Below are 57,309 nucleotides of genomic sequence, written 5' to 3' on the forward strand. Positions count from 1 at the left end.
GTTCGAGGTCCCGGTCAAACAGATGATCGACGAGGCCCGGGAGGCCGAGCTGGCCCGCATCGATGAGCGCATCGCCATCCAGCAGGAGAAGATCGCAGAAGCCGAGGCGGCTCTCCAGAAGCGGGTGACCAAGAAGTCCCAAGAGATCATCCGGGTCGCCAACAATCGGATTGCCGCGGAGCGGGTTAAAGCGGACAAGCTCCGGCGCACCGAGCCCGCAGAAGACGACGACCGCATCTGGCCCGGTGACTACACGCTCGTCATGGTGGTTGAGAACGGTCGCAAGGTCGTCAAGCCGATGCGCTACCAATGCCGCCTACCCGGCTGGACCGTGGCCGACGAGAAGACCAAGCCCGGCACGTACAACGCCCGCCGAGATAGCCTCAAAAGCGTCTGGAAGCGCCTTTACGGCTACAACCATGGGATCATGGTCGCGACGCACTTCTACGAGAGCGTGGCGCGCCACGACTACGAGCAGCGCGCGCTGGCCGATGGTGAGCGCCCGAAGAGCATGGAGCTGGAGTTCACCCCCCAGACGGGTGAGCCGCTCTACATCCCGGTGCTCTGGTATGCGTGGACCGATGGCGTCGAGGAACTACTGTCCTGCGCGGCGATCACGGACAACCCGAAGACGGAGGTATTGTGGGAGGATCAGCGGCAATTCGACTTTTGATAAGCCACACTGCCTAAGGATCGGTATAAATGGCAGCAGTGGTCAAGCGCCGAAGGTGCTCGATCCTAAGCTCCTGTCAGCGGATGCAAGCGCAGTAGTGCTCTTGGCGCTCAAGACATGGTTTCGATCGGCCAGCCTGTACAGCTCCACCACGGACAGGGCGCGGTCTTGCGCGCACCCTTCATTGGGGGGAAGTCGGAACAGATGGATCTATCTGACAGCCTGCGTTGTCGAAAAGTCGGCCGATCCGATCGGTCTCATCATTCAACATGTGCCCCACGCCCGACCAAGTGTTCAAGATCGTGCGGCTCGCGGCCGGCCTGCGAAATACCCTCGAGGATCCGCGCTCTGTAAAAAGAAGGGACCCATCTTCGTTGTAACTACCCAGAAAGAAGTCAGTCTCCGCGGCGAACCTCGGGCGACGGAGTATGTTCCTGTCGGCTAGGTCAAAGGGCTGCCTCTGATCGGGGTCGCGAGAAACGCTCGAGCGCGCCCCATAGATCGAAAGGGCTCCTTGGAACAGGATCATCCCGTTGAACTCTCGATAGAAATCTTCAACCTCGCTTGGGACGGCTACCGTGGTCTCCTTCCTCATCGCAGACAACGCGTTCAGTTGGCCAGGGAACACGACATGTAAATACGCCTTAGCGCCGATATGAGGCAGGTGACCGATGAGAACAGCTCCGTTCTCAAGCGTTATAACATCCGGCTGCGCGAGCTGCTTCTTGAGCTTGCCAATGAAATCGTTGAGTTTGCAAGTCATTTCTTCACCCGACGAATGATGTTACTTCCAGTCTCGATCACTCGGATCATTCGCGCCTTCGCCCCAGTTCCTCTATACACCATATCTCCCGACGTTGCGTTCCGGAAATTTCCGCCATGGGTTTCTTGGTGCTCGGTGCGAGTGAGGAACTTGATGTTATCAGCGACACCGGCCAGCTCAGGACTGTCGTTCACGCTATTGATGTGATGGCCCTCAATGCCTTTCACACTTCCCGTTTCGAGCAGCTCATTGATTTGCGCCTTAGTCCAGTCGCGAGTACCCGTACCTGTTTCCGACACCAGTCTTTTCTCTGCAGCCCAGGCCCTCGCGACTCCATTTCGCCGCTCGTTTTCAAGCGCTCTGGCGTCCTGTCTTAGTACGCCTCTGATTTCCGCAAGGCGGCCAGCACCAGGGGCCCCCAGACTTCTTAGAAACTGGCCAGTTTCGCTCGCGCTCATTCTCCCCTGTTTGTATGCGCCGTAAGCCATCTCTGCGTGCAAGACGGGCTCTAGACCGTTTAGAAAGAAGCTTGACGCTTGTCGGCCATCCGGGTCCGTGAATGTGTACGGGTTATTGTTACCGTACCAGTAGCGATTGAAGTTGGCACCCGTGCCCCCATTTGCCGTTACGGGATCTACGGAGAGGAACCTCCCAAGCTGCGGATCGTAATACCGCTGCTGCATGTAGCTAAGCCCCGTGGCAGCGTCACTGACGTGCCCGGTATAGCCCGCCCCATCTTTGATCCCGGTCAGATCCTCGCCATACGGCTCGTACTGATTGCGTTCAATTACCGACCCTGCGCTGTCGGTGACGGCGACCACTGACCCAAGCGCATCGGTGTGCATGTACTCGACTGTCTGCGCCACACCTGGGCCGGCAACGATCGCAAGAGCGATTGCTGCGGCCCATCGAATCTGCTTTATCACGGGAATACTTCTCACGGGATCACCCCACCATCTGCATACTCGGTCGTGACCGTCTGCGCCACCGGCGCGGACTCGCTGCAGCCAGACGCGTTACAAGCTCTGACGACGTGAGCTGAAGCGCAGTATGTCGCGACATTCTGGTTGATGCTGGTTCCAACCGACGTCGCTGTTCCGTCGTACTGCTTCTGATAGTAGTTGCCGTTTCCGTAAGACCAGAGTTCGTATCGATCGGCAAACGAGGATGCTGTCCAACGCACGGAACAGGCGATCTTCGTGCGACCGCTGACAATCAGTTGGTACTTATTGTCGTACGTGATGGTAGGAGCTGGCGGCGGCAATACGACCTGCACGCTTGCTACTGCCGAGTCCGGACCGCAGCCCGCCGCGTTACAGCCGCGAACGCGATAGGAGTACGTCGCCGTCCCCTTGCCACCGACAGCCACACTAGTTCCTCCCGCGTTGTAGATCAGACTCCAGCCGCCGCCATTGACGCTCTCCTCTGCCTGGTAGCTGGTTGCGAGACCCACACCACCCCAGCTGACTGTGTACGAGCCGTTCGTGTTCAACGTCGGCACGGAGACCCAGGTGGCGTCGGAAGGCGGGCGGATGACCGAGATCGACACCGAGCCGGAATACCCACCGCAGCCGGCTAGGTTGCAGGCGCGTGCGCGATACGCGTACGCGCCGTACGCCTTACCCGAGAAGGCCGTGCTCGTCGCGGCGGGCTCCTGCACCTGCACCCAACCACCGCCGTTGACGCTTTCCTCCAGTCGATATGTCGTCGCCGTGGAGACCGCGCCCCAGCTGACGGTATAGCCACCCGTCAGGCTCTGCGCAGGCACGGACAACACCGGAGCCGACGCGGGCGGATACACAACCTGCGTGGTCGCCGTCGCGGAAACGGGACCACAGCCCGCGGGGTTACATCCATTCACGCGATAAGCGTAAGTGCCCGCGGGCTTGGAGGTGTATGCGACCGAGACCGCCGCGCTGTCCTGCGCAGTGGCCCAGGCGCCGCCATTGACGCTGTGCTCCAACACGTAGCGGTCCGCACCCGCTACCGACGTCCAGCTGACCGTGAAGTTGCCATTCGGGGCATTAGCGGGCGACGAAACCGTAGCTGCAGCGGTCGGCGCGAACTGCACCGAGGTCGACTGGCTCGCGCTCCAGCCGCTGCATGCCGCCGCTTGGCAGGCGCGGACGCGATACGCATAGCTGCCTGCGGTCTTTCCACTCACGGCCTTCGAAAGTCCCGCGCCCCCGTAAGAAGGGGTCCAGGCGCCGCCATTGGCGGACTCCTGCAGGTCGTATGAGGTGGCATATGCCACGGACGTCCAAGTCAAGGTATAGCTGCCTGTGGTGCTGTAGGAGGGCACGGTCAGGGCAGGGGTAACGGGCGCGACAACGGTTGTCAGTTTCGCCAGCAGGCTACCGTTGAGCTGGATGTACTCGTAGTTCTTGCCTTCACGCTCGTTGTTTTGGCGACGAAGTGCGCCGTCCTGGCCATACATTGACAGGATGTTGCCTTGAGTCGGGCTCCATGCGCGCGCACGACGGCCGTATGCGTCGTACCAGTATGCCTCCTTGCCGGCAACGCTACGCAGACGATTGCCAAAGTCGAACTGGAACGCGTCGCCGCTCTTGTTTTGGACGTTGCCCTGCACGTCGTAGCCGATGGCGCCGATGGTGGCGCCTGCGTTGTCCTGGATATTGGTCAGACGATTGCTGGCGTCGTACCAGTAATTGTGCTGCCGCTTGCCAGTGAGCTTGGCGCTGCGGAGGTTGTCCAGCGCATCGTACGTGTAGCGGTAGATGCCATCGCCACCGAACGCCGCCGACGCCGCTTGCGTCAGGCGGTCGAGATTGTCATAGACCATCGACCGCGAATACCCCGGGGTAACGGCGTCGGTGATTTGCGAGACGTTGCCGTTCCGGTCGTATGCGTAGGTGTCGTCCAGGACGGCACCGTCAGTCACGCGCGAAGGCAACTGGCGCGCATTCTGCATCATCGAGTGTACGATGCCATTCCCGTAGGTGAACTGCTTCATGCCGCCGTTGGGGTAATAAGACACACCTAGCGCGTAGACACCGGCACGCGTCGGCTGACCCAGTGCGTTTGGCGCGTAATCCACGACCAAGCCGCTCGGATACGTGATGCTGGCTAGGGCACCGTTGGCGTCATAGCCGTACCCCAACGCCCATGTGAACCAGCCCGCCTGTCCCGTTGTCTCTGATGTCAGCAGCCCACGTTTGTTGTAGTTGTAGATATTGGTGGTCTGGTTGACGCCGCCTTCGCTTTGCGTGATCACCTGCGAGGGCTTGCCGTCGTTGGTGTAAGTCCACGTTTGATTGCCACTGCCATCCGGGAAGGTCAACGTCTTCACGCGATTCCGCGCGTCATACGTCCGGTCCGCACGACGACCGGAGCCGTAGGCGGTCGCGGTGTCGCACGAGGTGGTGCCTGGCAGCGCCAGGCCGCTGGCGGTCCAGGCGATGTTGCCCGCCGCGTCGTAATCGGTGACGGATGCGCCCGTTTCAGGCTCGATCGCCTTGCACAACTGTTCGTAGACGTCGTAGACGTAGCTGCGCGTTACGGATTGTGTGCCGTCGATATTGCGTCGCGTGATCGCCTTCGGCTTGCCGAACACGTCGCGCGCGATGTCCGTCCGCGCATTTTCCGGATGTTCGATGTATACGGCCTGCTCGAACGCCGGCTGGTCGAGTGCGAAGAAGGTAGTCGTCGTCGTTTGGCTGCGCGGGTTGGTCACGGCGCTGCGATTGCCGCCCGGGTACGTGGTCAGCGTCGTCAGCAGGCCCAGCTCGCTGTCGGTCGACACCGATTCAACCCGTCCGATTGGGTCATACGAGATCCATGTCCCCGTCGAGCCCCCGGAGTTGAGATCAGACGGATACGAGCTGAAAACGTTTCGCCCTTCGTGATCGTACGCGTAGCGGATGGAACGCAGCGTGGGCTGCGTATTGCTCTCGTCGTATTCATACGTGAGCACCGGCTGCCAGCGTGCATCATAGACGGTCACCTTACGGTAACTTCCATACCAAACGACCGAATGCCACTGCCCGACCACCGCGCCCGGCGGCATCCAGTCTGCCGAGGTGAATGGACGAAACAGCCGATTCCAGTCGTTCCAGACCACGCTATCGTTGGTCGGATACCGGATCTTGGACAGACGCCCCATCGCGTCGTAACCGTACCCGGTCACGCTCCCGTTCTCGTCGGTGATGGAGTTGATCCAGCCGCGATCATCGACCACGGCCGACTGCGACGTCTGGTCCGCATAGAGGATCGTCTGCGGAATGCCGCGCTTCCAGGAGGACAGCGACGTGGTGTTGTCGCGCCCGTCCTTCACCGTTGCTGCGGTGCCGTCAGCGTTGTAGGTGATCGTCTGCTGGAGCTTTCCGAACGACCACACCTGGTACGGCTGCGACATCGCGTTGTAGCTGGTCTGCGAAGCGACCTTCCCGGTATTGCTGTTCGTGACTTTCGAGACCTGATCCAGAATCCAGCGCCCTTGGTCATCGAAATACTCGGTGACGTCGGTGCTGCTGTAGGCAGGGCCTGCCTTCGTGACGCTCACGGGCCTCGCAAGTGCGTCAAGCGAATTGACCGTCGAGCTGTAGGTCGTGCCGTCCTGGACGACCGTCGTCCCGAGTACCGGCCGGATCTGCGCCGTGCTCGGATCGTCGCCGTTGTAGATGAGGCCGTGGATCGCGCCATACGTCGGCGTGGTGAACGGTTGCCCGGCGGTTTCGGCGGTCGTCATGTAGCGCGTTGCTTCGCTGCGCACCACGTTACCGTTTCGGTCCAGGACCGAGCTCCCCAGCAAGCGGCCCTCATTGAGCGCGTACAGGAACCCATACCGGTACTGCGTCTTCGTGCCATCGGGATTGGTGACGATGACGGGCTTCTCGGTCGGGCATGTGGCGCAGGGGTAAGCACCAGCCGACCCCGACGATCCCCACAAGCCCTGATGTCCACCGCCGTAGGAGTAGCTCCACGTAAGCGGCTGGGAAAGGCCCGGCCCGCTTATGGTCTTGCTGTAGAGCGACATCACGTCGAAAAAGTTGGGCAGCGTGAGCTCGTAGTACACGGTGCTGCCCCATTCCGATGGGGTCAGTCTTCGCACGCACTGGCTCATGTGAATGCCGCTGCGGTAATGGCGGGCGTTCGAAAACTGGAAGGATCCGATCGCGCCGCTAGGATGTTCCACCGTGAACGTGAAGTTCGCTGGCACTTCCGGCGGTTGCTCCCCGCAATCCGCGGTCGAATTCCCGTCCCACGGAATGAAGTTGGGGCTGAGCGCGTTCGAGTAGGAGTACCTCCATGATGGCTTGGGTTCGGCAGCAAGATCAGTGGGGAGGACGACGCGGGAAAGCCGCGTCTGTCCTTCCACACTGACATACTCGTAGGTCCAGGTGCGGTTACTCGTTGAGGCCCACCTCAGGTGTCCACCGTCATAGCCAGCGAGTATTTCGCGCCCGTCCGACGACCAGATTCGCGTGGGGTGACCGTCGCCGTCGTACTGGTATTCGACCGTATTGCCGAAGCGATCCTCGATCTTGGACGCTAGCAGGAAGACGCGCGTACGGCCGGCGGTCCGCTCAGGCATGTCCGGGCTGACCTTCTTAGTCAACTGCCCGGCGTATCGCTGGGTGGCCACGTCGAAGTAGTAGCGGACTCCTTGCGTAGTCGTGACACGGAAGCCCTCACCGCCACCCAACCCGACCTTCATCGGGATGCAGTCGATGGCGTCACGCTGGGCAGTCGTCCACTTGCGTGCTACCCCGTCGGTGGGTGCAGGCGTTTCAGGAAGCTTGCCGAGCATCGTGCGATCACCGCCGCCCGGTATGTGGATGGTGTTGCCTTGCCAGATCTCGTTTACGCTGAAGCTGCCGTTGACGTTCGGCACCATGGAACCGCTGCAACGGTTCGCGGCCCAACCTTCCACTGGCGCGAAGATGCCCGAGATGTGTGGGACATCGACGTCCCAGCCGCCAGCACCCTCGATGTTCGAGTTGAAGTTCGCTGCCGTGCCACTCAGATGAAGTTCGACGTTGAACCGCCGCTGCAGACGGACAGGAAGGGCGTTGTTGCCCGGCAGGTCGATGTCGGTGACATTGAAATCGGTCTTGCCGTTGTAGAGGCTGACGCTCTCGCCGAAGAGATCATTCTTCAGGGCCGTCAGGTTTTGTGCCGACTCAATGCGCTTGCGGTATTCCTGGTAAACCTCAATCGCTAGCGCTTGGCCACACAGGGCCGAAAGCAGTAGTCCCGCGCAGACGCTACGCGCCAGTCTCATATTCGTGTGCACCAGAGTTCCCCTTCATCCTTGTAGGCGGCCCCCGCCGCCTTTACGCCGAAATTCACACCCTTCCTTAGGTGACCGGGAGAGCTGCAATTCCGCGTGCTGCTCAGATGCTAAAGGCAATTCGCGCCCCCAAACACCAGATTTGGCAAAGTCACGACGCGGTAGCGATCGAATGATTGCGGATGTGACGCTGGTCGCACTCGGCACTGTTTCAGTCTGCATCTGCCTGGCAACTAACCGCATGAGCTGGTATCCACCATGTGGCCGAGCGCGTCCCCCCGCCTTGGCTGCCGCTCAATCGAGGAGTTCGAAGGTATGCGGCAGCCGACTGCGACAGCGCATCGATTTCTGCCAAGTAGAGTGCCGCGGCGATTGCCAGCCGATCCCGTATTGCTTGCTCGTATGACCGCGTAAGCTCGCGGAAGGTCTGCGTCTTGAGGGACAGTTCCCGAGCCCGGGCCTCGATACCGGTGGCGCGCGCCCCGAACATGATCCTGGTCATGGCATCTCGAAGGGCTACGCGCCAATGAGGCGAGACAGCCCGCGCTGAGAAGTAGGCCTCCACCTTCAGCCACTCAGCTGCCGATTCGATCGAGTAGGCCACCAGCAACGAGTCGAGAGGCTTCTCAACCTGTGTCAGCGCCGCCAAGCCGATGCGGTCCGTATTGGTGGCTGCGATCGCGACCCATCGGCCGCCACCCACCGCAGACCAGCCGCGGAATGCACGCTGGGTGACCTTCCCCTCGTCCGACCTGACGGCCAGTTCTTCGGCCCTCCCTCGCCTCGCTATCCGCATGGCATCCACGAGTGCGGCGCCCTCGCCTTCAGCCTCCATCCGCTCGACGTCGGCCTGATAGAGGGTCGGCGCCCAGGCAGAGCCGTAGCCGTAGGCGCGTAGCACCCGGCGCGCGGCCTTCTCCAGGCGCAGGGAATCATCCGGCGCGAAGCGCTCACGGCGATCATGGGAACGCCGCGGCTCGGCGCGCGAACGGCGCGGCCGTGCTCGGGACTTGGCGGCAGTATCCAGCAGCGCCGTCATGCACACGTCCGATGCGTAACGGTTCGCGTAACGCTGATGTAACGGTTGAAGCGTGACACGATGCGATCGCATGCCAAACGCATGCCGATCGCATGCCGGTGGCATGGGGTGTTTCCATTCGCATCAAGCACATAGGTCTGGCATTGCTGTACGCATCTGCGCGCAGTTGCTAGCAAAGTGCTAGCACCGTGGCAGCACAGGACGCGTCCGCACGCGTCGAGCACGCGTCGATTTGCTCGAAGCCCCTTCGAAGCCCCTTCTGAGGGCCTTCCACCAGCAGAAGCGCTCTTGGAAGCCCGTGCAGAAGCGCGCGGCTTCGCCACACTGCTTGGTATATCTATAAAGGTGTACGAATAGCGACTAATGGAGAGCGCCAAAAAGGGCTGACTAGTACGAATAGCGACTAATGAGGGCATCAGGCAGCCTCCTGATGGTCGTCATTAGTACGAATAGCGACTACGTTAGTACGCATAGCGACTACAGAATCTGTTTTGCGCCAAGCGTGCGAGGCGACCTTCTCGGCCCGTACTTCCAAGCTCTTCCCCTCGCAGGCGTCCACCGGCCACCAGGTGACCGCGTAAAGCGAGCAGCGGTTCTTACCGCCGTGACGGGTGCAGACGAGCCAGCCTGCGCCGATCAGCTCCTTGAGCGCTGCATTCAACGTGCCAGGGCTCTTCCACCCACGATCGCGCAGCTGCTTGAACACCGCAGAGATGTCCCCGTTGTTGGCACCATTGAACTTCGCGGCCAGCTCGATGAGCAGCTTCACTGCAGCAGGGGACAGGCGACCGAACTCCGGAGACCGGAGGATGTAATGGGGAATCCCAAGGTAGGAGTGCGTCTTACCGCGCCCCTTGGCCTTCTGCCTGCGCTTGGCTTCGTTTGCCATTCCGCCCCCCGGCGCTTAACAGGTCTCCGGCGGACTGCTTCGCAGCAGCCCTGCACGGAGCCTTTCGATGCGCGCGGAAACGTCGCGAAGCGCGGCCAGCATCTGGTCGCAGCGATCTGCGCCAATATCGCGAGAGAGGTCCATTAGCTGCCCGTGGGTGCGGTCAGCCAGTTCGATCAAGCAAGCCTTCCCATGTGCGAAATCACGCGGCATCGGGCACCTCCGCTAGGTAGGTAGCTCCCTCACCCTCCGCGCCCTGTTTATGCGACTCAGGGAGAGTTAGAAATGGCCTCGTGATCCATGCGCCAGCCCCGTTCCGGGACCAGCCGCTAGCGAGTAGCTCGGGCTCGGTCAGGCATCGACGCGAACTCGTTCCACCCAGGCCGGCAAACTCGCCGATCCGGTGACGATCGAAGGCAGACTCGCTGTTGAAGAGGTCACCGCAGGCGGTGCATTCGCAGCGGCGGCCGATCAGCTTTGGGTGAGCCATTAGCCCACCTCCTTCGGCGTACGGCGACGCGGACGACGACCGCTGCGACGCGCCGGACGGACCGAGGCTGAGCCATCACGGTGACAGCAGATATGACGCCAGCTGCGGCCTGCGCGCGCGTCGCGAACGGTGCGTGGGTCGAGGCCAAGCACCCTAGCCCACTCACGCGTGCTGATGCGCTTCGCTGTACGGCGGATTTCGCAAACCTGTTCCGCGGTGAGCTTCGCGTCGGAGCGCATGTCCCCTGTCGGCACTTTCCCTTTGTCCAGGGCGCGCAGCAGATTCTCGGTCGGCGTCACCGCCTCCAGGTTGACAACGCGGTTGTCCGCGCGCCTCCCGTTGAGGTGGTCGATGTAATGGCCTTCGGGGATCGGACCATTGACCGTTTCCCAAATCAGGCGATGGGCGTACTGGTGGCCCGCGTTGGCGGCGCCCCACCCCAAGCGGATGTAGCCGTCGCCGTAGTCACGACCCATGACCTTGCAGAGCCGGCCATAGATGAGTCCGCGCGCCGGGTCGATGAGGTAGCGGGACTGCCAGTGAAGGATCAGCCCGACGACCTGGGTAACCGGATTAGCCCCGAAGCCAAGCGCCAATGTGTTGCACGAAGTGCAGCAGGACGTCATTCGACACCGCCCCCTTCAGCGCCGACTTCATCACCTCGACCATGCGATTGACAGACTCTTCGCTAGCCATGGCTCACCTCAGAGAAGAAACGCTCGATGGCGAGCTCGGCGGCGGACAAGAGCACTTCTTGAGCGGCGTACTTGGCCCCAAGCCGATTGTCGTCAATCGGCTCATAGGCCGGACCGCCGATGGCCATATTGGCGCGGCGTTCGTAATCCTCACGCAAGGTATCCACTAGGTCGCGGAGGCCGGCAATGACCTCGTCTAGCGTTACTAATTGTTCCTGCTGATTTGGCGTCAGGGCGGTTTCCGCCCAGAGCTGGTCGCGCATCGGGACATAGCGGGGCTTTGCCGCCGCGGTATTATTCGCAGTTGCCATGATCGTTCTCCTGATAGAACGGTTGTGGAAGGCGGGCCGGGTGTTAGCGCACCCGGTTCCGCCGCTTTTAGGGCATCTAACCCTACGTGCTGGAACTCCTTCTCAATGGGACGACCTTGCCATGCCTGGCCGGGTACAAAAGTTGCTGCTCCAAACGCTCCATGGGCGCCCGAAGCCGAGTAACGTCATCCGCGATGTAGCCCGCGGTCACGTCAGCGGATTGGCTGTGGGCCGCGATTGTCTTAAGCGCGTAGGCCGACACGTCCATTGCTTCTAGCAACGATAGCGCGGTGCGCCGGAGATCATGAGGTGACCAAACAATGGCTGCGCCTTCCGCGTCTTTGATCTTGTCCAGGAAGCGTTTTGAGAGGCGCCCAAAACCCTCATAGACCAGCTTGCCACCCACTTCTCGCGCCAACCCTGGAAACACAAAACGGTCCGACCTCGCCTCCTTCTGGCGCTGCTTGAGCATCGCCATCATCTGAGGGCCAAGCGGCAAGGAATGGTCCTGCTTCCCCTTCATGCGCCACGCGGGGATGGTGACGGTCTTTGCCTTGTAGTCCACTTCGGACCATTCCAACCCGGCAGCGGCTGACCACCGAAGAGCAGTGCACAGTAGGAACAGCGTCAGATCCCGCTGGGTGCCGGTCAGGTCGGGGGGTAGATCGTCCGGAAGCGCGCGCACAGAGGCCACAAACTCCGGAAGCGTGTCGCCTGCCAAGACCCTTTTCCGACGCGCGACATTGCCCCAGCCCTTGGTGGCTGTAATGCGTCGAGCGACGTCCGGCAGATCCAGGCCTCGCTCAGCCCTCAGGTAGTTCACGACGGCTCGCAGCGCGCGCACAGCGCCGTCTGCGCGGGCAGGGCTAGCCTTGATCCGTTTGCGGGACAGCGCCGTCTCAACTCGTGCCTGCGCCCTGATGTCCCGAGTCTTGCGGTCTTTATGGCGGTCGCGGACCCGCTCTGGCGTCAGCTCGGCCAGGGGCTTGTCCCAGTAGTCCCCGAAGGTCGTCCGCAGGTCGCGCTCGTAGGTCAGCTTCGTGGCGGGCCGCAACTTGTCGCGCTCAGCCAAATAGATCGACAGCCCCTCCGACAGGGTCATGCCGTTGCGCTGGCTCTCGGCCTTCCGCTCACGCTTGACCGCGTTGGGGTCGATCCCCTGGTGCATCTCCCCGATTCGGATCTTCGCCTGCTTTCGGGCCTCAGTCGCAGAGACATCGTCCGCCTTACCCAGTGACACCCGAGTCATCGGTCCGCCCGGGATGCGCTTCAAGACGCTCCAACTGGCGGCGGTGGCGGTGACGCGGAGGCGGAGTGCCGGGACCTCCTCGTCCTGAAACTCAACCCGGCCAGACCGGACCCTCTGGCGAAGGGCGGCCACTCTCGCTTCCGTAAATTTGACGATCTCTGCCATCTCACCCGCCTGATCTGGGTAGCACCCGGGTAGCAGGATCAGTCGCTTTCCCCGGTTGCCGCCAGTAGAAGATGCGCCCTAACGTGCTGTTGCGCAAGGGGTAGCAGTAGATCCCCGTATTCAGCGGATGAATGGTATCAAGGATTGAAAATCCCCGTGTCGGGGGTTCGATTCCCTCCCCGGCCACCATTCGAATTCATGACCCTGCGAAGGCAACTTCGCGGGGTTTTTGTTTTGATGCCCATCGATTTCGACTCATGCGCAACAACTTTCGTATGGGCGCAATCGACGGGAGACGTCTCAGTGCATCCTCGTATGCGGAGCGATGCGCGGGGAGGATCTGGCGATCGCGGCTTGTCTTTGCCGAGATAGGCGTCCGCCGTCAGAAATGCATCCTCAGCGCAACTTTGGGCATGGCCGAATGCCGACCGCCCCATCACCCAACCATCTCTTCCAAAAGGGAAAAGGCGCTCGCCGCCGACTTGGCGCGAGGGGCGAAGGGTAGGAAAAATCTTACCCCTAAAAGCGCGATTACCCGATGGCATCACGGCTGGTTCAGGCGCGATTCTGTCATCCGCCCCGGCAGCCCGGTCAATGCGCAAGCAAGGATGCTGCTCAGCAATGGAATCAGGCCGTCACCGTGAGCGGGTGAGCTTGCTGGGCCGGGGCGCTTCTTCTTTCCCGTACGACATCGGACGCGCACGCAAGGGGATCCTGGTGAGAACGACTTACGCCGGCGATTCCTTTTCGGGTTCCCGCGCTGACGAGGCGTTCAACCCCAACGCGTCCGACTCCCACCGGGAATACCGCCGCAAACGCGCCCGCCGCGCGGCGCTGCGGTACGTGGTCGTCTGGGGCACCGTGGCCGCGCTGGCATTGATCGCCCAGGTCATCGCGCCGGCCGCCGCAACCTGACGGCACGTTCCGATTCGTCCGCGTTCGGCCGCCGAACGCCTTTTCACGCTCGACAACGCTAGCCGGCATTTCACCGTTGCCAGACGCTGGCAGCCCCTACCGTGCGCCGTAGTATGCTCGCCGTCCCATCATTCGGAGCGGCGGCATGAAGGCGATGCACTGGACACGTTGGACCGCACTGGCCTTGCTTGCGCTGTTGCTGGCCGGTTGTTCCAGTGGACCTGTCCGCCGCGTCTCCGAGCCCTCCGCACGCATCCAGCAACTCACCGTCCGTGCCGACGGCAGTTGGTCGACGGAGCTGCGCATCGAGAACTTCAGCAGCATCCCGATGCGATTCGAGAACGTCGACCTGACCGTCAAGGTTGCCGATGCCGAAACCGGCCGCTTGCGCGCACAGCCGAACCTGACGATCGGACCGGAGTCGGCCGACGTCATCACCGTCACCGTGATGCCCGACGCCGCAGGCAAGTTCGCCGCGGCGGACGCGCTCGCCTCGGGCGGCAGCCTGGCGTATTCGCTCAGCGGGCGCATCGACGCCACGCCGGACGAAGGCAAGCAGCGCAGCTTCGACCTCGACCGCAACGGCGTGCTCAGCCCCGCCCCGGGGTTGCCCGGCGTCCTGCGCTGATCGCCCCGCCCTTCTTTCTTATCGACCGCCGCAGCGCGCGTCACGCACGGAATCCTTCATGAGCAGTTACAAAGCCCCCCTCGCCGACATGCGCTTCGCGCTGTTCGATGTCCTCGATGCCGAAGCGCAGTTCCAGCGCCTGGGTTTCACCGACGCCACGCGCGACGTGCTCGACGCCGTGCTCGACGAAGCCGGTCGCTTCACCGAGACGGTCCTCGCACCGCTCAATCCGGTGGGCGATCGCGAAGGCTGCAAGCTCGATGTATCCACCGGTGCAGTGACCACGCCCGCCGGTTTCCGTCAGGCGTACGCGCAGTTCGTCGATGGCGGCTGGGCGGGCCTGACCTCTCCGGTGGAGTTCGGCGGACAAGGCCTGCCGCAGCTGGTCGGCGTGCCGCTGAAGGAAATGATCGACGCGGCGAATCTCGCGTGGGGCAACTTCCCGCTGCTCTCGCACGGCGCCATCGAAGCGCTGCTGCATCACGGCGAGAGCTGGCAGCAGGAAGCGTTCCTCAAGCCGCTGGTCGAAGGCCGCTGGACCGGCACGATGTGCCTGACCGAACCGCATTGCGGCAGCGACCTCGGCCTGCTGAAGACGCGCGCGGAGCCCAACGGCGACGGCAGCTATTCGATCACCGGCACGAAGATCTTCATCACCGCCGGCGAGCACGATTTCACCGACAACATCGTGCACCTGGTGCTGGCGCGCCTTCCCGATGCGCCGGCTGGCAGCAAGGGCATTTCGCTGTTCGTCGTACCGCGTGAACGCGTGGCGCAGGACGGTTCGACCGGCGAACGCAATGCCGTGCGCTGCGGCAGCCTCGAACACAAGATGGGCATCCACGGTTCGGCCACGTGCGTGATGAACTTCGATGGCGCGCAGGGCTATCTGGTGGGCGCGCCGCACAAGGGGCTCATGGGGATGTTCACCATGATGAACTCCGCACGCCTGGGCGTCGGCCTGCAGGGACTGGGATTGTCGGAACGCGCGCTGCAGAACGCGCTGCGTTATTCGCGCGAACGCCTGCAGATGCGCGCGCTGTCCGGCGCGAAATTCCCCGACAAGCCGGCCGATCCGATCATCGTGCACCCCGACGTGCGTCGCATGCTGCTGACCTGCAAGGCGCTGATCGAAGGCGGCCGCCTGATGGGTTACGACGCGGCGATGCAGGGCGACATCGCGGCCAATTCGAATGACGCCGCCGAACGGGAACTGGCCGACGCGCAGGCGGGTTTCCTCACGCCGATCGTCAAGGCCTGCCTCACCGAGTGGGGCGTGGAATGCACGTACAACGCGCTGCAGTGCTTCGGCGGCCACGGCTACATCGCCGAGCACGGCATGGAGCAGCTCGCGCGCGATGCCCGCATCACCACGCTGTACGAGGGTACGACCGGCATCCAGGCGCTCGACCTGCTGGGCCGCAAGATTCTCGCGATGAAGGGCGCGGGTTTGAAGGCGTTCCTCGCCCGCGTGCACGCGTTCTGCGAAGAGAATGCGGGCAACGAATCGCTGGCCGAATTCGTGGGCCCGCTGCGCGAAACCGCCACGCGCTGGCAGCAGCTGACGATGCAGATCGGCCAGCGCGCGGCCGGCAACGCCGACGAAATCGGCGCGGCGTCGTTCGATTACCTGATGTACTCCGGCTATGCAGTGCTCGCCTACTGGTGGGCGCGCAGCGTGGCGGCGGCCGATGCGTCGACGCACCCGCAGGCGTTCAAGGACGACAAGCGCGCGACCGCACGCTTCTATTTCGCGCGGATCCTGCCGCGCACGCTAACGCATTCGGCGGCGATCGAAAGCGGCGTGGCCGGGCTGCCGGAGCTGGCCGTCGAGGCGGTTTGAGAGCCGAATGCGACCTGCGCGATAACAAACCGCGCAGGTCGCATGTACACAAAACGTAAACAATGGCGTATAAGCTGGTTTCCCAATGGAGACCGATAGAGCGAATCTGCGCCTGGTCCGAACTGGAACCGATCTGGATCCGGTGTCCGCTCCCTTCGCGCCTCGCGGCGCGATAGACCGACTGAATTCGGTCCGCCTGCTTTCGCTGGATGCGCACGGCCGCGTCCTCGACTGGATGAGCTGGCAGGACGCGACCTGTCTTTATGTACGCGGTGCGGTCGCCTGGACGCTGGGCGATCCCTGCCTGCAGGTGCACGGCGGCATCAGCCGCTTCACCGGCGAGCAGAGCGTGATCGAACTGCATCCGATCGTCGCGGCGCGCAGCCACGCGCGCGCCCACGCACTCGATCCCACGCCCGCGCTGACCAACGCCGCGCTGTTCGCCCGCGACGGCTACCTGTGCATGTATTGCGGCCACGACTTCAGTCGCCCGCACCTCACGCGCGATCACGTCATCCCCGTTTCCAAGGGCGGGCGCGATCTCTGGGAAAACGTGGTCGCCGCCTGCTTCCACTGCAATTCGCGAAAGGGCAACCGCACGCCGCAGCAGGCGGGCATGCCGCTGCTGGCCGTGCCGTACCGGCCGAGCTGGGTCGAGCACCTGATCCTGTCCAACCGCAACATCCTCGCCGACCAGATGGCCTTCCTCCGGAGCCATCTGCCTAAGAACGCGCGCATGCAGGCGTGAATCCGCGAAGACGGGACGCAGCGCGTGATGGCGTTGGCGTTTTGACGGGGTCGCGCTTCCGGCAACGGGCCGGCTGACATAAAACGTTCAGATGCGACGCTCTGCGCGCGTTGACGACCGTCAGGGCGTCCACGACACTCGCCATCCATTGCAAATTCACGACGGATTCACGATGCGCCTGACCCTCGGCCTGACCGGCATGGACCCGAACACGGAGTCCGCCCTGCAGGCGGCCATACAGGCGGCCAACAGCCGCATGGGCAATGCGTGGAGCCTCGTGCCCGACGCCGACGCCGAATACGTCATCGTCGACATGGACAGCATGTACGGCCCGATGAGCTGGCTGCGCCTGCACGCCGCCGGCAAGAGCGTGGTCGCGCTGACCGCCGCGCAGCGCACGCAGGCCGATTTCCGCCTGGGCCAGCCGTTCGACGCAAACACGGTCGCCAACCTGCTCCGCGAGATCGCCACGCAGGCCGGCGTGACGATCGAAGCACCCGCCGCGCCGGAACCGAAGCCGGCTCCGGCCCCGGCTGCGCCTGTCGCTCCCGCGCCGGTGGCCGTCACGCCCGCACCGGAACCCGCACCCGCACCCGCACCCGCACCCGCTCCCGCTCCCGCTCCGACGCCCGCCCCCGTCGCACCCGCGCCGGTTGCTGAAAAGCCCGTCGTCGAAGCGCCCGTCGAGACGCCCGCCGCCGCCGAGCCGGTCGTCGCGCGTCCGGCGTCGTCGATCGTCGAAGGCACGCTGCTGGACTGGATCGTCAACGACCGCCTGAAGGGCCGAGTGCGCCTTCGCAGCGCGACCGACGGCCTGCTGATCGATGTGGAGCAGCGCGTCTACCACGGCCCGGCGGCGCTCAAGCCACTCGCCCCGCATTTCGAAGGAAAGCTGGATTCGAGCGAATTCGTGCCTGTCGACGCCGCGACCTGGGCCAGCGAAAGCGCGCGACTAGGCGCTGCGATGCCGCTGTCGCGACTGGTGTGGTTCGGCAACCTGCTCGCCGGAAAGGGTTCGCTGGCGTCGGAACACGATCCGGCACGCCGCTACCTGATGGTGAAGTGGCCGCAGACCGAGCGCGAATACCCCAAGCACTTCCGCATCGCCACGGTGATGATGAAGGGCCCGTCGCTGGTGTCGGAAATCGCCGAAGCCAGCGGCGTCACGCAGGCTGAAGTGGCCGATTTCATCAACGCCAACCTCGCCACCGGTTTCGCCGAGGTCGAGCGCGAACCCGAGCCGGTCGATCCGGGCAAGGCCGGCAGCGGTCTGTTCGGACGCCTGCGCGGCCGCTGATCCAGCGCGCTTCGCCGGCGTCGTTCGCGCCGGCGACTGAACAGGGCGTCGCGAAGCGATCGGGGTCGATCCTTGCCCGCCCCGGACGACGGCGGGACAATGGAGAACTTGTCGCCTGACCCCGTCGTGATGATCGACCCGCAACGTTATCCGCGCCTGTCCCGAATCCAGGTCCCCGCCGACCTGCGCCAGTTCCCAGAAGAGGAACTGTCCGCGATCGCCGACGAACTGCGCGCTTACCTGATCGAACAGGTCGCCCTCGTCGGCGGCCACTTCGGCGCGGGTCTGGGCGTGATCGAACTGACCGTCGCACTGCACTGGCTGTACGAGACGCCAGTGGACCGCCTGGTGTGGGACGTCGGGCACCAGACGTATCCGCACAAGATCCTGACCGGTCGCCGCGACATCATCCACACGGTCAAGCAGGCCGACGGCGTCGCGCCGTTCCCCAAGCGCGAGGAAAGCGAATACGACACCTTCGGCGTGGGCCATTCGTCCACGTCGATCTCCGCCGCGCTCGGCATGGCGATCGCGCTGCAGCAGCTGGGCGACGACCGCAAGGTTGTGGCGGTGATCGGCGACGGCGCGATGACCGCCGGAATGGCGTTCGAGGCGTTGAACCACGGCGGCGGCATGGATCCGGAGCCGAACCTGCTGGTGATCCTCAACGACAACCAGATGTCGATTTCCGAGAACGTCGGCGGCCTCACGCAGATGCTCGGGCGCCTCACCGGCAGCCGCACGCTCAACGCGATCCGCGAAGGCGGCAAGCGTCTGCTGGGCGACAAGAACAAGCCGGCGGCGAAGTTCGTCAAGCGCTGGGAAGAGCACTGGAAGGGCATGTTCGTGCCGTCCACGCTGTTCGAGGAAATGGGCTTCCACTACACCGGCCCGATCGATGGCCACGACCTGCCCGCCCTGCTCTCCGCGCTGAAGACGCTCAAGGGCCTGAAGGGCCCGCAGCTGCTCCACATCATCACGACCAAGGGCAAGGGCTACGAGCTCGCCGAAGGCGACCAGATCGGCTACCACGCCGTCGGTCCGTTCGATCCCGAGAAGGGCCTGATCAGCAAGCCGGGCGCGAAGAAGCCGACGTACACCGACGTCTTCGGCGACTGGCTGTGCGACATGGCCGCGGCCGAACCGCGCCTGCAGGGCATCACGCCGGCGATGCGCGAAGGGTCCGGCCTGGTGCGTTTCAGCCGCGAATACCCGCAGCGCTATTTCGACGTCGCCATCGCCGAGCAGCACGCGGTGACGCTCGCCGCCGGCATGGCGTGCGAAGGCGCGAAACCGGTGGTCGCCATCTATTCCACGTTCCTGCAGCGGGGCTACGACCAGCTCGTGCACGACGTGGCGATCCAGAACCTCGACGTGCTGTTCGCGATCGACCGCGGCGGCGTGGTCGGTCCGGACGGCGCCACGCACGGCGGTAACCTCGACCTGAGCTACCTGCGCTGCGTGCCGAACATGGTGGTGATGGCGCCGGCCGACGAGAACGAATGCCGGCAGATGCTGAGTACCGGCTACCACTACGAAGGTCCGGCCGCCGTGCGCTATCCGCGCGGCACCGGCCCCGGCGTCGCCGTGCTGCCCACGCTGGGCACGCTGCCGATCGGTCGCGCCGAAGTGCGTCGCGACGGCTCCAAGCTGGCGCTGCTGGCGTTCGGTGCGGTCACGGCAGCCGCCGAAGCCGTCGGCGCCGAACTCGGCCTCACCGTGGTCAACATGCGCTTCGTGAAGCCCCTGGACCGCGCACTCGTGCTCGAACTCGCGCGTTCGCACGCGGGCTTCGTGACGATCGAGGACAACGTCGTCGCGGGCGGTGCGGGTTCCGGCGTGGCCGAACTGCTGGCCGCCGAAGGCATCACGCTGCCGATCCTGCACCTGGGCCTGCCCGACGCGTTCCAGCACCACGCCAGCCGCGAACAGCTGCTGGCCGAAGCGGGCCTCGACGTCGCAGGCATTCGGGCGTCGGTGCTGAAGCGCTGGCCGGAGCTGGGTCGACCGAATGTCGCGGTGAGCGCGGCGGGCTAGCCCCCTGATCCGCCTCCCGGCACCTTCTCCCGCAAGCGGGAGAAGGGTCGCTTGCGGCAACGCGCGCCGGCAACTGCCGCACTTCAGGGCGTCTGCGTCGCTGCCGCCGGAACGTCCTGCGCCCCGGGCGGCTGCGGTTCCTCCACCGCATACCCCTTCGCCTTCAATCGCGCCACGAAGCCGTCCGGCCGCAGCAGCTCGCGCATCGGCAGTACGGCGAAGGTGTTCGTGTTCTTCGTCAGGGCCGCTTCGGCCGCGCCCAGCCAGCGCGTGGCGACCTGCGCCTCGATGTCGCTGGTGCGCTTGCGCAGCACGTCAGATTGCGCGGCGGCATGCAGGCAGGCCTCGTTCTGGTCGGTATAGGGCAGCGCCTTGAGCGACGCCAGGTCGCCGACGGCCCACGCGTTGGCGCGCTCGCGCATCGTGCCCAGATCAGATTCCAGCCGCTGCAGCGTCTTGGCGAAGCAGTCGAGGTCTTCCAACCGCGCGCTGCGCAGTTCCTTCAGCGCGACCTTGGGGTCTTCGATCATCACCTTCACCGTCGTTTCGGTGCGCGGCACCTTGTGGCGCTTCGCGATCTTCTCGACGACCGGCCACACCACCCCGCCCTGCTTCAGCCCGACGTCCTCAATGGCCTCCTCGTACAACTCCATCGCGGCGAGGATCGGCCGGTAGGTTTCCACGCCGCGGTCGCTTCCCATGTACTTGCCCTTGAGCACCAGCCATCGCGCGTACATGTCCGGCGGCACGACGTCCTGCAGCGTCTGCCCATCGGGATTCTTGCGTGCTCCGAACGCCTTCGGCGCGAGCGCGAGCTTCCCGAAGAACCCAAGGTCGGCGTCGATGTGCACGCCGGGCGGTTCGATCAGTTCCTGCGAGTTCGACAGCACCAGCTCGACCTCGCGCGATTCCCACTCCATGCTTCGCGGCAGCGGCGACACGGTGCCGAGCACCCACAGGGTGTGGTCACCCTTGCGCACCTTCCACAAGCCGGGACCCGGCTGGATGCCGCTGACCACGAGCGGAGCGAGATCGCGGATCGGCGGCAACGTGTCGTCGGATGACGAAGGCGCCGATTGCGCGGACGCGATGCCCACGGCGGCCACCGACACAAGCATTCCCAAAAGCCAGCTGACGTTTCTACGACGCATCTGAATTCCTTGTCCGAATGGCGCGACGGGACGCGCCTGGCTGAACGACGTGGTGCGCTTGCCTGGCTTGGGACCTTCAGGCGCGTGCGCGAGTTCCGTTCAGTCCGGTGACCACGCGCCGGCACTGCGCAGTGCGTCGGCGATCACGCTGGCTGGATCGAGCATGGCGAAGCCCTCCCACACGAACCCCGGGGCCACCGTGCATGCGACCAGCGTATACGCCGCCAACGGCCGCGCCGCCTGCCAGCGCCCCGCGCGCACGACGTGCATCGCCGGGCCGCCACGCGCGGCGCTGTCCAGCCGCACGGTCGCCAGCTCGCCGGTCGCGGCGTCGAACTCCTGCAGCTCCAGCGGACCGCCGTCCTGCCAGTGCCAGGTTTCGTCGGCGTCGACCCGATGCCATCGGCTCGCTTCGCCCTGCGCGAGCAGGAACTGGATCGCCGTCAGCGCCGGGCGCAGGTGGCCGCCGTGCTCAACGGAGATCGACGAGGCATACACGCGCCGGTAGTGGCCGCCCTCGGGATGCGGCGAGAGTTGCAGTTCGTCGATCAGGCGCGAGGCGGTCGGATTCATCGGCGCATCCTAGCCCTGCCGCGTTTCCTGCACACCGGTAGTGGATACTTGGCGCCAGCCCAGGGAGCACCTCGTGTCCATCCAGTTCGATCGCCTCTTCCAGCACTCGCCGAACGCGTACATGGTGCTGGACCGGCAGATGCGCTTCGTCGAGGCGAACCACGCCTACGAACTGCTGACGGGGCTGTCGCGCGCGCAGCTGCTCGGGCGCGCCCTGTTCGACGTGTTTCCCGGTGCCACCAACGACGACGGCAGCCCGCAGGCCGACGTGCTGCGCGCCTCGCTGGAACGCGCGTTCGCCACCGGCGAGCGCGACGTGCTCGCGCTGATTCCGTATGCGATCGAATCCGACACGCCCGACGGCCGCATCGTCGATGTCCGCTACTGGAGCGCGACGCACACGCCATTGCGCGGCGACGACGGCAATGTCGTGGCGGTGATGCAGCACACCACCGACGTCACCGAAGTGCATCGCCTGCGCGAGGAGGTACGCCGCGCGCGCGAAGCCACCGGGCTCACCGCCGAGCAGATGTCCGAAGGCGTGCTCTCGCGCGCGGCGGCGGTGCAGCGCGACAACGCGCGGCTGTCGGCGCGGCAGGCCTTCCTCACCGACTTGTTCGAACAGGCGCCGGGCTTCATGGCGGTGCTGCGCGGACCGGACAACGTGTTCGACCTGGCCAACGAAGCGTACGAACGATTGATCGGCCGCCGCGATTTCATCGGCGTTCCGCTGCGCGAAGTGTTGCCGGAGCTCAGGGACCAGGGCTTCTTCGAACTGCTCGATCAGGTGCGCGAAACCGGAAATCCCTTCGTCGGCCGCGGCATGCCGGTGATCCTGCAGGATGCCGGCGGGGAGGAGCGGACGCTCTTCGTCGACTTCATCTACCAGCCAGTGCGCGATTCGCACGGCCGCATCGAAGGCATCTTCGTGCAGGGCGCCGACGTCACCGGTCGCGAGGCCGCGTTGTCGGCCCTGCGCGAGAGCGAGGGGCGTTTCCGCACCATCGCCAACCTCGTCCCGCAGATGGTCTGGTCGGCGCGCGGCAATGGCGAGATCGATTACTGCAACCAGCGCTGGTACGACTTCACCGGCTTGCCGGAAGGCGCCACGCGCGGTCACGAATGGGACGAGCCGCTGCATCCGGACGATCGCGATCGCGCCTGGGCGTTGTGGCGTCGCAGCCTCGCCACCGGTGAGCCGTACGACATCGAATACCGCATGCGCTTCCACACCGGCGAATACCGCTGGGTGCTCGGCCGCGCGTTGCCGATGCGCGATGCGTCGGGTTTGATCGTGCGGTGGATGGGCACCTGCACCGACATCCAGGACCAGAAGCGCGTGCAAGAAATGCTAGAGCGCAGCCAGGATGCGCTGCGTTCGGCGGATCGCCAGAAGGACCACTTCCTGGCGATGCTCGCGCACGAGCTGCGCAACCCGCTCGCGCCCATCGCCACGGCTGCGCAGTTGCTGAAGATGGCGCCCGACAGCGTCCAGAACGTGCTGCAGGCCAGCGAGATCATCGACCGCCAGGCCATCCACATGGGCAACCTGGTGGAGGACCTGATGGACGTCTCGCGGGTGACGCGCGGGCTCACCTCGCTCAAGCGCCGTCGGGTGCGGCTGTCGGAGATCGTCGATGCGGCGATCGAACAGACGATGCCGCTGATGACGCGTCGCGGCCACCGCTTCAGCCTCGCCGACCGCACCCACGGCGTGGAGCTGTGGGCCGACCGTTCGCGCCTCACGCAGATCCTCTCGAACCTGCTGAACAACGCCGCCAAGTACACGCCGCCCAACGGCACGGTCGCGCTGGAGATCGAACGCCAGGCCAGCGACGTGCTGCTGCGCGTGCGCGACAACGGCGTCGGCATCGAACCCGAGCTGCTGTCGCGGGTGTTCGAGCTGTTCGCGCAAGCCGAGTCCACGCCGGAGCGGCACGAAGGCGGCCTGGGCATCGGGCTGGCGCTGGCACGCAGCCTCACGCGCCTGCACGGCGGCACCCTCACCGCCCACAGCGCAGGCGCGGGCGAAGGCTCGACGTTCGAACTCCGCCTGCCCGGCGAGGTACCGCCAGGGCTGGATGACGAGGCGCTGGAGTAAGGCGTCTCCGATCCTGCACGCGCGCACATGCCGTCGCGTGTCGTCGAACGATCCCAACCTGTCTGAGCCTCCGGGGTGATCGGGATGCATGGGGCGCCGACTTCACCGCCTCCTCACCGTGCATCGCGGAGATTGCGCCCCTTGACCGCTTGAGGGGCAGGAGATGGAGAAGTCGGCAGAACGAAATGCGTTGTGGCAGGAACGCCTCGCCGTCGGTTTCGACGTCGTGAACCGCGAAGGCATCCTGCAGGGCTACGCCTGCAACGCCCCGTTCGTCATTGGAGCTTTCGCCGACGAGCCGGCTCGGGAAAGCGCCTTCGTTGGGAGAGAGGCGCTGGCGCTTTCCTGAGCGGCGTGTTTCGGCCACGCGCCCTGATGGCGTAGCCCGATCGATCCGGCAGCCGCCTTTCACGGGCGGCCCATTTCCAGCCAGTGCTATCCTCCGCCGCGACCCCGCAGGGGCGACGCGAAACCCCCGTCGTCCCGATGATCGACAGGACGCGCCGTGATGCCCGGTACGACGACGACTCCAAGGAAGGCGGCAGGCGCGGCGAAGCAGCCCGCCTCCAAGAAGGTCGCCCGCACGGCGACCACGAAGAAGCCCGCGCCGTCGAAGACGGCCAAAGCCGTCGCGAAGAAGACAGCGCCGACGCTGCTTTCAGGCGGCAATCCCCAGATCCCCAAAGGCTACGGCGACGCGCCGGTGCAGGCGTACATCGACGCGATGCCTGGCTGGAAGCGCGACGCGTGGCGTCGCCTCGACACACTCATCGAAAAGACCATTCCCGGCGTGCGCAAGGCCGTGAAGTGGAACTCGCCGCTGTATGGTGCGCCCGGCGATGAAGGCTGGTTCCTCGGCGTGCACTGCTACACGCGCTACATCAAGGTGTCGTTCTTCCGCGGCGCATCGCTCAAGCCGATGCCGCCGGGCGAGTCGAAGATGGCGCACGTGCGTTACCTCGACATCCACGAAGACGAGCCCGTCGACGAAGCGCGCTTCGCGACGTGGCTGAAGCAGGCCAGCAAGCTCCCCGGCGAGAAGATGTAACGCCGCCCTCACGCAATACCAGGCGATCGACCATGAAGAAGTCCAACGGAAACGGCAGCACGGATGCGGGCACGGAAGACGCCTCGAGTCTCATCGATGAACGCATCGCGCAACTGGGCGACTGGCGCGGCAAGACGCTGTCGCGCGTGCGAAAGCTGATCCACCAGGCCGACCCGGACGTCGTCGAGGAAGTGAAATGGCGCGGCGTGCCGGTGTGGTCGCACGACGGCATCATCTGCACCGGCGAGAGCTACAAGCAGCACGTGAAGCTGACCTTCGCGAAAGGCGCGTCGCTCGATGACCCGGCGGGGCTGTTCAATTCGAGCCTGGACGGCAACACGCGCCGCGCGATCGATCTGCACGAAGGCGACGAGATCGACGAAGCCGCATTGAAGGCGCTCATCCGCGCGGCCGTCGCGCTGAACACGACGAAGAAGGCGCGCAAGAAGACGGCGTCGTCCCCGTCGGAATAAGTCGCCAAAAAAAATCCGCCGCTGTCTGCACAGCGGCGGATCAAGTTCGAGCGTTGTGACTCGACGAGGATCGCTTACATCGCGTACTGGTTCGTTGTGACGCGGATGTTGGTCGATGCGGTGGCCTTCTGCACGTGCGGATCGTTGCCCTTCGGCATCGCGCCGGCGAGGATGCCCGTCATCGTGACCAGCGGCTTGTCGACGGTGCTGACGCCGAAGATCTTCGTGTAGTTGTTGCGGAACACGTTGCTGCTGGCCTGGTAGTTGTCGGTGGTCGAACTGAACATCAGGCCGCACAGCGTGTTGCGCAGGAAGCGGTTCTGCGCGATGTAGCCGGCCGCCGCGCCCACCGTGAGCAGGCCGTAGCCGCCGTTGTATTCCATCGTGCACGACTTCACGGTGACGTTGGTGACGCGCTTGTACACCAGGATGCCGTTGCCCTTGTTGTTGCGGATCAGGCAGTTCTGGATGTGCACGGTATCGGTCGTGCGCAGGTCGTTGATGTCCGGCTCGATGTCGATGCCGCACTGCGGCTCGATGCCGTTGGAGTTGCTGAACTCGCTGTCGTACACCTTCACGTTGCGCGAGCAGCCGATGGTCAGGCCCTGGCGACGGTTGTTGGTCGAGACGATGTTGTGGATCGCCACGTCGTTGCACGGAATGACCGCACCGGACGCCTGCGCGGCGCCACCGATCGAGATGCCGTCGCCCCAGCCGTTGGAGATGTGGATATCGCGCACCGTCACGCGGTTGGAACCGCGCAGCATGATGCCGTGACCCCACTCGCCCGTCGTGCCCAGGTGCGCATCGCGGTCGCCGATGATGCGGCCGCCCGAGATCTCGACGTCGTTGACCTGCATCGCCATCAGCACGTAGGCGCGTTCGGCGGCGTTCGGCTTGGCCTTGAGGATCGCGTTCGGATCCAGCTGCAGGTGCATGCTGCTGCGCAGGCGCACGTTGACGGTCGGATCGATCAGGTAGGTGCCGGCCGGCACCTGCACCGTGCCACCGGTCGAGGGCAGCGCGTTGATGGCGGCCTGGAACGACGCGGTGTCGTCACGCACGCCGTCGCCGACAGCGCCGTAGTTCTTCACGCTCAGCACGGCGGTGCCGCGGGCGCGGGTCGGCGGGGTCCACGTCAGGGCGGTCGTCGAACCTGCGGCGAGCACCTTGCCGATGCCGGTGAAACCGAGGATCGGCGGCACCGAAAGGAGAAGGGTCTTCTGGATGAATTGGCGGCGCGGCATGGCGGCCGCATTGAAAGCACGGTGATCGTTCACGTTCGTTTCCGGGAGTGATTACTGAACAGCACGGAGACGAAGCGAAGAACCGAATGCATTCACACTGCCTTCGCTTGGTCATCACGTCACGATCATGTTCGTGACTGGAATGCACCTTAGCGTCACGCGATCGTGACAGTGCTGAACAAGCGAAGCGACTTTGCGTATTTGTGGTTCAGCTCAAGAAAATGCGGCCGAATGGTTCAGCACGGTGAATTCTTCAGGTTTCTGACTGGGATTTTCGCTGTGTGATCTCATCGAGCGATGCCTGCGACGTGCACTCGTTGCGCGGAATTTCGAGATTCGGCGCGCGTGAAAGCAGGCGTTTCGGCCCGCCGCAAAGCGAGCTCAGCCGGAGGGTGTGAAGAGACGACGCTGACGGTGCGGCAGGCTGAGACGCGCCGCGCGACGAGTGCGGCGGCATCGTGCGGTGCGGAGGCGATGCGCGCGTGCTGCACTCGCCGTTCCTTCGGAAACGTCATCGCCGTGCGCGCGATCGCGCCAACGCCCTGCGTAGCGAACGCCGCGAAGTGAACACGCTATCGGGAGACGTCCGTCTCTGAGCAGCGTTCGGCCGACAGACGTGCGATCAAGAGCAGCGACGCGCAGGAGCGCCGAGCGCCGCAACGTGGCGGCAACTTTCGCTTCGATCGTGATTCCGCTCTTCCCTTCATGCCGGTGCGGCATGCGGCGCGGACTCGCGCGTGGAAGAACACCAGATTCGCAAGATGGTCGGGACGGCCGGATTCGAACCGACGACCCTCTGCCCCCCAGGCAGATGCGCTACCAGGCTGCGCTACGCCCCGACGTATTGCGTGTGCCGCCCTTGCAAGCGGGCGGCAAGTATAACGGTGGAACCTCGCCGCGGCCACCGCGGCGGCGGCGGAACTCAGCGCCGCAGCAACTGCAGGACTTCTTCCAGCTCCATCCGCACCTGGCGGATGATCTGCGAACTCAGCGCGGACTCGTCCTTCGCCGTTTCGCCTTCCAGGCGCAGGCGCGCGCCACCGATGGTGTAGCCCTGCTCGTACAGCAGGCCGCGGATCTGGCGCACCATCAGCACTTCGTGTCGCTGGTAGTAGCGACGGTTGCCGCGGCGCTTGACCGGGTTAAGCATCGGGAACTCGGTTTCCCAATAGCGCAGCACGTGCGGCTTGACGTCGCACAGCTCGCTCACCTCACCGATGGTGAAGTAGCGCTTGGCCGGGATCGGCGGGAGTTCGCGATTGCTGCCGGGGTCAAGCATGCTCAGCTCCGGAATAGGCTTCCACGCGTTCCTTCAGTTTCTGGCCGGGGCGGAAGGTCACCACGGTACGGGCGGAGATCGGGATCTCCTCGCCGGTCTTCGGGTTGCGCCCCGGGCGCTGGTTCTTGCGCCGCAGGTCGAAGTTGCCGAAACCGGAAAGCTTCACCTGGCGACCGTGCTCCAGCGCCTCGCGCAGCGCGTCGAAGAACGCGTCCACGAATTCCTTCGCCTCTCGCTTGTTCAGCCCGACCTCGTCGAACAGGCGTTCGGCCATCTCGGCCTTGGTCAATGCCATCGTTGCTTCCTCAACCTCAGCCGCGGATCGTTGCCCCGTACTCCCGCTGCAGCGCGCCGGTCACCGAAGCCACTGCGGTATCGACGTCACGGTCAGTCAGGGTGCGCGATTCATCCTGCAGAATCAAGCCCATAGCAAGACTTTTGAAACCCGGTTCAACGCCCTTGCCCTGGTAACGATCGAACAGCACGAGATCGCGCAGGAACGGGCCCGCGGCTGCCTTCACGGCCCGCTCGATCGCCGCCCATTCCACGGATTCCGGGACGACGAACGCGAGGTCCCGGCGGACGGACGGATACTTCGACAGCGCAGCGGCGCGCGGCACCGCGCGGCTGAACAGGGGCGCGAGGTCGAGCTCGAACGCGACCACGTCGACATCAAGCTCCAGCGCGCGCTGCAGGCGCGGATGCAGCTGGCCGATCCAGCCCAGGCGCACGCCGTCGCGGTACACGTCGGCCGAACGGCCCGGGTGCGCCCACGCGGGCTGCGAGGCGCGGTACTCGAGCGTCGCGCCCGCCAGTGCGGCGAGGCTGTCCAGATCTCCCTTGAGGTCGTGGAAACCGATGGGGCGCGCGGTGACGGCCCACTGTTCGGCGTGCACGTCGCCACATGCGGCGGCGGCGATGCGGCCGGTCTCGATCGGCGCCTCGCCCGGGTTGTCGCGGAACACGTTACCCAGTTCGCACAGACGCACGCGCGGCTGCTGGCGCGCGGCGTTGCGCGCGAGCGCGGCGACCAGGCCCGGCAGCAGCGCGGTGCGCATGACGCCCAACTCGCCGCTGAGCGGATTGGCCAGCGGCACGCTGCCGTCGGTGAGGCTCCACTTCGACAGCAGGTCGGCGTCGACGAACGCGTAGTTCACCGCTTCCAGGAAGTCGCGCGAGGCCAGGTGACGACGCGCGGTCGATTCGTCGACGCGCGTTTCGCTCGGCGCGACCAGGCGCGCGGCACCGGCCGGCAGCGTGGTCGGGATCGCGTCGTAACCGTGGATGCGCGCGATTTCCTCGATCAGGTCTTCCTCGATCTCCAGATCGAAGCGGCGACTCGGCGGCACGACGCGCCAGCCATCGGCCAGCGATTCGACCTGCAGGCCCAGCGCACGCAGGATGCGCTCGACTTCCGCGTCGGCAACGGTCAGGCCCAGCACGCGAGCGAGTCGCGCACGGCGCAGCATGATCGGCTGCGGCGCGCGCAGGTGCTCGGCCAGCGTGACGTCGACCGTCGGGCCCGGCACGCCGCCGGCGATGTCGAGAATCAGCTTCGTCGCGTATTCCACGGCGATGCGCGGCAGTTCCGGATCGACGCCGCGTTCGAAACGATGGCCGGCGTCGGTGTGCAGGCCGAGCTTGCGGCTGCGGCCGATGATCGCCGAGGGAATCCAGTGCGCCGCTTCGAGGAAAACGTTGCGCGTGGCGTCGGTCACGCGCGTATCGAAGCCGCCCATGATGCCGCCCAGCGCCACCGCACGCGCGGCCTTGCCGCCACGGCTGTCGGACACCACGAGGAAATCGTCGTCGAGTTCGACGGTGCGGCCGTCGAGCAGCTTGAGCGTTTCGCCAGCGCGTGCCGGGCGCACGACGACGTCGCCTTCCAGCGTGTCCTTGTCGAAGGCGTGCATCGGCTGGCCGAGCTCGAGCATCACGTACTGCGTGACGTCCACGAGGAAGCTGATCGGGCGCACGCCGCTGCGACGCAGGCGTTCGGCCATCCACGCCGGCGTGGAGACGGTGGCGTCGACGCCGTCGATCACGCGACCGGCGAAGCGCGGCACGCGCAGGCCGGCGTCGAGTTCGACACGCATCGCCGCATCGCTGCCCGCCGCAACGGGCGCGGCGTCGAGCGGCTTCACCTCGCCACCGAGCGCGGCGGCGACATCGAACGCGATGCCGCGCACGCTGAAGCAGTCGGCGCGGTTGGGCGTCAGCTTGATCTCGATGCTGGCATCCGGCAGTCCGAGGTACTGCGCGAGCGGCGTGCCGACCGGCGCGTCGTCGGGCAGTTCGAGCAGGCCCGACGCATCGGGATCCACGCCCAGTTCCTTCGCCGAACACAGCATGCCGAAGGATTCCACGCCGCGCAGTTTCGCGGCCTTGATCGCGATGCCGCCGGGCAATGTCGCGCCGACCGTCGCCAGCGGCGCGACGAGGCCCGCGCGCGCGTTCGGCGCGCCGCAGACGATCTGCACGGTGCCGTTGCCGGTGTCGACTTCGCACACCTGCAGGCGGTCGGCTTCGGGATGACGCGTCGCGCTGAGGATGCGCGCCACGACCACGCCGTCGAGCGAGTCGCCCAGCGGCGTGACCTCCTCGACTTCCAGGCCGATCGCGGTCAGCGTCGCGGCGAGTTCATCGCGCGTGGCAGTGGTCGGAACGTGGTGGCGGAGCCAGTTTTCGGAGAATTTCATTCGTGTCTATCCGGGACGCGACAGGTCAGGCGAACTGCTTCAGGAAACGCACGTCGTTGTCGAAGAAGCTTCGCAGGTCGTCGACGCCGTAACGCAGCATCGCGAAGCGCTCCACGCCCAGGCCGAAGGCGTAGCCGGTGTACTTCTCCGGATCGATGCCGACGTTGCGCAGCACGTTCGGATGCACCATGCCGCAGCCGAGCACTTCCAGCCAGCGCGTGGAGCCGTCGGGCTGCTGCCAGGCGATGTCCACTTCGGCCGACGGTTCGGTGAAGGGGAAATAGCTCGGGCGGAAGCGCATTTCGAAGTCGCGCTCGAAGAACGCGCGCACGAATTCGGCCAGCGTGCCCTTGAGGTCGGCGAAGCTCGCGTGCTCGTCGACGAGCAGGCCTTCGCACTGGTGGAACATCGGCGTGTGCGTCTGGTCGCTGTCGCTGCGGTACACCTTGCCCAGCGCGATCATGCGCAGCGGCGGCTGGTGTTCCTGCATGTAGCGCACCTGCACGCCGGAGGTGTGCGTGCGCAGCAGGCGACCGTCGCCGAAGTAGAACGTGTCGTGCATCGCACGCGCCGGATGATGCGGCGGGAAGTTCAGCGCTTCGAAGTTGTGCCAGTCGTCCTCGATCTCCGGACCGTTGCTGAGCTCGAAGCCCAGCCGGCCGAAGATGTCGGCGATGCGCTCCATCGTGCGGCTGACCGGATGCAGGCCGCCGCGCGCGGCATCGATGCCGGGCAGCGTGACGTCGATGCTTTCGGACGACAGACGCGCGTCGAGCGCGGCATCGTCGAGCACGGTGCGGCGTTCGCCAAGTGCAGCGGTGAGTTCGTCACGCGCCTTGTTGATCGCCTCGCCGGCGGTCTTGCGCTGGTCGGGGGGCAACGCGCCGAGCTGCTTGAGCTGCGCGGTGACGCTGCCGTTCTTGCCCAGCAGGGAGACGCGCAGGGCTTCGATCGCGTCCGGCGTTTCCGCCGCGGCGATATCGGCCAGCGCCTGCTGCGTCAGTGATTCGATTCCGGTCATGTGCTGCCGAACCTTTTGTCGATCGTGGTGGTGCGAAACGCCCGTCGTTCGCCGCCAGCCGCGCCCGGCTTCGACGAGACCGGCGCATGTTGCGTGAAACGGGCGCCCCAAAACGAAACATGGGGAAGGACTTGCGCCCTTCCCCATGCGTGTATTGCGTTGTGCATCCGCCCGGCGCCGACCCTGGGTCGACGTGGTGGTGCGAGCAACTTACGCCGCGAGCGCGCTCTTCGCCTTCTCTGCCAGCGCCGCAAAACCCTGCGCGTCGTGCACGGCGATGTCCGCCAGCACCTTGCGGTCGAGGGTGATGCCGGCCTTCATCAGGCCGTTGATGAAGCGGCTGTAGCTCAGGCCGTTGATGCGGGCCGCCGCATTGATGCGGGTGATCCACAGCGAGCGGAAATTGCGCTTCTTCTGCTTGCGACCGATGTAGGCGTACTGCAGGGCCTTCGTGACCGCCTGCTTGGCGACGCGGAAAACCTTGCGACGGGCGTGGTAGTAGCCCTTGGCCTGCTTCAGGATCTTCTTGTGACGGCGGCGCGCCTGCACGCCACGCTTAACTCGTGCCATTGTTCAGCCCTCCTCAGAGATACGGCAGCATGCGATCGAGACGGCCAGCGTCCTCGGCACGAACGTGGTTCGTCTGCCGCAGGTTGCGCTTCCGCTTGGTCGCCTTCTTGGTGAGGATGTGGCTCTTGTTGGCGTGGCCGCACTTGTACTTGCCGGAAGCGGTCTTCCGGAAGCGCTTGGCCGCCGCCCGATTGGTCTTGATCTTGGGCATTGCGATGTCCTTTCGGATTTCGATGACTGGCCTGGGCGGTGGCCTGCGCGCCTGAAGTAGACGCAACCACTCTTTCCGTCCTGCCCGTGCCGGCTTGTAAGTCGTTGATCCAAAAAGGATCACGACAGGTTCCTGATACAACGAACTGCAAATCCCGGCGAGCCGGGCCGGCCATTATGCAGACAACCGGAAACCTTTGCAATTCAGGGCGTTAGTGGCCGCCCAGAGCTGCCGGAGGCGGGGGCCGGGAAACGAAAACGGGCCGCATGGGCGGCCCGTTTGGTGAGCTTGGCGAACCTCAGCTCTTCTTCTTCGGCGCGATCATCATGACCATCTGGCGGCCTTCCAGGCGCGGGCGCGACTCGATGACGATGTCGTCGCCGAGGTCGGCCTCGATGCGTGCGGCCATCTCGCGGCCCAGCTCCTGGTGGCTCATCTCGCGGCCACGGAAGCGGATGTTCACCTTGACCTTGTCGCCCTCTTCCAGGAAGCGGCGCATGTTGCGCAGCTTGATCTGGTAGTCGCCCTCGTCGGTCACGGGGCGGAACTTGAGTTCCTTGATCTCGACCTGCTTGGTCTTCTTCTTGGCCTCGTTGGCCTTCTTCTGCATTTCGAAGCGGAACTTGCCGAAGTCCATGATCTTGCAGACCGGCGGATCGGCATTGGGCTGGATCTCCACCAGATCCAGGCCCTCGTCTTCGGCCATGCGCAGGGCTTCGTCGCGCGAAAGCACGCCGATCATTTCGCCATCGCTGCCGATCACGCGTACGCGCGGTACGCGGATTTCCTGGTTCTTGCGATTCGGCTTCTCGGGGGTACTGATGTTGCAATCTCCGGTTTGGAACGTGCCGGCCACCGGGGGCGGCCGGAGTCATGTCAGGCTGCAGGCGTTACTGTACGCCCTCACTGCGCAAACGCGAGGCGAAATCGGCGACGGACATCGTCCCCAGATCCTCCCCTCCCCGCGTCCGGACGGCGATCTGGCCGTTTTCCTTCTCGCGGTCGCCGATCACCAGCAGGTAAGGCACCCGCTGCAGCGTGTGCTCGCGGATCTTATAGCCGATCTTCTCGTTGCGCAAATCGGAATGGACCCGGAAGCCTTGATTTGCAAGGGATTTCCGGATCTCTTCGACGTAATCGGCCTGGGCGTCGGTGATGTTCATGACCACGGCCTGGACCGGGGCCAGCCATGCCGGGAACTGCCCGGCGTGGTGCTCGATCAGGATGCCGATGAAGCGCTCCATCGAGCCGACGATGGCCCGGTGCAGCATCACCGGGTGGCGGCGCTGGCTGTGCTCGTCGACGTACTCGGCGCCGAGGCGGCCGGGCATCATGAAATCCACCTGCATCGTGCCCAGCTGCCAGGTGCGGCCGATGGCGTCCTGCAGGTGGTATTCGATCTTCGGGCCGTAGAAGGCGCCCTCGCCCGGCAGCTCCTGCCACTCCACGCCGGCAGCACTGAGCGCGGAACGCAGCGCGTTCTCAGCCTTGTCCCACGTGGCGTCGTCGCCCAGGCGGGAATCCGGCCGCAGCGCGATCTTGATCTGGATGTCGGTGAAGCCGAAATCGCCGTAGACCTTCAGCGCCTGCTCGTGGAAGGCGCGCACTTCGGACTCGATCTGGTCCTCGGTGCAGAAGATGTGGCCGTCGTCCTGCGTGAAGCCGCGCACGCGCAGGATGCCGTGCAGCGCGCCCGAGGGTTCGTTGCGATGGCACGCGCCGAATTCGCCGTAGCGGATCGGCAGGTCGCGGTAGCTGTGCAGGCCCTGGTTGAACACCTGCACGTGGCCGGGGCAATTCATGGGCTTCAGCGCGTAGGTCCGCTTCTCGGACTCGGTGAAGAACATGTTGTCCTTGTAGTTGTCCCAGTGGCCGGACTTCTGCCACAGCGACACGTCGAGGATCTGCGGGCAACGCACTTCGCCGTAACCCGTCTCGCGATACACGCGGCGCATGTACTGCTCGACGACCTGCCAGATCGACCAGCCCTTCGGATGCCAGAAGATCAGACCGGGGCCTTCTTCCTGCAGATGGAACAGGTCCTGCGCCTTGGCGATCTTGCGGTGGTCGCGCTTCTCGGCCTCTTCCAGCTGCGTCAGATACGCCTTGAGATCCTTGTCGTTGAGCCACGACGTGCCGTAGATGCGACTCAGCATCTGGTTGTTGGAATCGCCGCGCCAGTACGCGCCGGCGACCTTCATCAGCTTGAAGGCGCGCAGCTTGTCCGTGGAGGGCACGTGCGGGCCGCGGCACAGGTCGGTGAATTCGCCCTGGCTGTAGAGCGAGAGGTCTTCGTTGGCCGGGATCGATTCGATGATCTCGGCCTTGTACGCCTCGCCCAGCCCCCGGAAGAACGCCACCGCGTCGTCGCGCGACTTCACGCTGCGCGCGACGGGCAGCGATTCCTTGACGATCTTCTGCATCTCGGCCTCGATGGCCGGCAGGTCTTCGGGCGTGAACGGGCGCTCGTACGCGAAGTCGTAGTAGAAGCCGTTGTCGATCACCGGACCGATGGTGACCTGTGCGCCCGGATACAGGCGCTGCACGGCCTGCGCCAGCAGGTGCGCGGTGGAATGACGAAGGACGTCGAGCGCGTCGGGATGCTTGTCAGTGACGATCTCGAGCGAGGCGTCGTTGCCGATGCGGTAGCTCGTGTCGACAAGCTTGCCGTCGACCTTGCCGGCGAGCGCGGCCTTCGCAAGGCCGGCGCCGATGGATGCGGCCACTTCGGCCACGGAAACGGGGTTTTCGAACTCGCGGCGGCTGCCGTCGGGGAGCGTAATGGCGATCATGGGATGCGGGCGCGCGGTGCGCGGCTGGCTGTGTTGATGTCGGCGCCGCCGGAAGGGCTGCGCGGGGGAAGAGCAGTGGCTGAAACGAAAAACGGCGCCGCGGCGCCGTCTTGAAGGGCGTCGAGGGCGTTCAGCAGTGGGCGGTGGTAGTGCTCATGTCGCACGCTCGGCCGGCGGTTTGCCGCGGGCCACCTTCGTTCGTGTTCCGGGCGATGCACCCGGCCTGACGAAAGTGTTGGGGCTGCAGCCGGCCAAGTCAACGCCGGCGATCGCGACGCGGACGCCGCAAAGAAAAACGGCGCAATCCGTGAGGATCACGCCGTTCGAAACCACTGTGTAGTGGTGGGCGGTACAGGGTTCGAACCTGTGACCCCTACCATGTCAAGGTAGTGCTCTACCGCTGAGCTAACCGCCCGGAAATCTTCCCGGAATGCTCCGGATTCCTCTCGCCGCGAACCGCTCGTCGAGGGGCGCGCAGTGTAAACCGTCGGCCCGGCCGCGGCAACAGGTCCGTACGCGTCGGACCGTCGCCGCGCCGGTTCAGGCGGCGAATCCGGCGTCCTTGAGCTGCCGCAGCTGGTCGCGCACCGCCGCGGCTTCCTCGAATTCCAGGTTCTTCGCGTGTTCGTACATCTGCTGTTCGAGCGCCTTGATGCGCGCGGCGAACTGCGCCGGCGTGAGCTTGGCGTAGTCCGCCAGGCTCTCGCCCACCTTCTTGCCCTTGCCGCGGCCCTTGCCGACCTCGCCCGGTTCGGGACGCGCGCCTTCCATGATGTCCACGATCGGCTTGGCGACCGAGCGCGGCGTGATGCCGTGCTCAAGGTTGTGCGCGACCTGGCGCTGGCGGCGGCGGTCGGTTTCGTCCAGCGCCGCCTGCATCGACCGGGTCACGCGGTCGGCGTAGAGGATCGCCTTGCCGCGCACGTTTCGCGCGGCGCGACCGATGGTCTGGATGAGCGAGCCGGCCGAACGCAGGAAGCCTTCCTTGTCCGCGTCCAGGATCGCCACCAGCGATACCTCCGGCATGTCCAGGCCCTCGCGCAGCAGGTTGATGCCGACCAGCACGTCGAACTTGCCCAGGCGCAGGTCGCGGATGATCTCCACGCGCTCGACGGTGTCCACGTCGGAGTGCAGATAACGCACGCGCACGCCGTGTTCGCCGAGGTATTCGGTGAGGTTTTCCGCCATGCGCTTGGTGAGCGTGGTGATCAGCACGCGATCGCCCATCTTCACGCGTTCGTTGATCTCGCCCAGCACGTCGTCGACCTGCGTGGCGACCGGTCGGATCTCCACTTCCGGATCGATCAGGCCCGTAGGGCGCACGACGAGTTCGACGATCTGATCTTCGGACTTTTCCAGTTCGTACGGACCCGGCGTCGCCGACACGTAGATCGCGCGCGGCGAACGGCCTTCCCATTCCTCGAACCGGAGCGGGCGGTTGTCCAGCGCGGACGGCAGGCGAAAACCGAATTCCACCAGCGTTTCCTTGCGCGAACGGTCGCCCTTGTACATCGCGCCGATCTGCGGAACGGTCACGTGCGATTCGTCCACCACCAGCAGCGCATCCGGCGGCAGGTAGTCGAACAGGCACGGCGGCGGCTCGCCCGGCATGTGGCCGGTGAGGTGGCGGCTGTAGTTTTCCACGCCGTTGCAGAAGCCCACTTCGGCGAGCATTTCCAGGTCGAACTGCGTGCGCTGCGCGAGCCGCTGCGCTTCGACAAGCTTGTTCTGCGCGTACAGCTGCTCCAGGCGCTCGCGCAGTTCTTCCTTGATGGTCTCCACCGCATCGAGCACGGTGCGGCGCGTGGTCACGTAGTGCGAGCCGGGATAGATCGTGTACCGCGGCACCTGGCGCAGCGATTCGCCGGTGAGGGGGTCGAACAGCGTCAGGCGTTCGATCTCGCCGTCGAACAGCTCGATGCGCAGCGCCTCGGCGTCGCTTTCGGCCGGATGCACGTCGACCACTTCGCCGCGCACGCGGTAGGTCGCGCGGCGCAGCTCGGTGTCGTTGCGCGTGTACTGCATTTCGGTCAGGCGACGAATGAGTTCGCGCTGGTCGATGCGCTCGCCGCGCACCATGTGCAGCACCATGCGGAAGTATTCGTTCGGGTCGCCCAGGCCGTAGATCGCCGAGACCGTGCAGACGATCAGGGCATCGCGGCGCTCGAGCAGCGCCTTGGTCGCCGACAGACGCATCTGCTCGATGTGCTCGTTCACCGAGCTGTCCTTCTCGATGAAGGTGTCGGACGAAGGAACGTAGGCTTCCGGCTGGTAGTAGTCGTAATAGCTGACGAAGTATTCGACCGCGTTGTGCGGGAAGAACGACTTGAATTCGCCGTACAGCTGCGCGGCGAGCGTCTTGTTCGGCGCCATGACGATCGTCGGCTTCTGCACCTGCGCGACGACGTTGGCGACGGTGAACGTCTTGCCCGAGCCGGTGACGCCCAGCACCGTCTGCGCCGCCAGGCCGTTCTCGAAGCCAGCCACCAGGCGCTCGATCGCCTGCGGCTGGTCGCCCGCGGGCTGGTACGACGAGACGAGCTGGAAACCGGCGGGATGGAGGCTGTCGTTCATCGGCATGGCTCCGGAAAATTCCTCAGTGTAGACCGCCTCATGGATGGGGGCGGCAACGGCATTTCCCTACCCTCCCCTACGGCGCGCGGCGATGCCGCCGGGCCGCGTTGGCGGCGACGCTGGAGCCCTCTCCCACGCTGCTTTCGACGCCATGGACCGGGCCCGGGGACTCACCCTTCCTGAACTGACCATCACCCTTGCCGTGCTGGCGATCTGCACTGCGCTTGCCTGGCCGCAATTCAGCTCGCTGATGTTGAGCACGAAAGGGACGGGCGCGCTCCACCTGCTCGGCACATCCCTCGCCGGCGCGCGGATCGCCGCGGTGACGCGGCGATACCCCGTCACGGTGTGTCCGAGCGCGGACGGGCGACAATGTCGCAAGGATTCGATCTGGGAGGACGGCTGGATCCTCTATCGCGACCGTCGGAGCCGCGACCAGCCCGACAAACCGGCGGACATCCTCCAGCGCTTCACTATCGACCGGCACGCATTCACGCTGCGGAGCACCAGTGGTCGCCAACGCGTTCGGTATGCGCCCAGCGGCTATACCGCCACGAGCAATCTCACGATCCTGCTCTGTGAACGTCGCGCTTCGAGGGAGGTGGGACGCGTCGTCGTGAGTCGGCCGGGCCGCATCCGCACCGAGCGACCTCGTCGCCGCGCGACCGGATGCGCCTTCTGATCGACCATGTCTTGACCTTGCCGCCCGAGGCTATACAATGCCGGTCCCCGCCCGAATAGCTCAGCCGGTTAGAGCACTTGACTGTTAATCAGGGGGTCGTTGGTTCGAGTCCAACTTCGGGCGCCAGATAAAAGAAAAAGGGCTGCGAAAATCGCAGCCCTTTTTCTTTGTGGCGTTTCGCCTGCTGGATCGCTCAGGCGGGCTATCCATCGCTCATACCGGGCCGCTTTTACGCGTTTGGCCGTTCGCTTCGCTCGTGTTTCGCAGCCCAACTTGCGCGAAGGCCATGATCATCCCGTCGCGCTGCGGATCATCGAAGATCCCGCAGCGCGCAGAACGATCGCAGGCTCGATCAACCCAGGACGGAATTCACCAGCAAGCGTCCGGGTCGGAACCCGATGCTTCCTTGACGCCCGCCTGAGTGATCGAAAGCTCCATGCACTTTTCGTCGTGCTCCTGGCCCGAACCGGTGACAGGCGTCGCGGTCAGGGTGAAGGTGGACGCGGTGCGGTTGCTGACTTCGATCTCGTAGCGAGCCGGCCCTTCTTCGGGCGAGGTCTGCTTCGCTTCGGGAACCTCGAAACCTTCATACGTACCGTTGACCGTCCGGAAGCGCTCGGCGAGCTGCGTGATCTGCAGCAGGTCCGCTTTCGCCTGGCCGCGGCGGCTCTTGCGGACCGCATCGGTATACGCGGGGTATGCGATGGCGCCCAGAATGGCGACCACCGCAACCACGATCATCAGTTCGATCAGGGTGAAACCGCGCACCGAGCCGCGACGGGACTGCATCTTGCTCATCGGATCTGTCTCCAGGATTGGCGGCCGCACGGTCTGGCCCGATACATCAGCGGTGCGCCCGAAACCGAGAGGATCGTGGTGCAGATCTGGTCCGGCAAGCCCGCATCGGCCGCCAAGTCGGCGTCGGAGGGATTGCCTTCCAGACCGGCCTGTTTGCCCGTCGTGTTAATGCCGACTTCAGTGACCGGTGCGGATCCATCGCCCGCCAACGGACCGAGGCGTCCGGTGTTCTCCGCCGGGCTGTCGCCATCCAACGAACCAATCATCACCACGCCCAGGGCGCCTTGGCCGCTGTTGACCTTCAAGCCGTAGAAGTAGTTGCTACCGCCACCCGAGCATGCATCGCCAGAGGTCGGCGCATAGGTCGTGAAGTAGATCGTGCCCGCGTCGTCGATGCGCGGGTAACCGACCATGCGCTCACCACCCTTCACGAACCCGCTGGAGCCCGTGACACCCAGGTCGAGGTACCAGCCACGCTTGGTGAAGTAGTCGACCGAGTTGCTCGAGATGACGCCGCTGTTACTCATCGTCTGCGCAACGAGGTTGCTGCGCGTCAGCGGCAGTGTTACAGACTCGCCCGGCATGTCGAGTACGCCGTACATCGTCTGCGTGTCGTTGTTCGACTTGTCGCCATCGCGCGAGAAGCTGCCGGTGCCGAACAGCACCATCACGCCATTGCGCGCGCCGACCGCGGCTTCCAAGCCGCCGGTGATCGGCTGGCGCTTGGCCGTGTCACCCGTGCCGTCCTTCGCGGTGAACAGGGGCTTGCCGCCCAGCGCCACGCGGTTGCTGCCGGTGGCGAGCAGGTCGAACTTCCACACGTTGCCCTGCAGGTCGCCACCGTAGACGGTGTCGACCATGCCGTCGCTGCCCAGCGCGTAGCGATGCGCGGTGCTGTCGTATTGATAGCGGTCGATCGCGACGATGTTGCCCAGACCGTTCGGCGCGACCGGGCCGTTGTCTTCCTTGGCGTCGATGTAGTCGACTGCGCCGGTCGCCATGTCGACGACGAAGAGCGTAACGGTGCCCTGCGTAGCAGCGACGGAGTTGAGCTTGTTGCCGGCGCCCGCGCCGAAGATCGCCTTCCACACCGGACGACCCGTGCTGCTGCGCACCGGCACGATGACCGGCTTGGCCAGCACGTAGCCGACGCGATCACCGACCGCGCCGGGGATCTTGTCGTTGACTTCCCACAGCACGTCTTCAGCGGTGAACCCGCCGCTGCCGGCGGAGCTCACGTCCAGGCCGAACACGCTACGGCCGCCCGCACCCGAGGTACCGACCAGCACGCTCTTCCACGTGGTTCCGAACAGCGCGTCGGACGCGACCACAGGACCGTCGACGTAATAGCGGTGCTGGAAGCTCGGGCTGGCGGGGAACAGCAGGTTGCCCATGTAGCCGACCGCGGTGGCCGGGATGTACCCGAACGACTCGACGCCGGTGTCGCCGCGGAACGCGTGCAGCATGCCGTCGTTCGCGCCGACGTAGACCATGCGCTTGCGGTTCTTCTTGGCGTCCATGTAGCCGTTGTAGTCGTACGGATCGTACGCGAACGTTCCGTCGGCCTTGCGGAGGAGCGCATAGCCGTAGTCGTCGGTCGGCGCGGTCACCACCGGCGTGGAGTTGATGATGTCGCCCAGCGGATGCGTGCGCGTGCGCAGCTTGGTGCCTTCCAGCGTGCGGTTGCCCGCGAGATAGGCCGTCGCCTCCGCCGCGGTTACGCCCAGCGCGTTGACGTCCGCTCCAGCCATGGGGCTGCAGGTCCCGGACGCGTAGTTGGCGCAGAGCGCGGCCAGCGTGCTCGGGCCAGCGGCGACGAAGTCCGCCACCGCCGGCGTGCTGTCATCGGTCGTCGTCGCGTAGAAGAGCTTGCGATCGGCTGCCGCCGGCAGCTTCGCGCTGGCCGTCCACGACGTGGTGTAGGTGATGGTCGTCTTATTGTCGGCACCGCGGCGCTGGACCGGCTTGGCCGCCACGATGTCGCCATACCAGTCGACGCCGTTGCGATTGAAGCGCGGGGTGACCGACAGCGAGTTGTCGCCCAGGCGCGTGCCCGTGATCGCGAGGCTGCCCGACACGCCGCCGCCCACGCCGACCGAGGCCAGCACGCTGCGCATCGCGTTGGTGATATCCGCCGGCGTCTGCGCGTTGATGTAGCCGCCGCGGGCGTTCATCGTCGCGTGCCAGATCTCGTCAACGGTGTTCGGGTTGTCGTTGGTGCGCGTTTCCCACGTCGGCGAGGTCGCGGAGGCCATCGCCTGCTGCGTGGCCAGCGCGCCGTCGGTGCGGCCGTCGGTACGCACGCCCCAGTTCACGCCGAACTGCTTGCCGCGTGCGCCGAGGGTGATGCCGTAGAAGTTCATGTGCAGGTTGGTGTTGCAGTCCAACGCCTTCTTCTGCGCGGCGGTCCCGCTTTCGCAGATCTGCGGGTTCGCCGTGGGCACCTTGCCCGTCGTGAATGCGTTACCGCGCAACGTGGTGTTGTAGTAGTACGCCGCGATGTCGGCCAGCGTGTCGTCATAGCTGTCGGCGAACGGAACGCCCAGCGAGCCGTCCGCGTTGCCGTAGCCGGTCGGCCCGCCCTGGTTGCTGTAGCCGTCGGTGAACAGCATGCCCGCGTTCTTCTGGCAGGCATTCTGGATGATGCTGGTGTTGGTGTTGAACTGCTTGCCGATGTGCTCCACGGCGAAACGGTTCGGCGTACTGCCGTTGGCGCTCAACTGCAGCACGGACGTCAGCAACGCGCTCTTGTCGGCCGTCACGTCCATGTCGCGCATGGTGAGGGCCGGATAATTGTTGTAGGCGCCGTCCTTCAGGCCGCTGTTGATGGTGAAGTAACCGACGCGCAGCTTTTCGGTGTCCTTCAGCGAGCGCGTCAAGCCTGCGACCATCGCGCGATTGCGATTGCCGTAGTACGAGAACCAGTTGGCGAAGTTCTGCTTCGCCTCATCGCTCGTCGGCGTGTACTTGTACAGCGAGCAGTTGGTGCCGCACGCGTTGGTGACCTCTACCGCCGTCGAATAGCCGTTAATGGTGCGGTTCTGCTTGAGGTAGAACACCGCCGGCGTGTGCTCGATCGCGATGTCTTCCGCATTCGCGCTCCACGTCAGGTCCGAACCTGCGGTGTACTCGACGTACTGGTTCTGGGTCTTGGTGCATTCGCCCTTCTTGTTCCATTCCACGCACACCGCCTGGACGCGGGCGTACTTGGTACCGGACGGAATGACCATGCCCGTCTGGATCCGGAAATCGTCGTTCGTGTTCTTGCCGAAGTAACTGGCGAACAGGTTCACCGTGGCCGTCTGGCGCGGGTCGAGCCTGGTGTCGGTGAGCGACGCGTTGCCGTACGAGGTCAGGTCCGATTTGACCCACGGTTCGTAGGTGGTGTCGGGGCTGTAGTAGGTCGGGTTGTAGTCGGGCGACCGGGCGAAACCGTACTTGTCGAACGGCGGGATGCCGTAATAGTTGTTGATGCGCGCGCCCGGCAATACGTACAGGTAGTCGCACGAACCGCTCGTGCGCAGCGCTGTGCCGCTGAAGAAGCTCTTGTCCGTGGTGCTCCAGCAGCCTTCGCCGTCGGCACCCGGGAACATCGTCTGGAACGTCATCGAGCCCGAGTCGTCGATGGCCATGATGAAGTTCGGGGACACGGTCGCCCCCAGGTGCATCGGCTCCTGGGCAAGCGTGCCGTCACCTTGGCGCGTGGCGTTGGCGCCCACGTCGGTGGTAAGGGCGACCAGGCCGGCGACGCCGGCGGCGGCGATGGAAACGATCAGCAATCGTTCGAGATTCATGCGAGCGAACCCTTAAGGCCGAAAGACGGTTTCGACCGCGGCGTCCGAAGTCGGACTTTCCGCGCGGTCGGTGGCGAATGAGGAGACCTGCCAGATCGTGTCGCTCATCTCGTTCTGCGGGCGAACGCCTTCACCAAGGCCTCCGCCTTCGGTGCACTTGTTCATGCGCGCGGCGACGATGGCGGTGTCCGGGTCGGTGTCGGCCGCACGGGCGCTCGCCCATGCCGAACCGCGCACCGGCGCGCCATCGTCGCAGGGCCGCTCTTCGTCCCGCTCGCCCGGACGCGGCACGAACCGGTTGGTCTGGTCGACTTCCACTTCGACCTGGCGGACGATGCCTTCCGCGCGCTGGAAGGCCTCGTTGGTAGAGCGGTAGTTCGACGCCATGCGCTCCTGCAGCGAAGCGACCTGCATGCCGGTAATGCCCAGCAGGGCCAACAGGATGAGGAAGATCAACGCGACGTAGAGTACGGCGCCGCGCTGGCGTTGCGGAAACTGAAATTGTGAACGATGCATGGGTGGTGTCCGCCTCAGTTGCCGAACATGCGGTTGCGCAGCACCACCGTCGTCTCGTAGACCGAACGGTAGAAGCCATCGGAGCTTGCGGGGTTCATCTGCACGCCCAGCACGAGCGGCGCACGCTGGGCCTGCTCGGCGGTCGCGCGGTCGGCGCTACGCATCAGCAGGCCGACCTGCACCGTGGCGACGCGACGCCATTCGTCGGACTGTGCATTGTTGGGATTTGCGGTCGGCGTGGCGTTCACGGCCGATGCGATGCGAACGCGCTCGACGTTGCCGCGCGGGTAATCATCGGGCAGGTTCTCGTCCATGCCGTACAGCAGCTGCATGGATTCGACGCCCTCGACGAGTTCTTCCGGCTGAAGCATCACGTCAGACCCGTCGAGCACCATGCGCGCGCGCCAGAGCGACGGCGGCGAGGTCCCGTCCACGTTTCTGCCGCTGCCGGCCGCGACGTAGTAAACGTAACCCTCGGCGCGGTGCAGCATCGGTCGGCCGACGGCGCGCTCCTGGGTTCCGTCGTCGATCATCCCGCTCGCATTGAGCCCCGGGCTGCCGATATTGACCGTGACCTGGCCGGTGCCGGCATCGACCGCGTCGGACGCAAACACGCTCGCCTCGCCGCAATCGGCCAAGCCGAACAGACCCGTGCCCTCGGTCGTCGTGACGGTCTTGCCGTAAGCATCCGGCAAGATGGTGTACTGGGTCGCGTTGACCGCCGTCAGCGTGGCGGGGACGCCGTCGCGCGACAGGAAACGCACGACGAGGATGTCGCTTCCCGCGACGGGATTGAGGTTCGCCAGCTTCGTCGGCAGCGCCGGCGACCACTGGTTCGCATTGGCCGCCACGGGCGTGCCGGCCGCAAGCGTCCGGCTGGCTCCCGGCGCGGTATTCACCGCCTCGAAGCCCTGGATGCCCAGGTCGAATCGCAGCGGGAAGTTGTCACCGCTCAGTGCGTTGTACGTCCTGGCAGCGCGCTGGGCAGCAGTGAGGAACCACAGGTTCAGGCCTTCACGCGTCGCGTCGCTGGTCGCGGGACTGGACGTCTGCATGCGTGCCTGGTCGTTGATGCAGCCCATGTGGCCGGCCATGCGCAGGTCGCGCTGAAGGAAATCGACGGCGAAGCGCGCGTTTTCCTGCGTGCGCGCGACGCCGGTCGACAGCTGGTAGGCGTTGCGCGAAGCGCTCATCACCTGCACCAGGCCGAGCAGCAGGACCAGGCCGATGACCATGGCGATCATCAGCTCGATCAGCGACAGGCCCGTCGCGTGACGTGCATTGGAGGTATGTCGACGGTTCATAGCAGGGAAGTCACCTGGAACGAGGTTCGCTGGCCGGTGCCCGCCGCGTTCTGGGCGTCGTCGTCATCCGCGCCGACATCGTCGGTCCACGAGACGGTCACGGTCACGGTGTAGCCGGTCGCCTGCGTGCCATCGATCTCGACCTCTCCCGTGCCGCCGGGCAATTGCGAGACGACATCGCAGCGCCAGCGATCGATGTTCTCCAGCGCTGACGCCGCGTCTTCGGCGACCGTGCTGCAGCCGCCCGCCGGTTCGGTCACGCCTGCGAAGGAGTCTTCGGTAAGGCGCTGGTACACGACCACGTGGCGCGGATTGGACCGCATCATGTCGAGCACTTCGCCGGCGAGGTTGGTGGCCATCGTCCGGTGCTCGGCGCTGCCGGTGTAGCGGACGTTGAGCACCTGCATGAAGGCCAGGCCAAGCAGGCCCAGGGCGAGCACGAGCAGCGCGATGAGCACCTCGATCAGCGAGAAGCCGCCCTGCTGGCGGGCGGTTCGGGGGTTACGGCGAAGCCTCAGTCGCATTGCGGTTTCTCCATGCGCGTCTGACCGGTGGGACCCACGAACAGCAAGTTCCGGTACGGCTGCCCTTCCTCGCAGTCATTGACCCGGACATCCACCTGCGCCGCTTCGACGATGCGGCCGGTGCGCTGGAACGTGATCTGTTCGATACCGCCGCCGCCTTCACTCGCCGTCCCCGTCAGCACCATCGTGGGATTGCCCTCGAAGTAGCGCAGCACACGGTCGCCTGCGCTGAATGTGCTGCTGGAATCGACGTCCTCATACGCCATGAAGCCGACGCTCCAGTCGGTGCCCTCGCAGGTCGCGCCGTCCGACGACGGACACACGCCGCCCTGATGGTTGCTGCGGATCGCTTCGCTTCGCGCCAGGTTGAAGGCCGCGATGAGGCCGTTGGTCGTTGTGGCGACGCGATTGGAACGCATCGCTCCCGAGAACGCCGGGTACGCCAGCGCGCTGCCGATGGCGAGCACGGCGATCGTGATCATGAGCTCGATGAGGGTGAACCCCCGGCTCGCGGAACTGGTCATGAGTTGGAAATCCCCTTACACCCCGAGGGCATGTTTCCCTGACCGCCGCTCCCGGACAAGCGCACCGGGGATGAGCGGTCGGATCGGCCGATGGGCGTGGCGGGCGCTGTGACGCGCATCTCGCCCGGCTGCCCCTGGCCTGCCGGCTATGGCCCCCGCCACGGGCCGGCAGGCAATATGGTGGCCCGGCGGCCGCTCCAGTGCAGTGCTCCAATGCCCAGTTCGCAACCCGCACACAGTCCGCTGGACGCCCTGTGGCAACCCACGGCGATCATCTGGACGATGCTGTCGGGCGAGGCTCTGGCCCTGCTGCTCGCGCTCGCGCCCGGACTGGACGAGCAACGCCTGCGCTACTTCGGGCTGATGTCGGTGGCGATCCAGTGGGTGCTGCTGTGGAGCATCGCCTCGCTGTACCTCGTCCGCCGCCCCCTGCGCTCGCTGCCGCCGCATCGCATCGCCTACGTGGTGCTCGCGATCCTGCTGGTCAGCACCTGGGTGATCACCGCCGCGATCGGCTTCTTCTTCCGCGAGGGCTGGGGCATGGACCTGGGCGACTGGCACTGGACGCAGTGGCGCCTGATCGGAATGGTCATGACGATCGGCGCGCTCGGCATCGCCGTGTTCCAGAGCCAGTGGCGCGCGCGGCAGCTCGCCCTGCGTGCCAAGCAGCTCGAATTGGAAGCGCTGCAGGCCCGCATCCGCCCGCACTTCCTGTTCAACACGCTCAACACCGGCGCGGCGCTGGTGCACCGGAAGCCGGAGGAAGTCGAGCGCCTGTTGCTCGACCTGGCGGACCTGTTCCGCGCGGCGCTCGCCGGGCCGCGCGACATCACGCTGGAAGACGAACTGGCGCTCGCCCGCCGCTACCTTGAAATCGAATCGCTCCGCTTCGGCGAGCGCCTGCGCATCGAGTGGAAGCTGCCGCGCGAGATCCCGCGCGTGATGGTGCCCTCGCTGTCGATCCAGCCGCTTGTGGAAAACGCGATCCGGCACGGCATCGAGCGGCGCCCCGAGGGCGGCGAGGTCGAGATCGCGGTGTCGACGATGCCCGACACGGTGATCGTGCGGATCATCAATCCGCTGGCGAGCGGCGGCGAGAACCGGCCCGGCCACCACGTCGGATTGAATGCATCGCAGGTGCGGATCGAGGCGCTGACCGGCGGTCGCGGCAGCGTGCTGACGCAGCAGGAAGGGCGCCGTTTCATCGCGACCGTGCGCCTGCCTACGAACACCTGACCCGATCGAACCGGTAAGGCCGGCGCGATCCGCACCGGCCTTTCCGATCGGCTTACGCCACCACGCGATAGCAGGGCTTGTATTCGCCGGCGATCTTCATGCGGCGCTGCTCGACGAACGCGCGCAGCAGCGCGTCGAGCGACTGCATCATGTCCGCGTCGCCGTGGATCTCGAACGGCCCGAACTCCTCGATGCGGCGCATGCCGTCTTCCTTCACGTTGCCGGCGACGATGCCGGAGAACGCGCGGCGAAGATCCGCCGCGAGCTCGTGCGGCTTGCGGCCGTGGTGCAGGTCGAGCGCGGCCATCGCCTCGTGCGTCGGCACGAACGGACGCTGGAACGTCAGCGGGATGTCGATCGACCAGTTGAAGAAGAACGAGTCCTTCTGCGCGATGCGATGCTCGCGCACCTTGCGGATGCCCGCGGACATGCGCTTGGCGACCTGGTCGGGGTCGCCGACGATGATCTCGTAACGCTTCGTCGCTTCGTCGCCGAGCGTGAGGCGGATGAACTTGTCGATCTGTTCGAAATACGGCGCGGCAGACGCCGGGCCGGTGAAGATCAGCGGGAACGGCAGGTTCGCGTTTTCCTCGCGCAGCAGGATGCCCAGCAGGTAGAGGATTTCCTCCGCCGTGCCCACGCCGCCCGGGAAGACGATGATGCCGTGGCCCATGCGGACGAAGGCCTCGAGGCGCTTCTCGATGTCCGGCATGATCACCAGGTGGTTGACGATCGGGTTCGGCGATTCGGCCGCGATGATGCCCGGCTCGGTGATGCCGATGTAGCGCGTCTTGAAACGGCGCTGCTTGGCGTGCGCGATCGTCGCGCCCTTCATCGGGCCCTTCATCGCGCCCGGGCCGCAGCCGGTGCAGATGTCCAGGCCGCGCAGGCCCAGTTCGTACCCGACCTGCTTGGTGTAGACGTACTCGTCGCGCGAGATCGAATGACCGCCCCAGCACACGACCAGGTTCGGATCGGTCGGATGCAGGATGCGCGCGTTGCGCAGCAGTCCGAACACGGCGTCGGTGATGCCGTCGCTGGTCTCGAGGTCGCGCGGCGAATCCGGGCCCAGGTCCATCGCGGTGTAGGCAAGATCGCGCACCACGGCGAACAGCAGTTCGGCGACGCCGCGGATGATTTCGCCGTCGACGAACGCCATCGCCGGCGCGTTGTGCAGGTCGATGCGCATGCCGCGATCCTGCTGGTGCACTTCGATGTCGAATTCCGGATACAGCTCGCGCGCGGCACGCGGATCGTCGGACGCGCTGCCGCTGGTCAGCACGGCCAGCGCGCAGCGGCGCAGCAGGTCGTGCATGCCGGTGGACACGTCGCGCAGGCGTGCGACTTCGTTGTGCGAGAGGACGTCCAGCCCGCCCTTCGGGTAGATGCGGGCGTTGACGGTGGGAAGCGTGGTTTCGATGGGGGTGGCGGTGCTCATGAACCTGTCTGTCTCTTCTTTCGTTTTTTAGCCCTGCGACTCTAGCCCCCTCCCCCACAAAAAGAAAACGGCCGGGTTTCCCCGGCCGTTTTCGGTACATCAGGCTGCGACTATCAGAAGCTGTAGCGCACGCTGACCTGGGCAGCCCAGCGCGAGATGCCCTTGTCGTCGTACACCGTCAGGCTGTCCGGCGTGTTGAAGCGGTACACGTACTTGCCGGTGGCCTGGTCGATGCCGCCGTACTCCACCACGCCGCGCATGCCCGGGAACGCCACTTCTTCGACGCGACCCCAATCCTTGTTGATCAGGTTGCCCACGTTGAGGATGTCGAGGACGATCTCGGCCTTGTGGCCTTCCATGAAGCCCGGGAATTCCTGCGAGACGTGCAGGTCAAACTGGTTCACCCACTCGCCACGGGCCGCGTTGCGCTCGGCAATCTGGCCACGGTGCGAGTTGAGGTACGGGTCGGAGTTCACGAACGCCCAGAACGCGGCTTCTTCCGCCGCCTGGGTCGCGCCGCGACCCACGATCACGTCGCCGGGACCGGTCGGGATGTACAGCAGGTCGTTGACGCGGCCGTCGCCGTTCGCGTCGTTGTCGAAGGTGTAGCTGTACGGACGACCCGAGCGACCTTCGTACACCAGCGAGACGACGGTGTTGTTGTCGCCGAAGAACGCGTGCTTCCAGCTGGCCGTGGCCAGGAAGCGGTTCTTGATCTCGTAGCTGGACGTCGCGCTGACTTCCTCGTTGGACTGGAAGACCGAGACGTTGCCCAGGTTCGAGCTCGAGGTCGAGCTGGTCAGCGGGCTGACTTCGTTGGCGTTGGTGTAGGTGTACGACGCGGCCCACGACCAGTCGCTCTCGTTGAACGGCTTGTTCAAAGACAGGGTCAGCTGCTGGCTTTCGCCCTTGCCGGTGTGCTTGGCGATGATCGCGTCGTTGAAGCGGGTCGCATTGCCGCTGCGGTTGCCGCGCGCCGTCGCGCCGCCGCTGGACACGCCATCGCGGTTCCAGTTGGCCGGGTTCACGCCGGCGTTGTTCCAGTACAGCAGGCGACCGTCCTGGCCGGTGCCGTAACCGAACACGCCGTTAGCCGGACCGAGGTTCAGCTGCTCGTAGTAGATGCCGTCCTTGACCGAGGTCAGCACCAGTTCGGTCGAAGCCACGATGCCGTACCACGGCAGCTCGGTGTCGAACGCGAGGTTCGACTTCCACACCGACGGCTGCACGACGTCGTTGTCGATGAAGTCCACCGACTGCGTGGCACCTGCACCCGGGGTGAACTGCGCCAGCTGGTCGGCCGGATCCGGATCGAAGCGCGTGATGCCGTTGGCGAAGAAGTAATCGGTGTACGACAGGCCGTTGTTCGCGTACGGGTTGGCCAGCCACACCTGGGCGGCAGCACCCTTGAACAGGCCGAAACCACCACGCAACTGCGTCGGACGCTCGGCGTCGAACGTGTAGTTGAAGCCAAAGCGCGGCGAGATCATGTCCTTGCCGTCGACGGTGTTGTCATTGCGCACGCCAAACGTGTTCGACGCCAGCGCGTTGTACAGCGGCTCGTCGTCGACGATCGACAGGTCGTAACGCAGGCCGTAGGTCAGCGTCAGGTTGCTGTTGACCGCCCAGCTGTCCTGCAGGAACACGCCGACGTTCTTCTGCGTGAACGTCGCGGCCATGTTGTCCAGGTCGCCGTCCAGCGGGTAGAACAGCTGGTAGCGGCTGGAACGGTTGTTGGCGTAGTCGGCGATGCTGTTGAAGGTGTAGACACCGTTCACTCGACGGCCGAACAGGTTGTACACCTCGTTCGACTCGTAGTCGGCGCCGAACTTGAGCGTGTGGTCGCCCAGGAACAGGTTGCCGGCGAAGAAGGCATTCCAGGTCTTGGTGTCGAGGACGTTGGCGTGCGTGTTCTCTTCGGTACCGAAGTTCAGCGTGTTGCTGCCGATGCGCACGGCGATCGCCGGCAGGTCGGCGAGCGGGTTACGCACGGCCGAATAGTCGCGGTACGACACCTTGGCTTCGGTGGAGAAGTTGTCGGTCCAGTCGCTGAACAGCTGCGCGCTGTAAGTGGTCAGTTCGAAGTCCTGCACGTAGTGGTACGTGTTCAGGGCGAGCTGGCTGGCGCTGAAGCCCTGCAGGAACGGCGTGTTCTGCTCGGTCTTGCCGTAGCGGAAGCTGGCGCGGTGCGCATCGCTGATGTTCCAGTCGATCTTCAGGCCGTACTCTTCGCTCTCGGTGTCCAGGCTGGGCTTGGTCAGCGAGCCCGGGTCGAAGCCCTTGGCCTGCGACAGCGCGATCACCTGGTTGATCTGGTCCTGCGTGATGCCGACGATGTTGCTCTCGCCCGAGCCGATCGGACCGAAGCCGGAGTTGCCGGTGAACAGGTCCTTGCCGGTGTAGTTCTCGTAGTTGGCGAAGAAGAACAGCTTGTCCTTGACCAGCGGGCCGCCGAAGGTCATGCCGTAGGTCTGCTCGTTGTCGAACAGGACCGGACGGATGTCGTTCTGGTTCTTGCCCGACCAGTCGTTGTCGCGGTAGATGCCGTAGACCGAACCGTGGAACTCGTTGGTACCCGACTTGGTCACGGCGTTGATGACGCCGCCGGTGCCGCCCGAAATGGTGACGTCGTAGTTGGCGACGTCGACGGCAATTTCGTCGATGGTGTCCATCGAGAACGGCTGGCGCGGGGTCGGAAGGCCGTTGCCCTGCAGGCCGAAGGAGTCTGCGCTGCTGATGCCGTCGACGCGGATCACGTTGTAGCGCGGGTTCTGGCCGCCGACGGTGATTTCGTTGCGCGCCTTGTCGCTCTGCACGATGCGCGGATCGAGGCGGGCGAAATCCTGCAGATTGCGGTTGATGCTCGGCATCGACTCGATCTGCTCGCGGGTCACCGTCGAACCGGCGCCCATCTTGTTCGCGCTGAACACTTCCGAACCACCAAAGGAGATGGCCTGCACCGACTCAAGCGTGGTGACGTCGGGGTTCAGCGCCATGTCCACCTGGTTGACCTTGTCGAGGTTCAGGTAGACGCCGTCCTGGCTGCTCGTGCCCGTGCCGGCCTTGTTGATGGTGACGGTGTACGGACCGCCCACGCGCAGACCGCGCGCGTTGTAGCGACCGTCCTCACCGGTCACCGCACGGCTGACCGTGCCCGACTCGACGTGCGTGATGGTGACTTCGGCGCCGGCGACGGGCGCGCCGTCGGCACCAATGACGCGGCCGCCGACGCCGGCGGAGGTGGCCTGTGCGAACACGGGCGCGGTGGCAAGGGCGGCGAGCAGACCAAGCGTGAGCTTGGACAGACGGACGCGATTCGGATGGGTCATTACGATGGCCTCGAAGCGTGGTTCACAAGAGGGAAGCCAGGCGCGACCCCGGTCGCACCCGTGCAAGAAAAGGTTTTGATTCCGCCCCCTGGGGCGCCGGGCCGGAGCCCGCCGGTTAACGTCAGTTTAACAGGCTAGAAGCCCTGTGTGACAGGGCCGTGACGGCCATCACTAACGGACACAAACCGCCAACCGCACATCGGACGGGTCCGGACGCGGGACGTCGGCCCATGAACGAAAACGCCCGACCCGGCAAAACCGGATCGGGCGTCGTCGGGACGGCGGGCACCCGCCTACGGGGGCGAGATCTTCAAATACGTCCCGAGACCGTCCAGGAACATCTGGACCGAGATGGCCACCAGCAGCATGCCCATCAGGCGCTCGATGGCCGTCAGCGCGCGGCGGCCGAGCAGCTTGTAGAGCAGCGTGGCCGAGAACAGGATCGCCGCTGTCGCACCCCAGGCGATGAGGAGCGCGAGGCTCCAGTCGTCGAGGCGGGCGGGCTCGTTGCTGCCCATCAGCATCACCGCCGCCATGCCCGACGGGCCGGCGACCAGCGGGATCGCCATGGGCACGATGAAGGGCTCGCCGTCGGGGATCTCGCCCATCAGGCCTTCCGGCGGCGGGAAGATCATGCGGATGCCGATGAGGAACAGCACGATGCCGCCGGCGATCGACACCGACTCCTGGCGCAGGTGCATCAGTTCCAGCGCGTACTTGCCGCCCCACAGGAACATCATCAGCACCGCCAGCGCGATCAGCAGCTCGCGCGCGAGCACGATGCGTTGGCGCTGCGGCGGCAGGCCGCGCAACAGGCTCAGGAAGACCGGCACGTTGCCGAGCGGGTCGAGGATGAGGAACAGCAGCAGCGCTGCGGACGCGATGGTCATGGGCGTTGGGTCACTGCAGCTGCGCGAGGCCGACGGCCGCGGGCGTCGGCGTCCAGACCTGTCCGCGATGGACGGCACCGGCGGCCGAAAGCAGGGTCACGCACGAGGCGGCATAGGCCGACGGATCGAGCGCGGCGCGATCGTTCTCTTCCACGTAGGCCTTGGTGCGAAGCGCCGTGCGCATCGGGCCAGGTCGCAGCCCGGCCACGCGGATGGAGGAGTTCGGCATCTCGGCATGCAGCATGTGCACCAGGCCTTCCAGCCCCTGCTGCGCCAGGCCGTAGCCACCCCAGAACGCCTGGCCGGCACGCGCGGCATCGTCGACGACGAACACCACCGAAGCGTCGTCGGACTTCGCCAGCAGCGGCAGGCAGGCCTGCGTCAGCCACCACGGCGCGGTGAGGTTCACGTGCAGCGCGCGCGCGAACACCGCCGGATCGGTCTGCGCCAGTGGCGTGAGGCCGGCGAAGTCGGCCGCGCAATGCAGCACGCCGTCGAGGCGTCCGAGTTCGGCTTCGATGCGCTGCGCGAGTTCGGCGTAGTCGTCGGCGCTGGCGCCTTCCAGGTCGAGCGGATAGAGCAACGGTTCCGGCCCGACCTGCGCCAGCGCGTCGTACACGCGATTCAACTTCGGCACCTTGCGGCCGAGCAGCACGACCGTCGCACCGGCGCGCGCGCACGCCTGCGCCGCGGCGGCACCAAGGCCGCCGTGGGCGCCGGTCACCAGGACGACGCGTCCTTCTAGCGGACTCACTGGTTGTGCGTCTCGCTGATCATGCGCGCCAGTTCGCCCGACTCGAACAGCTCAAGCGTGATGTCGCAGCCGCCGATCAGTTCACCGTGGATGAAAAGCTGCGGGAAGGTCGGCCAGTTCGAATAGCGCGGCAGGTTCGCGCGGATCTCCGGATCCTCGAGCACGTTGACCGTGTGCAGCTGCGTCGCACCCGCGGCCTTGAGCGCCTGCACCGCGCGGCTGGAAAAGCCGCACATCGGGAACTGCGCGGTGCCCTTCATGAAAAGGACGATCGGATGGCTTTCGACTTCGGCCTGGATCCGCTCCATCACGGACATGGCGACAACTCCTGCAATGGTGCGTTGCCGGCGGTTGACGGCACGGCAACGGAACGTGGGGATAGAATGTCCAATTGTAAGCCTTCCCGAGCCGCGGACGCGCGCAGTTCACCGATCGCCGCCCGGCATTCCCTTAGCCAGCCCCCTCAGGAGCCCGCAATGGCCATCGAACTGCCCCCCCTGCCCTACGACCGCACCGCGCTGGAGCCGCACATCTCGGCCGAGACGCTGGACTACCACCACGGCAAGCACCACAAGACGTACGTGGACAACCTCAACAAGATGATCGAGGGCACCGAGTTCGAGCAGCTGTCGCTGGTGGAGATCATCCGCAAGTCGCAGGGCGGCATGTTCAACAACGCCGCGCAGGTGTGGAACCACACGTTCTACTGGAACTGCCTGTCGCCCAAGGGCGGCGGCGAGCCGACCGGCAAGGTCGCCGAGCTGATCAACAAGGCCTTTGGCGATTTCGCCAAGTTCAAGGACGAGTTCTCCAAGCTGTCGATCGGCACGTTCGGTTCGGGCTGGGGCTGGCTGGTGCAGCGTCCGGACGGCTCGCTCGCCCTGGTGAGCACCTCCAACGCCAACACCCCGATCACCGGCGAAGACACCCCGCTGCTGACCTGCGACGTGTGGGAACACGCGTACTACATCGACTACCGCAATGCGCGCCCGAAGTACGTCGAGGCGTTCTGGAACCTGGTCAACTGGGACTTCGTGGCGTCGAACCTGAAGTAAGTTCGCGTCCGCATGCAGCACGAAAAACGGCCGGGGAAACCCGGCCGTTTTTGTTGTGGCGTCGTATTCGGCTGCGTTGCTTCAGCGCAGCGCTTCGACCACCGGCGCCACCTGCGCCTCGCGTCCGAGCGCGAGGCCGACGCGTTCCAGCGACATCGCCAGCGCGTTCGCATCGTCGGCTCGCAGCGTCGCATGGCCGACCTTGCGGCCCGCACGCGGCAGCTTGCCGTAGTCGTGCCAGTGGCCGCCCGGCTCGCGCAGCATCGGCAGCGCATCGGGCATTTCGCCGATCCAGTTGAGCATGCACGCAAGGCCAACCATGCGCGTGTCGCCCAGCGGCAGGCCGAGCACCGCGCGCAGGTGGTTCTGGAACTGGCTGGTCTCGCTGCCTTCGATCGTCCAGTGGCCGGAGTTGTGCACGCGCGGGGCGAGTTCGTTCGCGAGCAGTTCGCCATCGCGGCAGAACAGTTCCAGCGCGAACACGCCGACGTAATCCATCGCCTCGGCCAGGCGACGCGCGTAGTCGTAGGCGATCTCGCCCAGCGCGGTGTCCACGCGCGCGGGCGCGAGGCTCGCCGACAGCACGCCGTCGACGTGCCAGTTTTCGGTGAGCGGCCAGGCGCGGAATTCGCCATCGCGGCCGCGCACGGCGACCACCGACAGCTCGCGCTGGAAGTGCACGAAGCCTTCCAGGATCAGCCCGACCTTCGGCGCCTGCGCGCCGAGCGCCTCCCACGCGGCATCGGCATCGGCCGGCGACTTGATGCGGAACTGGCCCTTGCCGTCGTACCCGAGGCGGCGCGTCTTGAGGATGCAGGGCGTGCCGATGTCGGCCAGCGCGGCATCGAGCTGCTCGCGCGTGTCGATGGGCGCGAACGGGGGCACGGGAATGCCGAGTTCGCGGAACAACGTCTTCTCGGCCAGACGATCCTGTGCGGTCGCCAGCGCGCCGGGATTCGGGAAGACCGGCACGCGTTCGCTCAGCCACTGCGCCGACTCGGCCGGCACGTTCTCGAAATCGAACGTCGCTACGTCCACCCGCGACGCGAACTCGGACAGCGTGGCCTCATCGCGGTAATCGCCCACGACCATCGGCGCGAACTGGCCGGCGCAGGCGTCGGCGACGTTGTCCATCACCAGGAAGCGCAAGCCGAGCGGCGCGCCCGAGAGCGCGAGCATGCGGGCGAGCTGGCCGCCGCCGAGGATGCCCACGGTGGTCATCTGCGCCGTCACTTCCGGGGATCGTCGTTGGCCAGCACATCGTCGGTCTGGCGGGTGCGGAAGGCGTCGAGCGCATCGCCGATCGCCGGCTGGTCGTTGGCGAGCAGCGCCGCGGCGAACAGCGCCGCATTGGCCGCGCCGGCGTTGCCGATGGCGAAGGTCGCCACCGGAATGCCCGCCGGCATCTGCACGATCGACAGCAGCGAATCCATGCCGTTGAGCGCCTTGCTCTGCACCGGAACGCCGAGCACCGGCACCGCGGTCTTCGAGGCCAGCATGCCGGGCAGGTGCGCCGCGCCGCCGGCGCCGGCGATGATCGCGCGCAGGCCGCGGGCTTTCGCCGTGGCCGCGTAGTCGAAAAGGACGTCGGGCGTGCGATGCGCCGACACCACGCGGACTTCGTGCGGGACGCCCAGCGCCTCCAGCTTCGCCGCGGCATGCTGCATCGTCTCCCAGTCGGAGCGCGAGCCCATCACGATGCCGACCAGCGGCGTGGGTTCTCCTGGCATGGTCCTAAGGCCCTGTGCAAAGACGTATTCTAACCCCCTGTTCGATTCCCCCGGCACCGACTCCATGGACCGCAAGCTGCTCGACCTGCTCGTCTGCCCCACCTCGCGCCAGCCGCTGCAACTGCTGGACAGCCGGGGACTCACGGCGCTGAACGCCGCGATCGAGGGGGGCGGGTTGCAGCGCGCCGACGGCAGCGCGCAGATCGAGACGCTGCACGAGGCCCTGGTCACGCGCGATCGCAAGACCGTCTACCGCGTCGACGACGGCATTCCGGTGCTTCTGGCCGAAGAAGCGATCGCGACCTCGCAGATCCCGGCCTTCCCGGGGGCATGAGCACGTTCGCCCCGCCGCCGGCCGAGGTCGTCGCGCACGACGTCGCGCTGGCGCTGGCCGAAGACCTGGGCAGCGGCGACGTCACCTCCGCCCTGTTGCCCGACGTCGCCGACGATGCGTACCTGCTGTGCAAGGAAGACGCCGTGATCTGTGGGCGGCCGTGGTTCGATGCCTGCCATCGCGCGCTCGATCCGCACGTGCGCATCGACTGGCGCGTGTCCGAAGGCGACCGCGTGAAGGCCGGCACGGTACTGGCGACGCTCCACGGCCGCGCGCGTGCGCTGGTAAGCGCCGAACGCGCGTCGCTCAACTTCATGCAGACGCTGTCCGCCACCGCGACCACGACGGCGGTCTACGTCGAGGCCGTGCGCGGCACGGCCGCCAGGATCCTCGATACGCGCAAGACGATTCCCGGCCTGCGCCAGGCGCAGAAGTACGCCGTACGCGTCGGCGGTGGCGTGAACCATCGCATCGGCCTGTTCGACGCGGTGATGCTGAAGGAGAACCACGTGCGTGCAGCCGGTTCGATCACGGCCGCCATTCGTGCCGCGCGCGCGATGCATCCGTCGCTGCCGCTGATCGTGGAAGTCGAATCGATCGAGCAACTGCGCGAAGCGCTGCACGAAGGTTGCGACCGTATCCTCATCGACGATTTCGATGCATCGAT

General features: G+C 65.5%; 49 protein-coding genes and 3 tRNA genes (2 of these 52 running past the window's edge). 17 read left to right on the forward strand and 35 right to left on the reverse strand.

Going from position 1 to position 57,309, the window contains the following annotated elements:
• Positions 1-673 carry the 3' portion of an SOS response-associated peptidase family protein gene (locus tag DX912_RS10180; protein WP_115842413.1) on the forward strand. It extends 167 nt beyond the left edge of the window, so only the last 673 of its 840 coding nucleotides appear in the window; the start codon falls outside the window, past its left edge; the stop codon is at positions 671-673.
• 181 nt (positions 674-854) lie between these two features.
• Here the strand turns inward: DX912_RS10180 and DX912_RS10185 are convergent, their stop codons facing one another.
• The 8 genes from DX912_RS10185 to DX912_RS10220 all read right to left on the reverse strand — a co-directional run bounded on the left by DX912_RS10185 (position 855) and on the right by DX912_RS10220 (position 12,527).
• A complete protein-coding gene (locus tag DX912_RS10185; protein ID WP_115842414.1) occupies positions 855-1,436 on the reverse strand; it encodes a hypothetical protein in 582 nt (193 codons plus the stop codon).
• Complete coding sequence (locus DX912_RS10190) at positions 1,433-2,362, reverse strand: RHS repeat-associated core domain-containing protein (RefSeq protein WP_147298624.1); 930 nt, start codon at positions 2,360-2,362, stop codon at positions 1,433-1,435. The genes DX912_RS10185 and DX912_RS10190 overlap by 4 nt, the downstream gene beginning before the upstream one ends.
• Before the next feature lie 11 nt (positions 2,363-2,373).
• A complete protein-coding gene (locus DX912_RS18405; RefSeq protein WP_181902791.1) occupies positions 2,374-7,692 on the reverse strand; it encodes an RHS repeat protein in 5,319 nt (1,772 codons plus the stop codon).
• Between the two features lie 208 nt (positions 7,693-7,900).
• Positions 7,901-8,728, reverse strand: coding sequence for a hypothetical protein (locus DX912_RS10200; RefSeq protein ID WP_115842416.1), 828 nt, complete (start codon positions 8,726-8,728; stop codon positions 7,901-7,903).
• Between the two features lie 415 nt (positions 8,729-9,143).
• Positions 9,144-9,617: a hypothetical protein gene (locus tag DX912_RS10205; RefSeq protein ID WP_115842417.1), complete on the reverse strand. Its 474-nt coding sequence runs from the start codon at positions 9,615-9,617 to the stop codon at positions 9,144-9,146.
• A 489-nt stretch (positions 9,618-10,106) separates the two neighbouring features.
• Complete coding sequence (locus DX912_RS10210; protein ID WP_220340794.1) at positions 10,107-10,733, reverse strand: HNH endonuclease signature motif containing protein; 627 nt, start codon at positions 10,731-10,733, stop codon at positions 10,107-10,109.
• 62 nt (positions 10,734-10,795) lie between these two features.
• On the reverse strand, positions 10,796-11,113 hold the full coding sequence (locus tag DX912_RS10215; RefSeq protein ID WP_115842418.1) for a hypothetical protein: 318 nt from the start codon (positions 11,111-11,113) through the stop codon (positions 10,796-10,798).
• Positions 11,114-11,195: 82 nt separating this feature from the next.
• The gene (locus tag DX912_RS10220; protein WP_115842419.1) at positions 11,196-12,527 is read right to left on the reverse strand and encodes a tyrosine-type recombinase/integrase; all 1,332 of its coding nucleotides are present in this window, start codon (positions 12,525-12,527) and stop codon (positions 11,196-11,198) included.
• 621 nt (positions 12,528-13,148) lie between these two features.
• On the opposite strand from DX912_RS10220, the gene DX912_RS10225 reads away from it, so the two are divergent.
• The 6 genes from DX912_RS10225 to dxs all read left to right on the forward strand — a co-directional run bounded on the left by DX912_RS10225 (position 13,149) and on the right by dxs (position 19,995).
• Positions 13,149-13,442 carry a hypothetical protein gene (locus tag DX912_RS10225; RefSeq protein WP_147298625.1) on the forward strand — a complete coding sequence of 98 codons (294 nt, stop codon included), beginning with the start codon at positions 13,149-13,151 and terminating at the stop codon, positions 13,440-13,442.
• A gap of 154 nt (positions 13,443-13,596) precedes the next feature.
• Positions 13,597-14,070 carry an LEA/WHy family protein gene (locus DX912_RS10230; RefSeq protein ID WP_115842595.1) on the forward strand — a complete coding sequence of 158 codons (474 nt, stop codon included), beginning with the start codon at positions 13,597-13,599 and terminating at the stop codon, positions 14,068-14,070.
• A 58-nt stretch (positions 14,071-14,128) separates the two neighbouring features.
• The gene (locus DX912_RS10235) at positions 14,129-15,913 is read left to right on the forward strand and encodes an acyl-CoA dehydrogenase C-terminal domain-containing protein (RefSeq protein WP_115842421.1); all 1,785 of its coding nucleotides are present in this window, start codon (positions 14,129-14,131) and stop codon (positions 15,911-15,913) included.
• Between the two features lie 85 nt (positions 15,914-15,998).
• A complete protein-coding gene (locus tag DX912_RS10240; RefSeq protein WP_115842422.1) occupies positions 15,999-16,661 on the forward strand; it encodes an HNH endonuclease in 663 nt (220 codons plus the stop codon).
• A gap of 172 nt (positions 16,662-16,833) precedes the next feature.
• Entirely contained in the window at positions 16,834-17,958 is a 1,125-nt protein-coding gene (locus tag DX912_RS18410; RefSeq protein ID WP_181902792.1) for a helix-turn-helix domain-containing protein, read from the forward strand.
• A gap of 129 nt (positions 17,959-18,087) precedes the next feature.
• Positions 18,088-19,995: a 1-deoxy-D-xylulose-5-phosphate synthase gene (gene dxs, locus DX912_RS10250; protein WP_115842596.1), complete on the forward strand. Its 1,908-nt coding sequence runs from the start codon at positions 18,088-18,090 to the stop codon at positions 19,993-19,995.
• An 83-nt stretch (positions 19,996-20,078) separates the two neighbouring features.
• Here the strand turns inward: dxs and DX912_RS10255 are convergent, their stop codons facing one another.
• The gene (locus tag DX912_RS10255) at positions 20,079-21,146 is read right to left on the reverse strand and encodes a TraB/GumN family protein (RefSeq protein WP_115842423.1); all 1,068 of its coding nucleotides are present in this window, start codon (positions 21,144-21,146) and stop codon (positions 20,079-20,081) included.
• 99 nt (positions 21,147-21,245) lie between these two features.
• Positions 21,246-21,719: a cupin domain-containing protein gene (locus DX912_RS10260; protein ID WP_115842424.1), complete on the reverse strand. Its 474-nt coding sequence runs from the start codon at positions 21,717-21,719 to the stop codon at positions 21,246-21,248.
• 73 nt (positions 21,720-21,792) lie between these two features.
• On the opposite strand from DX912_RS10260, the gene DX912_RS10265 reads away from it, so the two are divergent.
• From DX912_RS10265 to DX912_RS10280, 4 genes are all read left to right on the forward strand, one after another.
• On the forward strand, positions 21,793-23,820 hold the full coding sequence (locus DX912_RS10265; protein WP_115842425.1) for a PAS domain-containing sensor histidine kinase: 2,028 nt from the start codon (positions 21,793-21,795) through the stop codon (positions 23,818-23,820).
• A gap of 163 nt (positions 23,821-23,983) precedes the next feature.
• Positions 23,984-24,169 (forward strand): hypothetical protein, encoded by a 186-nt coding sequence (locus DX912_RS10270; protein ID WP_115842426.1) that lies wholly within the window; start codon positions 23,984-23,986, stop codon positions 24,167-24,169.
• Positions 24,170-24,328: 159 nt separating this feature from the next.
• Complete coding sequence (locus tag DX912_RS10275; protein ID WP_115842427.1) at positions 24,329-24,868, forward strand: DUF1801 domain-containing protein; 540 nt, start codon at positions 24,329-24,331, stop codon at positions 24,866-24,868.
• Between the two features lie 32 nt (positions 24,869-24,900).
• A complete protein-coding gene (locus DX912_RS10280) occupies positions 24,901-25,341 on the forward strand; it encodes a DUF1801 domain-containing protein (RefSeq protein WP_115842428.1) in 441 nt (146 codons plus the stop codon).
• Positions 25,342-25,415: 74 nt separating this feature from the next.
• Here DX912_RS10280 and DX912_RS10285 read toward each other — a convergent pair whose 3' ends face one another.
• The 12 genes from DX912_RS10285 to uvrB form a co-directional block, all read right to left on the reverse strand.
• A complete protein-coding gene (locus DX912_RS10285; protein WP_147298626.1) occupies positions 25,416-26,588 on the reverse strand; it encodes a right-handed parallel beta-helix repeat-containing protein in 1,173 nt (390 codons plus the stop codon).
• Between the two features lie 762 nt (positions 26,589-27,350).
• Positions 27,351-27,427 (reverse strand) — tRNA-Pro (locus DX912_RS10290).
• Positions 27,428-27,510: 83 nt separating this feature from the next.
• Positions 27,511-27,867, reverse strand: a complete 357-nt coding sequence (locus DX912_RS10295; protein ID WP_115842430.1) for a MerR family transcriptional regulator — start codon at positions 27,865-27,867, stop codon at positions 27,511-27,513.
• Positions 27,860-28,162 carry an integration host factor subunit alpha gene (ihfA, locus tag DX912_RS10300; protein ID WP_115842431.1) on the reverse strand — a complete coding sequence of 101 codons (303 nt, stop codon included), beginning with the start codon at positions 28,160-28,162 and terminating at the stop codon, positions 27,860-27,862. The genes DX912_RS10295 and ihfA overlap by 8 nt, the downstream gene beginning before the upstream one ends.
• A 16-nt stretch (positions 28,163-28,178) precedes the next feature.
• Entirely contained in the window at positions 28,179-30,566 is a 2,388-nt protein-coding gene (gene pheT / locus DX912_RS10305; RefSeq protein WP_115842432.1) for a phenylalanine--tRNA ligase subunit beta, read from the reverse strand.
• A gap of 25 nt (positions 30,567-30,591) precedes the next feature.
• Complete coding sequence (gene pheS, locus DX912_RS10310; RefSeq protein WP_115842433.1) at positions 30,592-31,587, reverse strand: phenylalanine--tRNA ligase subunit alpha; 996 nt, start codon at positions 31,585-31,587, stop codon at positions 30,592-30,594.
• 210 nt (positions 31,588-31,797) lie between these two features.
• Positions 31,798-32,157: a 50S ribosomal protein L20 gene (gene rplT / locus DX912_RS10315; RefSeq protein WP_115842434.1), complete on the reverse strand. Its 360-nt coding sequence runs from the start codon at positions 32,155-32,157 to the stop codon at positions 31,798-31,800.
• A 13-nt stretch (positions 32,158-32,170) separates the two neighbouring features.
• Positions 32,171-32,368, reverse strand: a complete 198-nt coding sequence (rpmI, locus tag DX912_RS10320) for a 50S ribosomal protein L35 (RefSeq protein WP_027083463.1) — start codon at positions 32,366-32,368, stop codon at positions 32,171-32,173.
• 298 nt (positions 32,369-32,666) lie between these two features.
• A complete protein-coding gene (gene infC / locus DX912_RS10325) occupies positions 32,667-33,191 on the reverse strand; it encodes a translation initiation factor IF-3 (RefSeq protein WP_232338614.1) in 525 nt (174 codons plus the stop codon).
• Positions 33,192-33,258: 67 nt separating this feature from the next.
• Positions 33,259-35,160 carry a threonine--tRNA ligase gene (thrS, locus tag DX912_RS10330; protein WP_115842436.1) on the reverse strand — a complete coding sequence of 634 codons (1,902 nt, stop codon included), beginning with the start codon at positions 35,158-35,160 and terminating at the stop codon, positions 33,259-33,261.
• A gap of 340 nt (positions 35,161-35,500) precedes the next feature.
• Positions 35,501-35,575: transfer RNA gene (locus DX912_RS10335), tRNA-Val, on the reverse strand.
• Positions 35,576-35,700: 125 nt separating this feature from the next.
• Positions 35,701-37,734, reverse strand: coding sequence for an excinuclease ABC subunit UvrB (gene uvrB, locus DX912_RS10340; RefSeq protein ID WP_115842597.1), 2,034 nt, complete (start codon positions 37,732-37,734; stop codon positions 35,701-35,703).
• A 91-nt stretch (positions 37,735-37,825) separates the two neighbouring features.
• Between uvrB and DX912_RS10345 the strand changes: the two genes are divergently transcribed.
• On the forward strand, positions 37,826-38,416 hold the full coding sequence (locus tag DX912_RS10345; protein ID WP_181902793.1) for a GspH/FimT family pseudopilin: 591 nt from the start codon (positions 37,826-37,828) through the stop codon (positions 38,414-38,416).
• A gap of 49 nt (positions 38,417-38,465) precedes the next feature.
• Positions 38,466-38,542 (forward strand) — tRNA-Asn (locus tag DX912_RS10350).
• Positions 38,543-38,785: 243 nt separating this feature from the next.
• Here DX912_RS10350 and DX912_RS10355 read toward each other — a convergent pair.
• From DX912_RS10355 to DX912_RS10380, 6 genes are read right to left on the reverse strand one after another with little or no spacing between them, the layout of a single operon-like run.
• A complete protein-coding gene (locus DX912_RS10355; protein WP_325050566.1) occupies positions 38,786-39,214 on the reverse strand; it encodes a type IV pilin protein in 429 nt (142 codons plus the stop codon).
• Positions 39,211-43,008 (reverse strand): pilus assembly protein, encoded by a 3,798-nt coding sequence (locus DX912_RS10360; RefSeq protein WP_115842438.1) that lies wholly within the window; start codon positions 43,006-43,008, stop codon positions 39,211-39,213. Before DX912_RS10360 ends, DX912_RS10355 begins: the two co-directional genes overlap by 4 nt.
• A 12-nt stretch (positions 43,009-43,020) precedes the next feature.
• On the reverse strand, positions 43,021-43,524 hold the full coding sequence (locus tag DX912_RS10365) for a pilus assembly PilX family protein (RefSeq protein ID WP_115842439.1): 504 nt from the start codon (positions 43,522-43,524) through the stop codon (positions 43,021-43,023).
• A gap of 14 nt (positions 43,525-43,538) precedes the next feature.
• Positions 43,539-44,828 carry a PilW family protein gene (locus DX912_RS10370; RefSeq protein ID WP_115842440.1) on the reverse strand — a complete coding sequence of 430 codons (1,290 nt, stop codon included), beginning with the start codon at positions 44,826-44,828 and terminating at the stop codon, positions 43,539-43,541.
• A complete protein-coding gene (pilV, locus tag DX912_RS10375) occupies positions 44,825-45,352 on the reverse strand; it encodes a type IV pilus modification protein PilV (RefSeq protein ID WP_115842441.1) in 528 nt (175 codons plus the stop codon). Before pilV ends, DX912_RS10370 begins: the two co-directional genes overlap by 4 nt.
• Positions 45,343-45,876 (reverse strand): GspH/FimT family pseudopilin, encoded by a 534-nt coding sequence (locus DX912_RS10380; RefSeq protein ID WP_115842442.1) that lies wholly within the window; start codon positions 45,874-45,876, stop codon positions 45,343-45,345. The genes pilV and DX912_RS10380 overlap by 10 nt, the downstream gene beginning before the upstream one ends.
• A 213-nt stretch (positions 45,877-46,089) precedes the next feature.
• Between DX912_RS10380 and DX912_RS10385 the strand changes: the two genes are divergently transcribed.
• Positions 46,090-47,112 carry a sensor histidine kinase gene (locus DX912_RS10385; protein WP_115842443.1) on the forward strand — a complete coding sequence of 341 codons (1,023 nt, stop codon included), beginning with the start codon at positions 46,090-46,092 and terminating at the stop codon, positions 47,110-47,112.
• A gap of 52 nt (positions 47,113-47,164) precedes the next feature.
• On the opposite strand, the gene ppnN is transcribed toward DX912_RS10385, so the two are convergent.
• The 5 genes from ppnN to grxD form a co-directional block, all read right to left on the reverse strand.
• A complete protein-coding gene (gene ppnN / locus DX912_RS10390; protein WP_115842444.1) occupies positions 47,165-48,550 on the reverse strand; it encodes a nucleotide 5'-monophosphate nucleosidase PpnN in 1,386 nt (461 codons plus the stop codon).
• 113 nt (positions 48,551-48,663) lie between these two features.
• Positions 48,664-51,879 carry a TonB-dependent receptor gene (locus DX912_RS10395; protein ID WP_115842445.1) on the reverse strand — a complete coding sequence of 1,072 codons (3,216 nt, stop codon included), beginning with the start codon at positions 51,877-51,879 and terminating at the stop codon, positions 48,664-48,666.
• 293 nt (positions 51,880-52,172) lie between these two features.
• Positions 52,173-52,769 carry a YhgN family NAAT transporter gene (locus tag DX912_RS10400; protein ID WP_115842446.1) on the reverse strand — a complete coding sequence of 199 codons (597 nt, stop codon included), beginning with the start codon at positions 52,767-52,769 and terminating at the stop codon, positions 52,173-52,175.
• Positions 52,770-52,779: 10 nt separating this feature from the next.
• Complete coding sequence (locus tag DX912_RS10405) at positions 52,780-53,493, reverse strand: SDR family NAD(P)-dependent oxidoreductase (RefSeq protein WP_233433559.1); 714 nt, start codon at positions 53,491-53,493, stop codon at positions 52,780-52,782.
• A gap of 26 nt (positions 53,494-53,519) precedes the next feature.
• Positions 53,520-53,840: a Grx4 family monothiol glutaredoxin gene (gene grxD, locus DX912_RS10410; protein ID WP_115842448.1), complete on the reverse strand. Its 321-nt coding sequence runs from the start codon at positions 53,838-53,840 to the stop codon at positions 53,520-53,522.
• A 159-nt stretch (positions 53,841-53,999) separates the two neighbouring features.
• Between grxD and DX912_RS10415 the strand changes: the two genes are divergently transcribed.
• Positions 54,000-54,578, forward strand: a complete 579-nt coding sequence (locus DX912_RS10415; protein ID WP_115842449.1) for a superoxide dismutase — start codon at positions 54,000-54,002, stop codon at positions 54,576-54,578.
• Positions 54,579-54,659: 81 nt separating this feature from the next.
• On the opposite strand, the gene DX912_RS10420 is transcribed toward DX912_RS10415, so the two are convergent.
• Positions 54,660-55,799, reverse strand: coding sequence for a 5-(carboxyamino)imidazole ribonucleotide synthase (locus tag DX912_RS10420; protein WP_115842450.1), 1,140 nt, complete (start codon positions 55,797-55,799; stop codon positions 54,660-54,662).
• Between the two features lie 8 nt (positions 55,800-55,807).
• Positions 55,808-56,308 (reverse strand): 5-(carboxyamino)imidazole ribonucleotide mutase, encoded by a 501-nt coding sequence (gene purE, locus DX912_RS10425; RefSeq protein ID WP_115842451.1) that lies wholly within the window; start codon positions 56,306-56,308, stop codon positions 55,808-55,810.
• 64 nt (positions 56,309-56,372) lie between these two features.
• Here purE and DX912_RS10430 point away from each other — a divergent pair, with 64 nt between their 5' ends.
• Both DX912_RS10430 and nadC read left to right on the forward strand, forming a co-directional pair.
• On the forward strand, positions 56,373-56,642 hold the full coding sequence (locus DX912_RS10430) for a Trm112 family protein (RefSeq protein WP_115842452.1): 270 nt from the start codon (positions 56,373-56,375) through the stop codon (positions 56,640-56,642).
• On the forward strand, positions 56,639-57,309 hold the 5' portion of the coding sequence (nadC, locus tag DX912_RS10435) for a carboxylating nicotinate-nucleotide diphosphorylase (RefSeq protein WP_115842453.1). The gene runs 196 nt beyond the window's last position; only the first 671 of its 867 coding nucleotides appear in the window; its start codon is at positions 56,639-56,641; the stop codon falls past the right edge of the window. The genes DX912_RS10430 and nadC overlap by 4 nt, the downstream gene beginning before the upstream one ends.

The organism is Lysobacter soli (genome assembly GCF_003382285.1).
GTDB lineage: Bacteria > Pseudomonadota > Gammaproteobacteria > Xanthomonadales > Xanthomonadaceae > Lysobacter_J > Lysobacter_J soli.

Excerpts from the sequence above, each read along its gene's own strand:
- DX912_RS10185 (WP_115842414.1), bottom strand. The coding sequence starts at position 1,436 with ATGACTTGCAAACTCAACGATTTCATTGGCAAGCTCAAGAAGCAGCTC.
- DX912_RS10200 (WP_115842416.1), bottom strand. The coding sequence starts at position 8,728 with ATGACGGCGCTGCTGGATACTGCCGCCAAGTCCCGAGCACGGCCGCGC.
- DX912_RS10205 (WP_115842417.1), bottom strand. The coding sequence starts at position 9,617 with ATGGCAAACGAAGCCAAGCGCAGGCAGAAGGCCAAGGGGCGCGGTAAG.
- DX912_RS10210 (WP_220340794.1), bottom strand. The coding sequence starts at position 10,733 with ATGACGTCCTGCTGCACTTCGTGCAACACATTGGCGCTTGGCTTCGGG.
- DX912_RS10215 (WP_115842418.1), bottom strand. The coding sequence starts at position 11,113 with ATGGCAACTGCGAATAATACCGCGGCGGCAAAGCCCCGCTATGTCCCG.
- DX912_RS10220 (WP_115842419.1), bottom strand. The coding sequence starts at position 12,527 with ATGGCAGAGATCGTCAAATTTACGGAAGCGAGAGTGGCCGCCCTTCGC.
- DX912_RS10225 (WP_147298625.1), top strand. The coding sequence starts at position 13,149 with ATGGAATCAGGCCGTCACCGTGAGCGGGTGAGCTTGCTGGGCCGGGGC.
- DX912_RS10230 (WP_115842595.1), top strand. The coding sequence starts at position 13,597 with ATGCACTGGACACGTTGGACCGCACTGGCCTTGCTTGCGCTGTTGCTG.
- DX912_RS10235 (WP_115842421.1), top strand. The coding sequence starts at position 14,129 with ATGAGCAGTTACAAAGCCCCCCTCGCCGACATGCGCTTCGCGCTGTTC.
- DX912_RS10240 (WP_115842422.1), top strand. The coding sequence starts at position 15,999 with ATGGAGACCGATAGAGCGAATCTGCGCCTGGTCCGAACTGGAACCGAT.
- DX912_RS18410 (WP_181902792.1), top strand. The coding sequence starts at position 16,834 with ATGCGCCTGACCCTCGGCCTGACCGGCATGGACCCGAACACGGAGTCC.
- dxs (WP_115842596.1), top strand. The coding sequence starts at position 18,088 with ATGATCGACCCGCAACGTTATCCGCGCCTGTCCCGAATCCAGGTCCCC.
- DX912_RS10255 (WP_115842423.1), bottom strand. The coding sequence starts at position 21,146 with ATGCGTCGTAGAAACGTCAGCTGGCTTTTGGGAATGCTTGTGTCGGTG.
- DX912_RS10260 (WP_115842424.1), bottom strand. The coding sequence starts at position 21,719 with ATGAATCCGACCGCCTCGCGCCTGATCGACGAACTGCAACTCTCGCCG.
- DX912_RS10270 (WP_115842426.1), top strand. The coding sequence starts at position 23,984 with ATGGAGAAGTCGGCAGAACGAAATGCGTTGTGGCAGGAACGCCTCGCC.
- DX912_RS10275 (WP_115842427.1), top strand. The coding sequence starts at position 24,329 with ATGCCCGGTACGACGACGACTCCAAGGAAGGCGGCAGGCGCGGCGAAG.
- DX912_RS10280 (WP_115842428.1), top strand. The coding sequence starts at position 24,901 with ATGAAGAAGTCCAACGGAAACGGCAGCACGGATGCGGGCACGGAAGAC.
- DX912_RS10285 (WP_147298626.1), bottom strand. The coding sequence starts at position 26,588 with ATGCCGCGCCGCCAATTCATCCAGAAGACCCTTCTCCTTTCGGTGCCG.
- DX912_RS10295 (WP_115842430.1), bottom strand. The coding sequence starts at position 27,867 with ATGCTTGACCCCGGCAGCAATCGCGAACTCCCGCCGATCCCGGCCAAG.
- ihfA (WP_115842431.1), bottom strand. The coding sequence starts at position 28,162 with ATGGCATTGACCAAGGCCGAGATGGCCGAACGCCTGTTCGACGAGGTC.
- pheT (WP_115842432.1), bottom strand. The coding sequence starts at position 30,566 with ATGAAATTCTCCGAAAACTGGCTCCGCCACCACGTTCCGACCACTGCC.
- pheS (WP_115842433.1), bottom strand. The coding sequence starts at position 31,587 with ATGACCGGAATCGAATCACTGACGCAGCAGGCGCTGGCCGATATCGCC.
- rplT (WP_115842434.1), bottom strand. The coding sequence starts at position 32,157 with ATGGCACGAGTTAAGCGTGGCGTGCAGGCGCGCCGCCGTCACAAGAAG.
- rpmI (WP_027083463.1), bottom strand. The coding sequence starts at position 32,368 with ATGCCCAAGATCAAGACCAATCGGGCGGCGGCCAAGCGCTTCCGGAAG.
- thrS (WP_115842436.1), bottom strand. The coding sequence starts at position 35,160 with ATGATCGCCATTACGCTCCCCGACGGCAGCCGCCGCGAGTTCGAAAAC.
- uvrB (WP_115842597.1), bottom strand. The coding sequence starts at position 37,734 with ATGAACGACAGCCTCCATCCCGCCGGTTTCCAGCTCGTCTCGTCGTAC.
- DX912_RS10345 (WP_181902793.1), top strand. The coding sequence starts at position 37,826 with ATGCCGCCGGGCCGCGTTGGCGGCGACGCTGGAGCCCTCTCCCACGCT.
- DX912_RS10355 (WP_325050566.1), bottom strand. The coding sequence starts at position 39,214 with ATGAGCAAGATGCAGTCCCGTCGCGGCTCGGTGCGCGGTTTCACCCTG.
- DX912_RS10360 (WP_115842438.1), bottom strand. The coding sequence starts at position 43,008 with ATGAATCTCGAACGATTGCTGATCGTTTCCATCGCCGCCGCCGGCGTC.
- DX912_RS10365 (WP_115842439.1), bottom strand. The coding sequence starts at position 43,524 with ATGCATCGTTCACAATTTCAGTTTCCGCAACGCCAGCGCGGCGCCGTA.
- DX912_RS10370 (WP_115842440.1), bottom strand. The coding sequence starts at position 44,828 with ATGAACCGTCGACATACCTCCAATGCACGTCACGCGACGGGCCTGTCG.
- pilV (WP_115842441.1), bottom strand. The coding sequence starts at position 45,352 with ATGCGACTGAGGCTTCGCCGTAACCCCCGAACCGCCCGCCAGCAGGGC.
- DX912_RS10380 (WP_115842442.1), bottom strand. The coding sequence starts at position 45,876 with ATGACCAGTTCCGCGAGCCGGGGGTTCACCCTCATCGAGCTCATGATC.
- DX912_RS10385 (WP_115842443.1), top strand. The coding sequence starts at position 46,090 with ATGCCCAGTTCGCAACCCGCACACAGTCCGCTGGACGCCCTGTGGCAA.
- ppnN (WP_115842444.1), bottom strand. The coding sequence starts at position 48,550 with ATGAGCACCGCCACCCCCATCGAAACCACGCTTCCCACCGTCAACGCC.
- DX912_RS10395 (WP_115842445.1), bottom strand. The coding sequence starts at position 51,879 with ATGACCCATCCGAATCGCGTCCGTCTGTCCAAGCTCACGCTTGGTCTG.
- DX912_RS10400 (WP_115842446.1), bottom strand. The coding sequence starts at position 52,769 with ATGACCATCGCGTCCGCAGCGCTGCTGCTGTTCCTCATCCTCGACCCG.
- grxD (WP_115842448.1), bottom strand. The coding sequence starts at position 53,840 with ATGTCCGTGATGGAGCGGATCCAGGCCGAAGTCGAAAGCCATCCGATC.
- DX912_RS10415 (WP_115842449.1), top strand. The coding sequence starts at position 54,000 with ATGGCCATCGAACTGCCCCCCCTGCCCTACGACCGCACCGCGCTGGAG.
- DX912_RS10420 (WP_115842450.1), bottom strand. The coding sequence starts at position 55,799 with ATGACCACCGTGGGCATCCTCGGCGGCGGCCAGCTCGCCCGCATGCTC.
- purE (WP_115842451.1), bottom strand. The coding sequence starts at position 56,308 with ATGCCAGGAGAACCCACGCCGCTGGTCGGCATCGTGATGGGCTCGCGC.
- DX912_RS10430 (WP_115842452.1), top strand. The coding sequence starts at position 56,373 with ATGGACCGCAAGCTGCTCGACCTGCTCGTCTGCCCCACCTCGCGCCAG.